Annotated in this window: 57 protein-coding genes and 1 pseudogene (1 of these 58 only partly in view); 20 read left to right on the forward strand and 38 right to left on the reverse strand. The window is 62.8% G+C overall.

Annotation, left to right across the window (positions count from 1 at the left end; translation table 11 throughout):
- Window positions 1-1,968 carry the 3' portion of a putative bifunctional diguanylate cyclase/phosphodiesterase gene (locus CGZ66_RS32955; RefSeq protein ID WP_095090858.1) on the forward strand. 39 nt of this gene lie to the left of the window's left edge, so 1,968 of the gene's 2,007 nt are visible here — the last part of the coding sequence; the start codon falls outside the window, past its left edge; it ends in the stop codon at window positions 1,966-1,968.
- A gap of 57 nt (window positions 1,969-2,025) precedes the next feature.
- On the opposite strand, the gene CGZ66_RS32960 is transcribed toward CGZ66_RS32955, so the two are convergent.
- Window positions 2,026-2,454, reverse strand: coding sequence for a MarR family winged helix-turn-helix transcriptional regulator (locus CGZ66_RS32960; RefSeq protein ID WP_095091699.1), 429 nt, complete (start codon window positions 2,452-2,454; stop codon window positions 2,026-2,028).
- 153 nt (window positions 2,455-2,607) lie between these two features.
- On the opposite strand from CGZ66_RS32960, the gene CGZ66_RS32965 reads away from it, so the two are divergent.
- The gene (locus CGZ66_RS32965; RefSeq protein ID WP_095090859.1) at window positions 2,608-3,471 is read left to right on the forward strand and encodes an alpha/beta fold hydrolase; all 864 of its coding nucleotides are present in this window, start codon (window positions 2,608-2,610) and stop codon (window positions 3,469-3,471) included.
- A gap of 62 nt (window positions 3,472-3,533) precedes the next feature.
- Here CGZ66_RS32965 and CGZ66_RS32970 read toward each other — a convergent pair.
- Window positions 3,534-4,284 (reverse strand): annotated as a pseudogene (locus CGZ66_RS32970) (SDR family oxidoreductase).
- Between the two features lie 227 nt (window positions 4,285-4,511).
- Window positions 4,512-5,756, reverse strand: coding sequence for an MFS transporter (locus CGZ66_RS32975; protein WP_167392345.1), 1,245 nt, complete (start codon window positions 5,754-5,756; stop codon window positions 4,512-4,514).
- A 152-nt stretch (window positions 5,757-5,908) separates the two neighbouring features.
- Between CGZ66_RS32975 and CGZ66_RS32980 the strand changes: the two genes are divergently transcribed.
- On the forward strand, window positions 5,909-6,787 hold the full coding sequence (locus CGZ66_RS32980) for an AraC family transcriptional regulator (RefSeq protein ID WP_095090861.1): 879 nt from the start codon (window positions 5,909-5,911) through the stop codon (window positions 6,785-6,787).
- A 22-nt stretch (window positions 6,788-6,809) separates the two neighbouring features.
- On the opposite strand, the gene CGZ66_RS32985 is transcribed toward CGZ66_RS32980, so the two are convergent.
- Window positions 6,810-7,784, reverse strand: coding sequence for an AraC family transcriptional regulator (locus tag CGZ66_RS32985; RefSeq protein ID WP_095090862.1), 975 nt, complete (start codon window positions 7,782-7,784; stop codon window positions 6,810-6,812).
- A 125-nt stretch (window positions 7,785-7,909) separates the two neighbouring features.
- Between CGZ66_RS32985 and CGZ66_RS32990 the strand changes: the two genes are divergently transcribed.
- A complete protein-coding gene (locus CGZ66_RS32990; RefSeq protein ID WP_095090863.1) occupies window positions 7,910-8,806 on the forward strand; it encodes an SDR family oxidoreductase in 897 nt (298 codons plus the stop codon).
- A gap of 18 nt (window positions 8,807-8,824) precedes the next feature.
- Here CGZ66_RS32990 and CGZ66_RS32995 read toward each other — a convergent pair whose 3' ends face one another.
- The 6 genes from CGZ66_RS32995 to lgt all read right to left on the reverse strand — a co-directional run bounded on the left by CGZ66_RS32995 (window position 8,825) and on the right by lgt (window position 14,594).
- Window positions 8,825-9,760, reverse strand: a complete 936-nt coding sequence (locus tag CGZ66_RS32995; protein ID WP_019860650.1) for a ribose-phosphate pyrophosphokinase — start codon at window positions 9,758-9,760, stop codon at window positions 8,825-8,827.
- 155 nt (window positions 9,761-9,915) lie between these two features.
- On the reverse strand, window positions 9,916-10,533 hold the full coding sequence (locus CGZ66_RS33000) for a hypothetical protein (protein ID WP_095090864.1): 618 nt from the start codon (window positions 10,531-10,533) through the stop codon (window positions 9,916-9,918).
- Window positions 10,534-10,576: 43 nt separating this feature from the next.
- Window positions 10,577-11,728 (reverse strand): M24 family metallopeptidase, encoded by a 1,152-nt coding sequence (locus CGZ66_RS33005; protein WP_095090865.1) that lies wholly within the window; start codon window positions 11,726-11,728, stop codon window positions 10,577-10,579.
- Window positions 11,728-12,522, reverse strand: coding sequence for a peptidoglycan editing factor PgeF (gene pgeF, locus CGZ66_RS33010; RefSeq protein ID WP_095090866.1), 795 nt, complete (start codon window positions 12,520-12,522; stop codon window positions 11,728-11,730). Before pgeF ends, CGZ66_RS33005 begins: the two co-directional genes overlap by 1 nt.
- Window positions 12,523-12,654: 132 nt before the next feature.
- Entirely contained in the window at window positions 12,655-13,743 is a 1,089-nt protein-coding gene (locus CGZ66_RS33015; RefSeq protein WP_095090867.1) for a class I SAM-dependent methyltransferase, read from the reverse strand.
- Window positions 13,740-14,594: a prolipoprotein diacylglyceryl transferase gene (lgt, locus tag CGZ66_RS33020; protein WP_095090868.1), complete on the reverse strand. Its 855-nt coding sequence runs from the start codon at window positions 14,592-14,594 to the stop codon at window positions 13,740-13,742. Before lgt ends, CGZ66_RS33015 begins: the two co-directional genes overlap by 4 nt.
- Window positions 14,595-14,761: 167 nt before the next feature.
- Here lgt and CGZ66_RS33025 point away from each other — a divergent pair, with 167 nt between their 5' ends.
- The 3 genes from CGZ66_RS33025 to CGZ66_RS33035 all read left to right on the forward strand — a co-directional run bounded on the left by CGZ66_RS33025 (window position 14,762) and on the right by CGZ66_RS33035 (window position 16,399).
- Complete coding sequence (locus CGZ66_RS33025) at window positions 14,762-15,064, forward strand: accessory factor UbiK family protein (protein ID WP_095090869.1); 303 nt, start codon at window positions 14,762-14,764, stop codon at window positions 15,062-15,064.
- A gap of 324 nt (window positions 15,065-15,388) precedes the next feature.
- Complete coding sequence (locus tag CGZ66_RS33030; RefSeq protein ID WP_006202532.1) at window positions 15,389-15,889, forward strand: type III secretion system chaperone family protein; 501 nt, start codon at window positions 15,389-15,391, stop codon at window positions 15,887-15,889.
- A 150-nt stretch (window positions 15,890-16,039) separates the two neighbouring features.
- Entirely contained in the window at window positions 16,040-16,399 is a 360-nt protein-coding gene (locus tag CGZ66_RS33035) for a tRNA-binding protein (RefSeq protein ID WP_095090870.1), read from the forward strand.
- Between the two features lie 145 nt (window positions 16,400-16,544).
- On the opposite strand, the gene CGZ66_RS33040 is transcribed toward CGZ66_RS33035, so the two are convergent.
- From CGZ66_RS33040 to CGZ66_RS33055, 4 genes are all read right to left on the reverse strand, one after another.
- On the reverse strand, window positions 16,545-17,567 hold the full coding sequence (locus CGZ66_RS33040; RefSeq protein ID WP_095090871.1) for a glycosyltransferase family 4 protein: 1,023 nt from the start codon (window positions 17,565-17,567) through the stop codon (window positions 16,545-16,547).
- A gap of 278 nt (window positions 17,568-17,845) precedes the next feature.
- Window positions 17,846-19,261, reverse strand: a complete 1,416-nt coding sequence (locus CGZ66_RS33045) for an ATP-binding protein (protein WP_095090872.1) — start codon at window positions 19,259-19,261, stop codon at window positions 17,846-17,848.
- 49 nt (window positions 19,262-19,310) lie between these two features.
- Window positions 19,311-20,030: a response regulator gene (locus tag CGZ66_RS33050; RefSeq protein WP_095090873.1), complete on the reverse strand. Its 720-nt coding sequence runs from the start codon at window positions 20,028-20,030 to the stop codon at window positions 19,311-19,313.
- Window positions 20,017-20,550 (reverse strand): MarR family winged helix-turn-helix transcriptional regulator, encoded by a 534-nt coding sequence (locus tag CGZ66_RS33055; protein WP_167392346.1) that lies wholly within the window; start codon window positions 20,548-20,550, stop codon window positions 20,017-20,019. The genes CGZ66_RS33050 and CGZ66_RS33055 overlap by 14 nt, the downstream gene beginning before the upstream one ends.
- A 248-nt stretch (window positions 20,551-20,798) precedes the next feature.
- Between CGZ66_RS33055 and CGZ66_RS33060 the strand changes: the two genes are divergently transcribed.
- The 3 genes from CGZ66_RS33060 (at window position 20,799) to CGZ66_RS33070 (ending at window position 22,933) form a co-directional block, all read left to right on the forward strand.
- Window positions 20,799-21,692, forward strand: coding sequence for a branched-chain amino acid aminotransferase (locus tag CGZ66_RS33060; RefSeq protein ID WP_095090875.1), 894 nt, complete (start codon window positions 20,799-20,801; stop codon window positions 21,690-21,692).
- A gap of 145 nt (window positions 21,693-21,837) precedes the next feature.
- On the forward strand, window positions 21,838-22,155 hold the full coding sequence (locus CGZ66_RS33065; RefSeq protein WP_095091700.1) for a hypothetical protein: 318 nt from the start codon (window positions 21,838-21,840) through the stop codon (window positions 22,153-22,155).
- 139 nt (window positions 22,156-22,294) lie between these two features.
- On the forward strand, window positions 22,295-22,933 hold the full coding sequence (locus CGZ66_RS33070) for an MBL fold metallo-hydrolase (RefSeq protein WP_095090876.1): 639 nt from the start codon (window positions 22,295-22,297) through the stop codon (window positions 22,931-22,933).
- Between the two features lie 171 nt (window positions 22,934-23,104).
- On the opposite strand, the gene CGZ66_RS33075 is transcribed toward CGZ66_RS33070, so the two are convergent.
- The 3 genes from CGZ66_RS33075 to CGZ66_RS33085 form a co-directional block, all read right to left on the reverse strand.
- Window positions 23,105-23,533, reverse strand: a complete 429-nt coding sequence (locus tag CGZ66_RS33075; protein ID WP_095090877.1) for a BA14K family protein — start codon at window positions 23,531-23,533, stop codon at window positions 23,105-23,107.
- 189 nt (window positions 23,534-23,722) lie between these two features.
- Window positions 23,723-23,935, reverse strand: a complete 213-nt coding sequence (locus CGZ66_RS33080) for a cold-shock protein (protein WP_013530020.1) — start codon at window positions 23,933-23,935, stop codon at window positions 23,723-23,725.
- A 353-nt stretch (window positions 23,936-24,288) separates the two neighbouring features.
- Complete coding sequence (locus CGZ66_RS33085; protein WP_006202520.1) at window positions 24,289-24,501, reverse strand: cold-shock protein; 213 nt, start codon at window positions 24,499-24,501, stop codon at window positions 24,289-24,291.
- Window positions 24,502-25,008: 507 nt separating this feature from the next.
- Here CGZ66_RS33085 and CGZ66_RS33090 point away from each other — a divergent pair.
- A complete protein-coding gene (locus CGZ66_RS33090) occupies window positions 25,009-25,428 on the forward strand; it encodes a Kazal-type serine protease inhibitor family protein (RefSeq protein WP_095090878.1) in 420 nt (139 codons plus the stop codon).
- Between the two features lie 62 nt (window positions 25,429-25,490).
- On the opposite strand, the gene CGZ66_RS33095 is transcribed toward CGZ66_RS33090, so the two are convergent.
- The 5 genes from CGZ66_RS33095 to CGZ66_RS33110 form a co-directional block, all read right to left on the reverse strand.
- Complete coding sequence (locus tag CGZ66_RS33095; protein WP_095091701.1) at window positions 25,491-25,715, reverse strand: hypothetical protein; 225 nt, start codon at window positions 25,713-25,715, stop codon at window positions 25,491-25,493.
- 99 nt (window positions 25,716-25,814) lie between these two features.
- Window positions 25,815-25,952 carry a hypothetical protein gene (locus CGZ66_RS40160; RefSeq protein ID WP_164482279.1) on the reverse strand — a complete coding sequence of 46 codons (138 nt, stop codon included), beginning with the start codon at window positions 25,950-25,952 and terminating at the stop codon, window positions 25,815-25,817.
- A 41-nt stretch (window positions 25,953-25,993) separates the two neighbouring features.
- Window positions 25,994-26,278: a hypothetical protein gene (locus tag CGZ66_RS33100; RefSeq protein ID WP_095090879.1), complete on the reverse strand. Its 285-nt coding sequence runs from the start codon at window positions 26,276-26,278 to the stop codon at window positions 25,994-25,996.
- Entirely contained in the window at window positions 26,275-26,544 is a 270-nt protein-coding gene (locus CGZ66_RS33105; protein WP_095090880.1) for a hypothetical protein, read from the reverse strand. The genes CGZ66_RS33100 and CGZ66_RS33105 overlap by 4 nt, the downstream gene beginning before the upstream one ends.
- A 148-nt stretch (window positions 26,545-26,692) precedes the next feature.
- Window positions 26,693-26,899 carry a cold-shock protein gene (locus CGZ66_RS33110; RefSeq protein ID WP_023809797.1) on the reverse strand — a complete coding sequence of 69 codons (207 nt, stop codon included), beginning with the start codon at window positions 26,897-26,899 and terminating at the stop codon, window positions 26,693-26,695.
- A 785-nt stretch (window positions 26,900-27,684) separates the two neighbouring features.
- Here CGZ66_RS33110 and CGZ66_RS33120 point away from each other — a divergent pair.
- Entirely contained in the window at window positions 27,685-29,319 is a 1,635-nt protein-coding gene (locus tag CGZ66_RS33120) for a tetratricopeptide repeat-containing sulfotransferase family protein (protein ID WP_095090882.1), read from the forward strand.
- A 231-nt stretch (window positions 29,320-29,550) separates the two neighbouring features.
- Here CGZ66_RS33120 and CGZ66_RS33125 read toward each other — a convergent pair whose 3' ends face one another.
- From CGZ66_RS33125 to CGZ66_RS39580, 10 genes are all read right to left on the reverse strand, one after another.
- A complete protein-coding gene (locus CGZ66_RS33125; protein ID WP_095091702.1) occupies window positions 29,551-29,904 on the reverse strand; it encodes a DUF1428 domain-containing protein in 354 nt (117 codons plus the stop codon).
- A gap of 103 nt (window positions 29,905-30,007) precedes the next feature.
- Window positions 30,008-30,430, reverse strand: coding sequence for a VOC family protein (locus tag CGZ66_RS33130; RefSeq protein WP_095091703.1), 423 nt, complete (start codon window positions 30,428-30,430; stop codon window positions 30,008-30,010).
- A 157-nt stretch (window positions 30,431-30,587) separates the two neighbouring features.
- A complete protein-coding gene (locus CGZ66_RS33135) occupies window positions 30,588-30,770 on the reverse strand; it encodes a hypothetical protein (RefSeq protein WP_095091704.1) in 183 nt (60 codons plus the stop codon).
- 133 nt (window positions 30,771-30,903) lie between these two features.
- Window positions 30,904-31,203, reverse strand: coding sequence for a HigA family addiction module antitoxin (locus tag CGZ66_RS33140; protein ID WP_095090883.1), 300 nt, complete (start codon window positions 31,201-31,203; stop codon window positions 30,904-30,906).
- 8 nt (window positions 31,204-31,211) lie between these two features.
- Complete coding sequence (locus tag CGZ66_RS33145) at window positions 31,212-31,493, reverse strand: type II toxin-antitoxin system RelE/ParE family toxin (protein WP_095090884.1); 282 nt, start codon at window positions 31,491-31,493, stop codon at window positions 31,212-31,214.
- 100 nt (window positions 31,494-31,593) lie between these two features.
- Window positions 31,594-33,120: an ABC-F family ATP-binding cassette domain-containing protein gene (locus CGZ66_RS33150; protein ID WP_095090885.1), complete on the reverse strand. Its 1,527-nt coding sequence runs from the start codon at window positions 33,118-33,120 to the stop codon at window positions 31,594-31,596.
- A gap of 253 nt (window positions 33,121-33,373) precedes the next feature.
- Window positions 33,374-34,279, reverse strand: coding sequence for a DMT family transporter (locus CGZ66_RS33155; protein ID WP_095090886.1), 906 nt, complete (start codon window positions 34,277-34,279; stop codon window positions 33,374-33,376).
- 303 nt (window positions 34,280-34,582) lie between these two features.
- The gene (gene uvrB, locus CGZ66_RS33165; RefSeq protein WP_095090888.1) at window positions 34,583-37,606 is read right to left on the reverse strand and encodes an excinuclease ABC subunit UvrB; all 3,024 of its coding nucleotides are present in this window, start codon (window positions 37,604-37,606) and stop codon (window positions 34,583-34,585) included.
- 128 nt (window positions 37,607-37,734) lie between these two features.
- Window positions 37,735-39,381 (reverse strand): DUF2778 domain-containing protein, encoded by a 1,647-nt coding sequence (locus CGZ66_RS33170; RefSeq protein ID WP_095090889.1) that lies wholly within the window; start codon window positions 39,379-39,381, stop codon window positions 37,735-37,737.
- A 213-nt stretch (window positions 39,382-39,594) separates the two neighbouring features.
- Window positions 39,595-39,897 (reverse strand): hypothetical protein, encoded by a 303-nt coding sequence (locus CGZ66_RS39580; RefSeq protein WP_143748929.1) that lies wholly within the window; start codon window positions 39,895-39,897, stop codon window positions 39,595-39,597.
- Here CGZ66_RS39580 and CGZ66_RS33175 point away from each other — a divergent pair.
- The 3 genes from CGZ66_RS33175 to CGZ66_RS33185 are packed head-to-tail and all read left to right on the forward strand — an operon-like array spanning window position 39,896 to window position 44,437.
- On the forward strand, window positions 39,896-40,765 hold the full coding sequence (locus tag CGZ66_RS33175; protein WP_095091705.1) for a protein-L-isoaspartate O-methyltransferase family protein: 870 nt from the start codon (window positions 39,896-39,898) through the stop codon (window positions 40,763-40,765). The genes CGZ66_RS39580 and CGZ66_RS33175 overlap by 2 nt on opposite strands.
- Before the next feature lie 49 nt (window positions 40,766-40,814).
- Complete coding sequence (locus CGZ66_RS33180) at window positions 40,815-43,505, forward strand: spermidine synthase family protein (protein WP_095090890.1); 2,691 nt, start codon at window positions 40,815-40,817, stop codon at window positions 43,503-43,505.
- Window positions 43,505-44,437, forward strand: coding sequence for a hypothetical protein (locus tag CGZ66_RS33185; RefSeq protein WP_095090891.1), 933 nt, complete (start codon window positions 43,505-43,507; stop codon window positions 44,435-44,437). The genes CGZ66_RS33180 and CGZ66_RS33185 overlap by 1 nt, the downstream gene beginning before the upstream one ends.
- Here the strand turns inward: CGZ66_RS33185 and CGZ66_RS33190 are convergent.
- Entirely contained in the window at window positions 44,434-45,690 is a 1,257-nt protein-coding gene (locus CGZ66_RS33190; RefSeq protein WP_095090892.1) for a hypothetical protein, read from the reverse strand. The genes CGZ66_RS33185 and CGZ66_RS33190 overlap by 4 nt on opposite strands.
- A 151-nt stretch (window positions 45,691-45,841) precedes the next feature.
- Here CGZ66_RS33190 and CGZ66_RS33195 point away from each other — a divergent pair, with 151 nt between their 5' ends.
- Window positions 45,842-46,897, forward strand: a complete 1,056-nt coding sequence (locus CGZ66_RS33195; RefSeq protein WP_095091706.1) for a CapA family protein — start codon at window positions 45,842-45,844, stop codon at window positions 46,895-46,897.
- Window positions 46,898-46,962: 65 nt separating this feature from the next.
- Complete coding sequence (locus CGZ66_RS33200; RefSeq protein ID WP_095090893.1) at window positions 46,963-47,931, forward strand: DUF3137 domain-containing protein; 969 nt, start codon at window positions 46,963-46,965, stop codon at window positions 47,929-47,931.
- 6 nt (window positions 47,932-47,937) lie between these two features.
- Here CGZ66_RS33200 and CGZ66_RS33205 read toward each other — a convergent pair whose 3' ends face one another.
- On the reverse strand, window positions 47,938-48,432 hold the full coding sequence (locus tag CGZ66_RS33205) for a YegJ family protein (RefSeq protein WP_095090894.1): 495 nt from the start codon (window positions 48,430-48,432) through the stop codon (window positions 47,938-47,940).
- 446 nt (window positions 48,433-48,878) lie between these two features.
- On the opposite strand from CGZ66_RS33205, the gene CGZ66_RS33210 reads away from it, so the two are divergent.
- From CGZ66_RS33210 to CGZ66_RS33220, 3 genes are all read left to right on the forward strand, one after another.
- Window positions 48,879-49,121 (forward strand): DUF1344 domain-containing protein, encoded by a 243-nt coding sequence (locus CGZ66_RS33210; protein ID WP_095090895.1) that lies wholly within the window; start codon window positions 48,879-48,881, stop codon window positions 49,119-49,121.
- A 202-nt stretch (window positions 49,122-49,323) separates the two neighbouring features.
- Entirely contained in the window at window positions 49,324-50,946 is a 1,623-nt protein-coding gene (locus CGZ66_RS33215; protein WP_095090896.1) for an FAD-binding oxidoreductase, read from the forward strand.
- 18 nt (window positions 50,947-50,964) lie between these two features.
- On the forward strand, window positions 50,965-51,588 hold the full coding sequence (locus CGZ66_RS33220; RefSeq protein ID WP_095090897.1) for a hypothetical protein: 624 nt from the start codon (window positions 50,965-50,967) through the stop codon (window positions 51,586-51,588).
- Window positions 51,589-51,673: 85 nt separating this feature from the next.
- Here CGZ66_RS33220 and CGZ66_RS33225 read toward each other — a convergent pair whose 3' ends face one another.
- The 4 genes from CGZ66_RS33225 to CGZ66_RS33240 all read right to left on the reverse strand — a co-directional run bounded on the left by CGZ66_RS33225 (window position 51,674) and on the right by CGZ66_RS33240 (window position 54,947).
- Window positions 51,674-52,195 carry a hypothetical protein gene (locus tag CGZ66_RS33225; RefSeq protein WP_095090898.1) on the reverse strand — a complete coding sequence of 174 codons (522 nt, stop codon included), beginning with the start codon at window positions 52,193-52,195 and terminating at the stop codon, window positions 51,674-51,676.
- A 165-nt stretch (window positions 52,196-52,360) separates the two neighbouring features.
- Window positions 52,361-53,359 carry an alpha/beta fold hydrolase gene (locus CGZ66_RS33230; protein ID WP_095090899.1) on the reverse strand — a complete coding sequence of 333 codons (999 nt, stop codon included), beginning with the start codon at window positions 53,357-53,359 and terminating at the stop codon, window positions 52,361-52,363.
- Between the two features lie 15 nt (window positions 53,360-53,374).
- The gene (locus CGZ66_RS33235; RefSeq protein WP_095090900.1) at window positions 53,375-54,505 is read right to left on the reverse strand and encodes a hypothetical protein; all 1,131 of its coding nucleotides are present in this window, start codon (window positions 54,503-54,505) and stop codon (window positions 53,375-53,377) included.
- Between the two features lie 7 nt (window positions 54,506-54,512).
- A complete protein-coding gene (locus CGZ66_RS33240; RefSeq protein ID WP_095090901.1) occupies window positions 54,513-54,947 on the reverse strand; it encodes a DUF4383 domain-containing protein in 435 nt (144 codons plus the stop codon).
- Window positions 54,948-55,234: the final 287 nt, after the last annotated feature.

A 55,234-nucleotide genomic window follows, 5' to 3' on the forward strand; every position in this document is an offset into this window, starting at 1 on the left:
GATGCGGAACCTTACGAACCGCGTTACGAACTGGCGTCCGACGAGCTTCGCAGCCTTTACCGAACGGAAGCCCAGGTAACGCGAAGAGGGGAAGCCAGGCCCGGGCTTTGGATGGCCGTTGCCATCTATGTGCTGTTTTCGGCAACTGACCTGCTGCTGATCCCGGATGTGGCCGCCTACACGATCACGGCGCGCTTCGCGGTCGGACTGACCGCACTTTTGATCCTGGAAATGCAGCTTCGCCATGGCGTCGGGACGGAATGGCTCGACATCACTTGCGCCGGGGCCATTATCTTTGGCTATGTCGGCTGGTTGTCCCCAGCGGTTATGGGTGCGGACAAGGAAAGCGTCTCTTACTATATGGTCTTCGGCACCATCTTCATGATGAGTGCCAATCTCTTCTTTACGTTCAGATTCAAAGTTTCTATTATAACCTCAACTATAATCCTATGCATATTGTATGTCGTAAACTACTTTGTGCCTTCCACGCTAACATACAAGTTGGTGTTTGGAACCTTCTACATTTCCTGCTTCACATTCACCTCATATGTGAACTGGAAACTGAATGAGGAGCGCTACAACGTCTTCCTGAACGCCCTGGAAGCCAAAATTCAGCACAACGAGGCGACCGAACGAGGCAAGGCTCTGTTGAGACTGTCGCGGACCGATCCGCTCACGGGTCTCGAAAATCGGCGGGCGATCGACGAAAAACTGCGGGATTACTGGAGCGACTGGCAACGGGTTGGTACCAGTTTTGGAGCGATCCTCATCGACGTGGACTTCTTCAAAAAGTTCAATGACTGCTACGGCCATCAGGAAGGCGACCGCTGCCTGATCCATGTCGCCAATGCCCTTAGCGAAATGATCAAGCAGTATAGTGGCTCGATCGGTCGCTATGGCGGGGAAGAATTCATTGTCCTGGCTCGCGTGGAGAGAAAAGAACAGATCATGGATCTGGCGGAAGCCATTTGCAGTACGGTGGAGGGCCTGGCGCTTACCCACGAGCTGCGGCGAGACGGCGTCTCGATTGTGACAGTGAGCGTTGGCGCTGCATTCACCAGGACGCAGACTGGTGCCAAGCTGGAGAAAATCATCCACGAAGCCGACCGCGCGCTCTATCTGGCAAAAGCCGGTGGTCGAAATTGCGCTCGGCTGTTCGATCCGACCGATCCCCAGAGCAGCGACGAAAGTGAGAACATCGCGGCCTTGCTGAAGATCGCGATTGGCCAGAATCTCGTTTCGCTGGTTTATCAACCTATCCAGGATGTCAAATCGGGCCGAGTCGAAGCCGTTGAGGCTCTGATGCGCCTCAGAATGCTGGACGGCACGTCGGTTCCGCCGAGCCTGTTCATTCCCGTTGCGGAACGAACCGGCGCGATCCTGGAACTCGGGCGCTGGGCAATAAGGACGGTGTGCTCCGAGCTTTTGGCGGACGACCACGTCCGTGTCGTCAGCGTCAACGTCTCTCCAATTCAGCTCAAGACACCTGGCTTCGCGACGTCCGTCGCGACCATTTTGGGCGAGACCGGCGTCGCCGGCAGCAGACTGGCCTTCGAAATCACCGAAGGACTGGAAATGGAGATGCACTCGGACATTCTTCGCTGCATCAGCGACCTGAAGCTGCTCGGCATCAAGATATGGCTCGATGACTTTGGGACGGGCTTCGCGGGCCTTTCGTGGCTTCGTCTCATCGATTTCGACACGGTCAAGATCGACCGCTCGTTTCTGCACGACTGCAGCGCCCCGAACGGCAAGGCAATGCTCCAGGACATTATTACCCTGGTCCGAAATCGCGGCCACAAAATCCTGGTCGAAGGGGTGGAAACGGACGAGCAGATGGCCCTTATGCGCGAGTTCGGCATAGACAAGGTCCAGGGCTTCCATGTCGGCCGTCCCGCTCCCGCCGCAAGTTTCCAGGCAAAGCGGACCCTGCGCAAACGCCCATTCACTGTGCTTAAGTCCGCATGATAGCCGTGCCGGCGCCGGCACCGCGGTTTTTGGCCCAGACCGCTGTTTGACGGCTGGCTACCGGTCGCCGGTCAGCGCGTCGCGCAGCGCCTGAATCTGCCGGTTTAAGGCGTCAAGCTGTGCCAGCGTCATGCCCGAGCGCTCGATCAAGGTCTCATTCAGGCAGTTGCACCGGACGAGCAGCGCACGCCCGGTTGCGGTCAGATCGACCTGCACCTGGCGCTCGTCGACCTGGCTGCGCTGGCGCCTCACCAGCCCAGCCTGTTCCATCCGCTTCACCAGCGGTGTGACTGTGCTCGATTCCAAGGCCAGCCGGTGTGCGATGGTGCCGACCGACATGCCGTCGGCCTCTGCCAGCGCGTTGAGTACGAGATATTGCGGATAGGTGATGCCCATCTCGTCCAGCATCGGCTTGTAGGTGCGATTGATCGCCATGCTGGTGGCGTAGAGCGTGAAACAGAGCTGATTGTCCAACGGGAGAGGCACGGCGGATTCCTTCTTGCCAAGACAGGCACCAAAGTCTGTACCACGAAAAATGATATCGCGATACATATTTCCATGGACAAGCGGTTTGGGCTACGCTAGGCATGTGGACATCGCGATATTGTTTATCGCGACAACAATCGAAGGAAGATTGAGATGAACCAGGCCTCGCAATCCAAGCCCAGCGCCGGCAGCGGCACGATCACCACCAAGGACGGAACGCAGATCTACTACAAGGACTGGGGAACCGGTCAGCCCATCGTCTTCCATCACGGCTGGCCATTGAGCAGCGACGACTGGGACGCCCAGATGCTGTTCTTCCTGTCCAAGGGCTACCGCGTCATTGCCCATGATCGCCGCGGCCATGGCCGCTCGACCCAGACGGATATCGGCAACGAGATGGACACCTATGCCGCCGATGTCGCGGCACTGGCGGCGCATCTGGACCTCAAGGACGCCATCCATGTCGGCCACTCGACCGGCGGCGGCGAGGTGGCGCGGTACGTCGCCCAATATGGTTCGGGTGGTCGTGTCGCCAAGGCGGTGCTGATCGGCGCGGTACCACCGATCATGCTCAAGACCCCGGCCAATCCCGGTGGCCTGCCGATCGAGGTTTTCGATGGTTTCCGCTCCGCCCAGGCAGCCAACCGCGCCCAGTTCTTCCGCGACGTTCCGGCTGGCCCGTTCTACGGGTTCAACCGTCCGGGCGCCGAAGTCTCGCAAGGTGTCATCGACAATTGGTGGCGCCAGGGAATGATGGGCGGCACCAAGGCACACTATGATTGCATCAAGGCCTTCTCGGAGACCGACTTTACCGAGGACCTGAAGACAATCGACGTGCCGGTGCTGGTGATGCACGGTGACGACGACCAGATCGTCCCGATCGCCGACTCGGCACTGCTGAGCATCAAGCTGCTGAAGAAGGGCGAGCTCAAGGTCTACAAGGGCTTCCCGCATGGCATGGCCACGACCCATGCCGACATCATCAACGCCGACCTGCTGGCCTTCTTCAAGGCATAGGATATTTCGACGTCACAGACAAAAGCACCCGCCATCTGGCGGGTGCTAAGGCCCTGGCGATCTCAGGCGATGCTCAAGCCGCCGTCGATCAGCATTTCCGCACCGACCATGAACGGGCATTCGTCCGAGGCCAGAAACACCACCGCATTGGCAATTTCCTCGGCGGTTCCGAAACGGCCCGCGGGTACCAGGCCGACCACCGCTTTCGCACGGGCCTTCGCCGCTGCCGGATCCAGCCCAAGTTTGTCATTGAGCGGTGTGTCGATCGGGCCCGGGCTGATCACATTGGCGCGAACGCCCCGCCCTATAAGTTCGCCCGACAGCGTCCGCGCCAGCGAAATCATGCCGGCCTTGGCCAGCGAATAGACATGCGTTCCTGCCATTCCCATATGCGCGTTGACCGAGTCCGCTGAGGATGATCGATGACGGGTTCGAAAACAGGGGAACGAGCGCCTTGACCAGGAAATACGGCCCCTTGAGGTCGACATCGATGCTCCTGTCGAACGCTGCCTCGGTCCAGTCGCCAAGCGGGCGCAGATCGGCGATGCCGGCGTTGAGGAAGAGAGCGTCGAGCTTGCCGAAGGTTTCGCCGATCCGCCCTGCAATATCGCTTTGGGCGGCTGCATCTCCGGCGTCGGAGGCGATGATGAGCACATCGGCGCCCAAGATTTTGCGCGCCTCCTCGAGACGGCCGGCATTGGTGCCGGTAATGGCGACGCGCGCGCCTTCCTCGATGAAACGTCGCGCCGTCACCAGGCCGATGCCGCTGGTGCCACCCGTAATCAGCGCGACCTTGTCTTTAAGCCTGGACATAACAGATTGCCTTTCCTGACGCGGAGCGCTGCGCACTGATCAGTCGCGCCGAGCCCGGTACTTTATTTTCAACTTGAAAGCGCCCGCTGACCCAGCCTTGCCGTCGGCGCCATTTGTTGCACGTGTTTCGAACAATAACAGGCCTATACCCGGCGAATGACGAAAGAATCATTGAGGGCGTGGCAGCTGCCACGCCCTCACGTCAAAATCCTGAAGACTGGCTGATATCAGCTGATCGCCGCCTCCGCCTTCCTGGCTTCCCGCATGTTCGGCAGGAACACCGTCAGCAGGCCGAGCAGTGGCAGATACGAGCAGATCTGGAAGACGAACTCGATGCCCTTCATGTCGGCGACGACGCCAAGCACGGCGGCCGCGATGCCGCCCATGCCGAAGGCGAAGCCGAAGAAGATGCCGGCAATCATGCCGACACGTCCCGGCACCAGCTCCTGCGCAAAGACGACGATGTTGGAGAAGGCCGACGACAGGATCAGGCCGATCAGCACCGTCAGCACCATCGTCCATTCGAGGTTGGCGTAGGGCAGGGCCAGCGTGAAGGGCAGCACGCCGACGATCGAGAACCAGATCATCGCCTTCTGCCCGTAGCGGTCGCCGAACGGGCCGCCAAGCAGGATGCCGAGTGCCGAGGAGCCGAGGAACATGAACAGCATGACCTGCGACATCTGCACGGAAACGCCGAATTTATGGATGGAATAGAAGGTGTAGTAGCTGGCGAGGCTGGCGATGTAGGCATTCTTGCTCAACACCAGCAGGGTCAGCACGATCAATGCATTCATCACCTTGCGGCGCGGGAAGGGCGAGACGAAGGTTGCCGTCTTGCGGTTGCCCTGTGCGGCACGCAGGCGGCTGTACCAGCCTCCGACCCGCCACAGCACGATGATGCCGATCAGCGAACCGACCGCGAACCATGAGATGCTGGTCTGGCCGAACGGCACGACGATGAAGGCAGCCAGCAGCGGTCCCATCGACTGGCCGAAATTGCCGCCGACCTGGAACAGCGACTGCGCAAGGCCGAAGCGGCCGCCCGACGCAAAGCGGGCGATGCGCGAAGATTCCGGATGGAAGATCGCCGAGCCGATGCCGATCAGCGAGGCGCCGATCAACAGCAGCGAATAATGCCCGGCATAGGCGAGCACGACCAGGCCGATCAGCGACGACGCCATGCCATAGGGCAGCGAATAGGGCATCGGCCGCTTGTCGGTGACCATGCCGATCACCGGCTGCAGCAGCGATGCGGTCACCTGAAAGGTGAATGTCAGGAGGCCGATCTGCCAGAAGTCGAGGCCGTAATTCTCTTTCAGCAAGGGATAGATGGCCGATAGCAGCGACTGCATGATGTCGTTGATGCAGTGGCAGAAGCTCACCGCCAGGATGACGGTGAAGGCCGTTGCCTGGGCTGAAGCGTGACTGACGGTCGCTGGTGGCGCGACGCTGGCGGCTGTCGTATCGGTCAAGGTAGGCTCCGTGGTCTTTTTGGCGGGCACGCCCGCAGGCAGCTCTGGCGGACGCTCCTGCAGACCGCCTTAGGACGGTTGCCTTATAAGCTGCTTGCGGCGCGACTTCTTTCGTGGTTTGGTCCAATAGTTTCGCAAGTGGGCCATACCCAATGCCGCACGGCAGGGAAATCTTTCACGAGGGCAATGCCAACCTCGAGCAATTGCACGAGCGCCGCTGGCTGTGGCTGGAGCAAGCAGTCGGGCCGGCGGTGGCGCTGCCGACCGAATATCCCGACGGCTACCATGTGCCGCAACACCGCCACAGCCGCAACCAACTGCTGCACGCGCTGGTCGGCGTCGTGCTGGTGACGACGCGGCATGGGCGCTGGATGGTACCGCCCGATCATGCGATGTGGATTCCGGCCGGCACCGAGCATTCGGTCGAGATGCTGGGCGATGTCTCGATGCGTTCGGTCTATGTCATGCCGCAGGCTATTCCGGGGCTGCCGGAAGGCTTGCGCGTGGTCGGCGTCACCGACCTGATGCACAGCCTGATCGTGGAGTCCGAGAAGCTGCCGCAGGGCGGCGTGCTGGAAGGCCGTGGCGGGCTGATCATGAATCTCCTGCTGCATGAAATCCCGACCCTGCCGGAACGGCCGCTCGGCCTGCCGTTCCCGTCCGATCCCAGGCTGGCGGCACTCTGCCGGCGTTTCGTGGCGGCCCCTTCGCCGCATGCGACGATCGACGAATGGGCTGATGCCGCCGGCATGAGCCGCCGTTCCTTCACCCGCGCCTTCCAGCGTCAGACCGGCCTGTCGCTGTCGACGTGGCGGCAGCAGGCCTGCCTGTTCGCAGCACTGCCACGGCTGGCCGACGGGGAACCAATCACCAGGGTGGCACTCGATCTCGGCTATGACAGCGTGCCGGCCTTCATCACCATGTTCAAGCGCATGCTGGGCGCGTCGCCACGCGGCTACATGCGCGGTGCGCGTGACAGCGGCGAAAGCATACGTCGGCCAAGCGCTGCGCTTCGACTGGAAAGCCCATGATTTCGGCGTTATGCGCGGCCATTTAGCCCGCGACCGGCTCGGGCTGGCTGGTAAGGATGATCTCCTCGCCATGCGGGGCGGAAGCCGGTGGCCGGCCACGGCTGTGTTGGCGCGGCGAACAGCCCATCACCCGCTTAAAGGCGGTGCTGAAGGCGCTTTCCGATTCGTAGCCGAGCGACAGTGCAATGACGGAAACAGGATCGCCGGAACTCGCCAGCCTGTCGCCGGCCAAGAGCATGCGCCAGCGCGTCAGGTAGTCCATGGGGGAAGCGCCGACCATCGCCTTGAATTTCAGCGCAAAGGTCGACCGCGACATGCCGGCGCGCTCGGCCAGCGCCTGCAATGTCCAGCCATGCGCCGGGTCTTCGTGCATGGCGCCGATCGCCGCGCCGATCTGTTTGTCGGCCAGCGCAAACAGCCAGCCGATGCCGCCCCGCAAGCCCTCGGCCATATGCAGGCGCAAGGCCTCGATCAGAATCATGTGGGCCAGATGCTCGACGATGAGAAAGCCACCCGGCCGCCGCTCGCGCAATTCCTGCATCATCCGCTCCACCGGCCAGCGCAGCGCCGAATGATCGGAGTCGCTGCGGATGTGGACGATCGGCGGCAACATTCGCAACAGGATGCCGGCATGGTCCCCGGATAGGGCAAAGCGGCTGCTGACGAGAAGGAAATCGCCGCCGCCATTATGCGAGGTGACGCCACCGGTGCGGGCGGGGGAAAAGATGGTGCGGGCATCGACCGATGGCAGCTCCATGTCGCTGGCAAGGCGGAAAGGACGCCCGCGCGGCAGCAGGAAACAGTCACCCGTCTCCAGCCGCACCGCATCCGCGACGCCGTCCACGGACAGCCAGCATCGGCCCGACACCACGGCACCGCATTTGATGGCTGCCTGCTGGTCGGGGAACTGGATCGACCAGTCGCCACCGGCCTCCAGCCCGGCGGACAGGTAATTGCGCGGCTTCAGCAGCGACAGCACGTCTGAGAGCGGATCCATGAGCATTCCGGACGATTGCGAAGATAATGCGGACTTTACAGCATAGATCGTATTTTCTCAATCCCGTATCTCCTTCGGCAACGGGCTGTCCATACGGCCCTTGAGCAAACAAAGGAGAAATCGCGATGCGTGTATTTGTCACCGGTGCCACCGGTTTTGTCGGTTCAGCGGTTGTGCGGGAGCTCGTTGGAGCGGGCCATCAGGTGCTTGGCCTCGCCCGCTCGGATCCAGGCGCTAGGTCGGTTATCGCTGCGGGCGCCGAGGCGCATCGTGGCGATATCGAGGACCTGGAGAGCCTGCGCAGTGGAGCGGCCCTTTCGGATGGCGTCATCCACACCGCCTTCAACCATGACTTCTCGAAATTCGCGGCCAATTGCGAGGCGGACCGGCGCGCCATCGAGACGCTCGGGGCGGAACTCGAAGGCTCCGAGCGGCCCTTGCTTGTCACCTCCGGACTGGCGCTGCTGACGCCGGCCGGTCAAGTGGCGAGTGAGAACGACGCGCCTGTTCCTCCATCCGCTTCCTATCCCCGCGCCTCGGAAGTCACCGCCGAAGCGCTGGCGGCACGCGGCGTGCGTGCCTCGGCGGTTCGTCTTTCGCCCTCGGTCCACGGCGACGGCGATCATGGCTTCGTACCGATGCTGATCGGCATCGCGCGTCAAAAGGGTGTTTCGGCCTATATTGGCGACGGGACGAACCGCTGGCCGGCAGTGCACCGGCTCGATGCAGCCACCCTCTTCAGGCTGGCGCTCGAGAAGGGGACCGGAGGAGCCAGGTACCACGGCGTTGCCGACCAGGGTGTGCCGACACGGGAGATCGCCGAGATCATCGGCCGCCGACTGAATCTGCCGGTGGTCTCCAAAACCCGCGAGGAAGCAGCCGACCATTTCGGCTTCCTCGGCCACTTCTTCGGCATGGATTGGCCTGCTTCCAGCGAGCAGACCAGGCAGGCGCTGGGATGGCAGCCGACGCAGCCGGGGTTGATCGCCGACCTCGACGGCCCGAGTTATTTCGAGGTTTGAAGCTGTTTCGAGACAGGCCTAGTCGAACAGGCTCGACACCGATTCCTCGGTCGCCGTGCGCGAGATGGCTTCACCCATCAGGTCGGCGATCGAGATGACGCGGATGTTGGGAGCGTCGAGCACGCCTTGGGTCGGCTGGATGGAATCGGTGATCACCAGTTCCTGCAACTTCGAGCCGCTGATGCGGGCGACGGCGCCGCCCGACAGGACACCGTGGGTGATGTAGGCGGTGACGCTGGTCGCGCCGTTGGCCAGCAGCGCATCGGCGGCATTGCACAGCGTGCCGCCGGAATCGACGATGTCGTCGATCAGCAGGCAATCCTTGCCGGCAACGGCGCCGATGATGTTCATCACTTCCGATTCGCCCGGACGTTCTCGGCGCTTGTCGACGATGGCCAGCTGCGCGTCGAAGCGCTTGGCCAGCGCACGGGCGCGCACCACGCCGCCGATATCGGGCGACACCACCACGACATTGCCGAGCTGCTTGTACTTCGCCTTCACGTCGCGGGCCATGACCGGCACCGAAAACAGATTGTCGGTGGGAATGTCGAAAAAGCCCTGGATCTGGCCGGCATGCAGGTCGAGCGTCAGAACACGGTCGACGCCGGCGCGCGTGATCATGTTGGCGACCAGCTTGGCCGAGATCGGCGTACGGCCGGAGGCGCGGCGATCCTGCCTGGCGTAGCCGAAATAGGGAATCACCGCCGTGATGCGCTTGGCCGACGAGCGCATGAAGGCATCGATCATGATGAGCAGTTCCATCAGGTGATCGTTGGTCGGGAACGAGGTCGACTGCAGGATGAAGACATCCTCGCCGCGCACATTTTCCTGGATTTCGACGAAGATTTCCTGGTCGGCGAAGCGCCTGACACTGGCCTTGCCCAGCGGGATGTTGAGATAGCGGGCGACCGCTTCGGCCAGCACCCTGTTGGAATTGCCCGCGAAGAGTTTCATACACCGTTCCTGGTGGAGGATGGAGAGATCAGACAGACTCTCCTGCACCTTTTAACCGGGCTTTTAGCGGCCCGCGCCGGTATTGCAAGCGCCGAGATCGGGAATCCGCCGGCTAATCTCAAGAAAGCCTCGCGCCATCGCCAGTGGGCAACACCTCAGCCCGCCTTGCCGCCGAGCCAGGCCGCGAACTGGTCGATGGTCTGGTCGGCGATTGCCTGCATAGTCGCCGGTGAGACCCCTTTCCAGCTATCGCTGCCCCCGCTGTCGCCGGATTTTGTCGAAGCTGCCTTCTGCTGGCCGTTGATGCGGTGCAGCCGGTTGCCGGCCGGGTCGTAGACGTCCCAGACATAGATGACAGTGGTGTCCTTGCCTTCCGATATCGCCGAGAAATAACCCTTGAGCACATGGGTCGCGGTTTGGTCGGTGCTGCCGGCAAGCGTGATGCCACGTTGCCTGGCGCGCGTCTGCAATTCCGCCGTCAGCGGTGTGGCGGCTTCCACCGAAGCACCGACGATCGGCGCGATCTGCAGGCGGGTCTTCGACAGGATGGCAGCACTTTGGGCTGGCGTGACCGGCGTGGTGGTGGTTGCTGGATTGCCCGCAATGGCCGTGGCGGGGTCGGCGGGCGACGGGGCGGGGACGGCGCTGCCCTGGGTGCCGGGAGTCGACGGCGGGGTGATGGCTGACGGTTCGAGAACGTCCTTTGCGTTGGTGCAGGCGGCAAGAGCCAATGCCACAAGCAATGACACGGTCGTCACATGCGATCGTCTCATTTGCCTTCTAACTCCTTGGCGAAGCACGCCTCCCATTGTGGATTCACTGTACGATCAAGTCGAGATCATGGCGGGACAGCGGCTTCGGCTGGGATTCGGTGGTCAGATAGGTGCGGCCTAGCGTCATCGCCGTCTCGGTGTCGGAATCCATGATGATCATGTGGGCGAACAGCGTCATGTTCGGCGCGATCGGCTCGGGGTTGCCCTGGTAGAACATCGGCATGTCCATCCAGGACGGGGTGAAGCGGGCGCCGACCGAATAGCCGCAGGCGTTCAGCCGGTGCTTGGTCAGGCCGTGCGCCTCCATGGTGCGGGCGTGGGCGTCGAACACGTCGCCGAAGCTGTTGCCAGGCGTCATCGCCTTCTCGACGGCCAGAAGTGCTGCGCGGGCGGCGTCGAACAGCTCCTGATGGCGCTTCGAGACCTTGCCGGTGAGCACCGTGCGCATCATCGGCGCATGGTAGTGGTTGAAGACGCCGGCCCATTCGAGTGTCAGCTGGTCGTTCTTGGTCAGCTTGCGGCGGCCGGACTTGTAGCGGCACAGCAGCGCATCGACGCCGGAGGCGATGATGAACTCGTTGGCCGGATAGTCGCCGCCACCGGCAAAGATCGCGCCCTGCATGGCTGCCAGGATCAGCGCTTCGTCGCCGCCCTGCTTGATCAGCGGCAAGGCCGCGTCGAGCGCGTCGTCGGAAAGGTTGGCGGCCTTCTCGGCCTTGGCGATTTCAACCGGGCTCTTGAACAGGCGCAACCGGCCGACGATGCCGGACGCGTCGGCGATCTGGCCAAAGGTCTGCAGCTGTTCGTCCAGCCGCCGGCCATTGTAGGCGGTCAGCCCGTGGGTGTCGTATTCGACGCCGATGCGGGCGCCGAGCAGGTCGAGCTCGTTGAGCAGATTGCGCAGGTCGACCGCCGGATTGGCGCCGTTGCGATCGGTCCACAAGACGATGTTGTCGATGATCGAGGTCTGGCGCGCCTGGCGCAGGTCGGCCGAGCGGGTCAACAGCACCATCGAACCATCGGCCTTCACCACCAGGCACTGGAAGAAGCAGAAGCCGAACGTGTCGTAGCCGGTCAGCCAGTACATGCTTTCCTGGGCGAACAGCAGGATGGCGTCGAGCTTCTTCTCGGCCATCTCGATCATCAGCCGGTCGCGCCGCGCATCAAATTCCGAACGTTCAAAATGCAGCGCCATTATTGCTTCTCCAAAACGATTGCCGAAACCTGCCGGCCGTAATCGGGCTCCTTGCGGTGCGTGGTGCGCCGGTAGGAGTAAAACAGATCTTCCTCGGCATAAGTGCAGCGGCCGAGGCCCTCTGCCGTCACGCCGGCCTTAGCCAGCCGGTCGACCGTGTAGCGATTGAGGTCGAACATCGCATGGCCGGCGTTGGCGGAAGGTACGAAATAGCGGATGTTTTCAGCGTCGGCCTCGACGAAACGGGCGACGAATTCCGGCCCGACCTCATAGTTTTCAGGGCCGATCGAAGGGCCGAGCACGGCAACGATGTTTTCGCGGCTGGCACCGAGGCTTTCCATGGCGAGGATGGTGTTTTCCAGCACGCCGGTGAAGGCGCCTTTCCAGCCGGCATGCGCGGCGCCGATGATGCGCGCCTGCGCATCGGCGAACAGCACCGGGCCGCAATCGGCGGTCGAGGCACCGATGGCGATGCCCGGGCGGTCGGTGACGATGGCGTCGGCCTTGGGCCGCTCGCCGGCAAAGGGCTCGCGCACGATGATGACATCGGGCGAATGGACCTGCCAGGCGGTCAGCAGATGGTTCGCCGGCACGCCCATCCAGGCCGCGACACGGCTGCGGTTCTCGGCGACCAGCGCCTGGTCGTCATTCGATCCGGTGCCGATGTTGAGGCCCTGGTAGATGCCGCTGGAAACACCGCCGAGGCGGGTGAAATAGCCGTGGCGGATGCCTTGCGCCTGCGCCTTGTCCAGCAGGGCCGACCGAACGGGATCCGGTTTGGTCTGATTCAGCATGCGGGCGTTGTTGTCCGTGTGGGCGGTTTCGTCAAGAAGAAGTGCTTTTCGACAAGAAGGCGGATCAGAGTTCGGCTGGCGGTCCGAACGCTGCTTGCCGGACGGGAGATTGGGAGAGGCGGCAGTGAAAAGTCAATCCGCCGTGGCAAAGGGCCGGACGGCCATGTCGCGCGGCAGCACGGCAAGCACCTTGAACAGCTCGCCCATGGCTTGCGCGCCGGCGAGGCGTTCGACGTCGTCGGCGATCTTGTCGCGCGCCGTCTGGTCGGCATCGGCGCCGAGCCGGCCGGCACGCTCGAGAATGCCCATGCCGAGCAGGAAGTCGCCTTGCGTCGACAGATGGGCGTCGAGCCCACGCGCGCGGACGGTTGCGGCAAGAGCGGCGAAATCGACGTGGGTCGTCAGGTCGGCCTCGCCGGGATTGGCCAGCACATCTTCGTGATCGTGCCTGCGCAGAGCCTGCAGCGTGTCGCCGACACCTGGCCTGAGGTGGCCATAGTCCACGAACAGGCCGGCTCCGCCATGCCTGGATATGCGTTCGGCAATGGTCGCCATCAGGGCTGCGCGTGCCGGCGCGACCTCGACGATCGCGCCTTGCGGCGCGTCGGTGGCGTCGTCAGGCAGCAGCGTCGGGTCGACCGAGCCGGCGCCGGCAAAGAAGCGCAGCTCACTGGTCTCGTCCAGACCGACCACGCGTTCGCGCCAGCCGGCGCCGGCGCGGACGAACTGGCGGATGGGCACGGCATCGAACAATTCGTTGCCGACGATGAACAGCGGCTGTTGCGGCAGCGTGTCTATGGTTTCGTGCCAATCGATCGCGAATGGCGTCGTGCCGAGCGTCTGTTTCTGAACTTCTGTCAGGCGTGGGCTGGTCTCGATCATCGCGAAGCCGGCGCCTTTGGCCAGATCAGGATCAAGTCGCGACAGCGTGCGCAGCATGTCGTTCATCAGCGTGCCGCGGCCAGGACCGATCTCGGCGACGGTGACCGGCAGCGGCCGGCCGCTGGCCAGCCAGGCCTGGTAGAGCCAGATGGCGACGAGTTCGCCGAACATCTGGCTGATCTCGGGCGCGGTGATGAAGTCGCCGGCCGCGCCAAAGGGTTCGCGCGTCGTGTAGTAGCCGTCCACGGGGTCGAACAGGCACATCGCCATGTATTCGTTGACGGGAAGCGGCCCCGACGCCTCGATAAGGCCGACGATGCGGGTCTTCAGCCGTGTCATGCCGGCTGCGGTTGTGGCACCGGCTTGGCGGTCACCATCGCCCAGATGCCGACCAGGACCATCGGCGACGACAGGATCATGCCCATGGTCAGCCAGTTGGTGCCAAGGAGATAGCCGAGCTGCTGGTCGGGCTCGCGGAAGAATTCGACGAAGATGCGCGACAGGCCGTAGCCGCAGATGAAGGCGCCGCCGACGAAGCGCGGCGTCTTCAGCTTGAGGCGCGAATGGGTGAGGATGCGCAGGACGAGGAACAGCACCACGCCCTCCAGCAAGGCCTCGTAGAGCTGGCTAGGATGGCGGGCAAACGGCCCGCCATTGGGGAATTCGATCGCCCAGGGCACGTCAGTGGGGCGCCCCCAGAGCTCGGAATTGATGAAATTGGCGACGCGCACCAGGCCAAGGCCAACCGGCACACCGGCCGCCACCACGTCGAACAGCGACCATGTGCGGATGCCGCGCTTGATGGAAAACAGCGTCATGGCGAGGATGACGCCGAGCAGGCCGCCGTGGAACGACATGCCGCCCTGCCAGACCGCGAAGATGTCGAGCGGGTGGGCGATGTAGCGCGGCAGGTCGTAGAACAGCACGTAGCCCGTGCGGCCGCCCAGTACGACGCCGATGGCCGCCCAGACGATGAAGTCGTCGAGGTCCTCCGGCTTCATCGGCAGGACGCCGTTCGGCCACAGCCTCGCATTGGCAGCGAGCCGCTTGGCGTACCACCAGGCGAACAGGATGCCGACGATGTAGCCGACGCCGTACCAATGCACCGCAAGCGGCCCGATCTGGATGAGGATCGGGTTGATGTTGGGGAAGGGCAGGGAGGCCAGCGGTAGCAGGAAATAGTCGTTCAACAGGGAACTCTCGGTTGCGATCGTATTTGGGCGCGGACCATGCGGCAGGGTTTTGGCAGGGTCAAGGCAAGGCGGACGTTCCCGACTTGATGCCGCAGCAGGGCGCAACATGCTTGCATTCCAAGTGCAGCGCTACTAACTCAAATAACGGTAAGCGAGGATTTGCCATGTCGACCGGACCGAACCGCATTCTCGATGAGTTCGCCAAGCTGATGACCGATGCCGCCGGGGCCGCCCAAGGCGTGCGTCGCGAGGTCGAGACCGCCTTCAAGGGCCAGGCCGAACGCATCCTCAACACCATGGACGTGGTGCAGCGCGAAGAGTTCGAGGCGGCGCGCGAGATGGCCGCCAAGGCCCGGGAAGAGAACACCCGCCTTGCCGAGCGTATCGAGGCGCTAGAAGCCAAGCTTGCCGAATTGACCGGACAGGCCGCACCGGCGGCGGCGGCAAAGCCCCGCGCGAAAAAATAATCATTAAACTTTTCCACATAGCCCGATCCTGAAAAGCGCTTTGCCGTGAATCGCTTAACGGCGTTGCATGAATCTTTGTGACAGCGGCTTTCCACATGCGAATGACGCAGTGCGAAAAATTGGGCTGTTCACGCGACTCCCGATCAATAGACTGAATTTGTTGCATGATTCGGAACAGAGTCATGCGGCCGGGCGGTGGGGTCCGGTCTGGGGGTCTTTGCGTCGAGAAGTCCTGGCCGTCCGAGTTCTAGACAAGATTGTTCGTTGTGTGTGCCCTCCCGCGGAGCGTGTGGCGGCGCTCCTCAGAACGACAGGAAGCATTCCATGGAACTTCTCGAACTCGAATTCTCCCGCGAAATCCATCCGGTGGATGTTATCGAGCAGGTGGCCCACAACAACGACTGGTCCTTTGAGCGGGCTGGCGATGACGAGATTTCGATCTCGGTTGCCGGCAGCTGGACCGACTATCACGTCTCCTTCTCGTGGATGGAGGATTTCGAGGCGCTGCACCTGGCCTGCGCCTTCGACATCAAGGTGCCGGAGGCCCGCGCACTGGAAGTGATGCGGCTGCTGTCGCTCATCAACGAACAGATGCTGTTCGGCCATTTCGACCTCTGGGAGCAGGAAGGCGCGATCATGTTCCGCCAGTCGCTGCTCCTGGCCGGCGGTGTCGAGCCGTCGAGCCAGCAGGTCGAAGTGCTGCTGTCGTCGGCGCTGGAAGCCTGCGAATGCTATTTCCAGGCGTTCCAGTTCGTCGTCTGGTCGGGAACCTCGGCCAAGGACGCGCTGGCCGGCGTGCTGTTCGAGACCTACGGCAACGCCTAGAGCCCGTTCCATCCCGATGGAATCGGGATGGGGCTCTATCTCATTGTTTGAGCATGATCTCTGGACAATCGGTTTCCGTTTGTCCGCGAAAACTGGGGTCCACTTTTCGGGATCATGCTCTAGAGCGACGGCAAGGCAGACAAGACAGAGATGAGTTCGAGCAGCAAGCGCAAGCCCGAGATCAGTTTTGCCGACTTCGATCGTGTCGACATCCGTGCCGGCACGATCGTCGAGGCCGAGCCGTTTCCCGAAGCACGCAAGCCGGCATTCAAGCTTAAGATCGATTTCGGCGCCGACATCGGCATCAAGAAATCCTCGGCCCAGATCACCAAATACTATACGCCCGAGACGCTGATCGGCCGGCAGGTGTTCGCGGTGGTCAATTTCCCGCCGCGCCAGATAGGTCCGTTCATGTCGGAAGTGCTGACGCTCGGCTTTCCCGACGAGGAGGGTGCTGTGGTGCTCGGCGCCATCGAGCGCAGGGTGCCGGATGGCGGGCGGCTTTTTTAGGACGTGCTGATATTCAGGTAAGGCCGGCTTGCGAACGGCGGTCTCCAGTGCTTCCGGTACTCACGCACCCAAACGGGTCTCGCAGCCCGCCATTCTCAGCTTGGCCTGATCTGAATCTCGACACATCCTGAGGCCGCGATACTTCTCAGGCAGCCAGTTTCCGCGGCGTGCCCAGTGCTTCCTCGACCGTGTCGAGAAACAGTTCGGCGCAGGCTTTCCAGCTGTAGCGCATGGCGCGTTCGCGCGCCTCGGCGCGGTCGACGTTGAGCGCGGCGAGTGCTGCCTCGCGCAGGTCGGTCGAAACCGCGCCGCCAAAACCGTCGCCGACGATGTCGATCGGACCGGTCACCGGATAGGCGGCGACCGGCGTGCCGCTGGCCAGCGCCTCGATGATGACATTGCCGAACGTGTCGGTGCGGCTGGGGAAGACGAAGACGTCGGCCGAGGCGTAGATCTCGGCCAATTCGTCATTGGGGCGATGGCCGAGGAAATGCGCCTGCGGGTATTTCGCCTTCAGCTTGGCCAGTTCCGGACCCTCGCCGACGATCACCTTGCTGCCGGGCAGATCGAGGTCGAGAAAGGCCGAGAGGTTCTTTTCGATGGCGACGCGGCCGACGCAGAGGAAGATCGGGCCGGGAAAGCCGAGATCCTTCTTCTTGTCCGGCCGGAAATGGTCGGTGTCGACGCCACGCGTCCAGGGGCGCAGCTTGTTGAAACCACGCGAGGCAAGATCGTCGGCGAGCGACTGCGTGGCGACCAGCGTGCCCTGGCCGGAATTGTGGAAATCGCGCAGCCAGCGATAGGCCCAGCTCTCCGGCACCGGCAGGCGTGCGCTCAGATATTCGGGAAAACGGGTGTGATAGCTGGTGGTGAACGGGCGGCCGGCATTGCGGCAATAGCGTCGCGCCATGATGCCCAGCGGTCCCTCGGTGACGAGGTGGATGTGGTCCGCCTTGCCGGCTTCGATCAGGCGCGCGACATGGCCGGGCGTGGTCAGCGCCAGCCGGATGTCGGGGTAGGTCGGCAAGGGCAGCGTGCGAAAGATGTTGGGTGTCAGGAAATCCACCGCGACATCGAAGGATTTCAGCGTCTCGGTCAGCCGTTCCAGCGTGTGGACGACGCCATTGACCTGCGGGCGCCAGGCGTCGGTGACCATCAATATGCGCATGGCGGCCCTTTGCTCGAAAGGTCGACGGTTGCCTTGAGACGATGCCGGAACGGCGACCAGCCTGCGGCCCTCGCTTCGCTCCAGCGCACCCGGGCGGGCACGGGATCGAAGTGAGGCGGCAAGGCCGAATCAAGTGAGGTCGCGCGCTTCATGCGCGCTCTTCACCATGGTTTCATGACGGGCGGATGAAGCAGTCGTCTAGCTAAGCACGATATCTGGATAAACAGTTTCCGTTTGTCCGAGAAAACCGGTCTCCACTTTTCGGAATCATGCTCCGATCAGGCCGGAACCTTGATGACGGCACGCAGGCCGCCGAGCGGGCTGTCGTCGAGTGTGATGTCGCCGCCATGGCTGCGTGCGATATCGCGGGCAATCGACAGGCCGAGCCCCGTGCCGCTGGCATCGAGGTTGCGAGCTTCGTCGAGCCGCACGAAGGGCTTGAACACGTCTTCGCGCCTGTCGAGCGGAATACCGGGGCCATCGTCGTCGATGGTGACCAGCAGCGAGCCGCGGCCATGGTTGGCGTTGACCTCCACCGTCCTGGCATAGCGGAAGGCGTTGCCGATGACGTTGGACAGCAGCCGGGCAAAGGCGTTCGGCCGCACATGCACATCACGGTCGCCAACAAGCGTCGTCGACAGCTTGCGCTTGCGCAATCCGGCTTCCTCGTCAAGCTTCTGGAAATAGGCCTCGAGATCGAACCGCCCGGCATCCTCGGAAGCCTCGCCACGGGCAAAGGCGAGGTAGCCTTCGAGCATCGACTGCATATCGTCGATGTCCTGGTCGAGCGCCGCCTTGGTCTCGGCCTTGCCGCCGGCCAGCGCCAGTTGCAGCTTGAAGCGGGTGAGAATGGTTCGCAGGTCATGGCTGACGCCAGTCAGCATGGCGGTGCGTTGCTCGATCTGGCGTTCAATGCGCTCGCGCATCTGGATGAAGGCAAAGCCGGCGCGGCGAACCTCCTCGGCGCCGCGCGGCCGGAAATCGCGCGGCATCGGCCGGCCCTTGCCGAAGCTTTCGGCCGCCTCGGCGAGCGTCAGGATGGGCCGGATCTGGTTGCGCAGGAAGGGGATGGCGATCATCAACAGCACCAGCGAGGTGCCGACCATCCAGATCAGGAAGATGTGGGTGTTCGAGGCATAGGCCTGGCTGCGGCGCACGAAGACGCGCAGCACCTTGCCCTCAAGCTGGACGCGCACCTCGACGATGTTGGAATTGCCGACCGTGTCGATCCAGAACGGGCGGTTGATCTGGCGGGTGATTTCGGCCGAGAGAACATCGTCGAGGATCGAGAAGAAGGGCTTGGGCCCGGGCGCGGGCAGCGGGTCGGGCGGCAAGAGGTCGACCTTCAACTGCATGCGGTCCTGGGCGATCCGGATGATGTTGGCGTAGTCGGCGTCGTGCGGATAGGTTTCGATCATGTCGATGATGGCGGCGATGTCGCGTACGGTGGCCTGCGACAGGCGCTGCGTCACGGTTGCCCAATGGCGTTCCATGAAGACGAAGGCGACCACCGATTGCAGCAGGATCATCGGCGCGATGACGATGATCAGCGAGCGGGCATAGAGCCGCTTCGGCATATACAGCGAAACGAGGCGCCAGAACCGGTTCCAGGCACGCGGCACCGCCTTGAGCGTGCGCGCGGCGCGTGCGCTCAAGCCGTTATTGCCCGGCTGTTGCAGTTCCGTGGTTGCCATTCGCTCTTTTCGTTTGCCCGCAACCGTTCGACCGGCCGCAGGCGGCATTCTATTCCACGCTGAGCCGATACCCAATACCGCGCACGGTCTGCAGCCACACCGGATTGGACGGATCGCGCTCGATCTTGCGGCGCAGCCGGTTGATCTGGACGTCGATGGTGCGCTCGCCGACTTCAGAATCGTCGCCGACAAGCTCGTGGCGGGGGATCGTCTCACCTGCTCGCGCGGCGAAGATCGCCAGGATCTCCTGCTCGCGATCGGTCAGCTTCAGCGCCTCGCCGCCGCGCTTCAATTCGCGCCTGGCTATCTGGAACGTGTAAGGGCCGAAGACCAGTTGCTCGACCTTCGGCGTTGTCGCCGGACCGCCGCGGCGCAGGATGTTGTTGATGCGCAGGATCAGCTCGCGCGGATCGAAAGGTTTCGGCAGATAGTCGTCGGCGCCGGCTTCGAGGCCGGTGATGCGGCTGTCGGTTTCCGACAGCGCCGTCAGCATCAGGATCGGCACGTTCTTTTCGGCGCGCAGCGACTTGGTCAGGTCGACGCCCGTTTCACCGGGCATCATCACGTCGAGGATCAGAAGATCGAAGTCGAGGCCGGCAAGCTTGCGCCTGGCTTCGCCGGCATTGCCGGCGACCGTGACGCGAAAGCCGTTTTCGGTCAGATACTGCTTGAGAAGATTGCGGATGCGGGTGTCGTCGTCGACGACGAGCAAATGCGGCGCGTCGTCGTCTGGTGCGGCCGCATGATCGACCCTTTCAGTGCTCTCCATGGCTTTTCCCTGACATTTTTGCGGACCCAACGTCGATCTGCGCTCTCAGTTCCGGATTGACCATCGCTTCGAGGAACCGTTCAACCAGGGTCCGTTCGGTTATCCCGGAATCTCCCAATGCAGCATGGATGCGGCGCGACTGTGGCCGCGCCAGCGCCAGCGCCAGCGCGCGGCCCTTGGCGGTCGGATAAAGCTCGCGCTGCCGGCGGTCGCGCGGACCTTGCAACTGCACGACATGGTCGGTGTCGATCAACTGCTTGAGCACCCGGGCTAGGCTCTGTTTGGTGATCTTCAGCACGTCGAGCAGTTCGGCAACCGTCAGGCCCGGCCTGCGGTTGACGAAATGCAGCACCCGGTGGTGGGCGCGGCCGAAGCCGTAATCGGCCAGGATCTGATCCGGATCGGAGGTGAAGTCCCGATAGGCGAAGAAGAGCAGTTCGATGATGGCGAAATCGATGCCGTCCTCGTCGGTGATCGCCGTCCTGATCGGTTTCCCGGCTGCGTGGCTTCGATCCGTCATCATTTCTCCGCTTGAAAGAGAGATTATGTCAGTACTATTGACGTAATTTCCCTGCAATGGTAATTTTTGACAAGCTTTTGGGCGGATTGCGAACGAAAAGGCAAGAGAGGCCGGTTTTTCCGGAACTTCCTGAGTTTGCCAGAGCGCAATTATCCGCCTACGCTCCAGCATAAAGGCCGCCTTGCGCGACCGACACGAAACACACAACGATACAACACTATGCGGGCTGCCGCCCGCGGGAGGTTACCATGGCATCCGTTCCCTTCGATCAACTGGACGGCTTCATCTGGATGAATGGCGCGTTCGTCCAATGGGGTGACGCCAAGATCCACGTCCTGACCCATGGCCTGCACTACGCCAGCGCCGTGTTCGAAGGCGAGCGCGCCTATGGCGGCGAGATCTTCAAGCTCAACGAACACACCGAGCGCCTGCATGAATCGGCGCGCCTGCTCGGCTTCAAGATTCCCTATTCGGTGGCCGAGCTCAACGACGCTTCCACCACGCTTTTGAAGAAGCAAGGTTTCCAGGACGCCTATGTCCGGCCGATCGCCTGGCGCGGCAGTGAACAGATGGGCGTTTCAGCGCAGAACAACCGCATCAACTGCGCCATCGCCATCTGGCAGTGGCCGAGCTATTTCGATCCGGCGCAGAAGCTGAAAGGCATCCGCCTCGACGTGGCGGAATGGCGCCGGCCCGACCCGCGCACGGCGCCGTCCAAGTCGAAGGCCGCCGGCCTCTACATGATCTGCACCATGTCCAAGCACGCCGCCGAGGCCAAGGGCTACGCCGATGCCATGATGCTCGACTGGCGTGGCCAGGTCGCGGAAGCGACCGGCGCCAACATCTTCTTCGTCAAGGACGGCAAGATCCACACGCCCAAGCCCGACTGCTTCCTCGACGGCATCACCCGCCGCACGGTCATCGGACTGGCCAAGGATCGCGGTCTGGAAGTGATCGAACGCGCCATCATGCCGGAAGAACTGGAAGGCTTCGAGCAATGCTTCCTGACCGGGACGGCAGCGGAAGTAACGCCGGTTTCGGAGATCGGACCTTACCGATTCGAGGTCGGTGAAATCGCCAAGAACCTTATGAATGACTATTCTGCAGCGGTTCAGCCCAAGCACGCGATCGCAGCAGAATAACGAAAGTCACAGCTTTTCGAGCAAGCAGGGGCGGTTTTGAGGCCGCCCCTTTTATTTAAGCGTTTGTGCATTTGACTTTCGTCCAATTCGGCGTCTCATGATGGTGTCGGCCCGGAAGGCTGGCAGCTATGGAGGGACTAATCATATGGACATGAACACGCTTCTTCCGATCATTGTACAGGTGATTACGGGTATCATCGGTGGTCAGGCGGTCGGTGCGGCGCTCAAGACGGCGGCGTTGGGTCAGCTTCCCAAAATCCTGGGCGGAGCCATTGGCGGCGTCGGCGGTGCGGCGATCCTCGGCAGCCTGCTTGGTGGCGGCGCGGTCGATCCGGCGGCCGCGGCAGCAGCAACGAGCGGTCTCGGCAGCGCGCTGAACCTCAACAACATCGTCGGCGGTGCCGGCGGCGGCGCGATCCTGACAGGCATTCTCGGCGCAGTCATGGGTGCCATGAAGAAGTAAGCTATTCGGTCTAGGCGTTCTAAGTGGGCGGCTTCGGCCGCCCATTTTCGTTTTCGGAGCGACTGACCGTTCGTCTGTCGAGGGGTGGACGCCCTTCGCCCGCGCCGTTACATCACGCTGGAACAGCGAAAGGACGATCATGGGTCAGCTCAATGCCGGCATCGTGCCGGTCACACCGTTCCAGCAGAATTGCACCATCCTGTTCGACATGGACGACAAGCAGGGTGTCGTCGTCGATCCGGGCGGCGACATCGACAAGGTGCTGGCGGTGCTGAAGGACAACGCGATATCAGCCGGGGCGATCTGGATAACGCATGGCCATATCGACCATGCCGGCGGCGCCATGGAGTTGAAGGAGGCGCTCGGCGTCGAGATCATCGGCCCGCATGAGGCCGACAAGCCATTGCTCGACAATCTGGAAAACCAGGGCAGGCGGTACGGTATCGCCGGCGCGCGCAACTGCGTGCCCGACCGGTTCCTGACCGAAGGCGAGACCGTGTCGTTCGGCTCGCATGTGTTCGAGGTGTTGCATTGTCCCGGCCACGCGCCCGGCCATGTCGTCTACTACAACCGCGCGGCCAAGTTCGCCCATGTCGGCGATGTGCTGTTTCGGGGCTCGGTCGGCCGCACCGACCTGCCGGGCGGCGACCACGCGGCGCTGATCGCCTCGATCAAGGACAAGCTCCTGCCGCTCGGCGACGACATCGGCTTCATCTGCGGCCATGGTCCCGGCGGACGCTTCGGCGAGGAGCGGCGGACCAACCCTTTTCTGACTTAAGAGCGCCTGTGTTGCAGCCAATGCCTCTCCCCGTACTTCGCTGAAAAGGTGCCGGCAGGCTGATGAGGGGCGGCGCCGATCTCAAGAGAAATCCGGGACGGTCAAGCCCAACAACAAAAAGCGCTGGCCTCGCGGTCAGCGCTTTTGTTTGGGGCAGGGAAGCCCTTGGTCTTAGTTCGCCGTGCAGAAATGCTGTTCGCCGTCATTGCCGGTGAACGTGCCGGTGCGGGCATTGAAGGTACGGTAGCGGTCCGAGCAATAGTCGTACCAGTCACGCGTCCAGGGCTGAGCGTAGCCTTCATTGTAGACGACCCTCGGTTCTGCATAGTAGCGGCGCACCGGTGCCGGGCGGACCACGACGTCACGCTCGTAGTAACCGTCATCGTAGTAGCGGTCAGCATAGGGCGGGGGCCCGTCATTGGCCAACGCACCACCGATCAGCGCGCCGGCCGCGAGTCCGAGGACGCCGGCGGCGATTGCATCGCCGTCGCCGTGATGGCCGTGATGGCGCCAGTCATCCGCGTAGGCAGCGGGCAAGGTCGCGAGCGTGGTGGCGACCACGGCAACGGACAGGACAGCGGTCTTGAAAATTCGATTCATGTCGGTCTCCTTCGTGCCGGCCCGCGCAAGTTTCGGGGGATGCGGTCCGGCTTTACCAAAGACTAATATACGACCATGGCTGAACGGGGGCTGAACGGATTTCGACGCACAATATCCAAAACAGGCGTCAAAGACCCCTGCAGGGAACGGGGGCTATTCAGCCGGAGCCGTCGCCGGTCTGGAGCCGGTTCAGCCAACCGATAGGTTGACGGCCTTCGGGCCCTTGCCACGCTTGTCCGGTTCCGTGTCGAAGGACACTTTCTGGCCATCCTCAAGACCAGGAAGGCCCGACGCCTGCACGGCTGAAATATGGACAAAAACATCCTTCGCGCCATCATCGGGCGTGATGAAGCCGAAGCCTTTGGCATGGTTGAAGAATTTGACGGTGCCGGTCTGCGGCATGGGAAGCTCCTTTGGTCCCATAAAGTCCAGTCTCGGGCCGGCAAATGCCCGAGTGGAAATTTGTCCTTTATTTTAGCGCCATCGGCAAGAGAAAGTTTTTGGGGCTGCTAAAGTGCGTCGCGTTTGAAGGGATTCAGAGGGATTCAGACGACGCCCGTTTTAAGTCTTTGTTTTTATGCATGTCGTTGTCTCAAAGCCAGTGCGCACTTTTGAGCGACATGCATTGGCAGAACTCGCGGCACGAAAAAGGCGCGACGAAAACCGCCGCGCCTTTCAAATTCAAATCCCTCTCCAAGCCAGGTCCAGGCATTGGAGCCTCTGTCATGCGTCAGAGACGCACGGCGCCCGATGGCTCAGGCAGCGCGGAGGTTTACCGCCTTGGGGCCCTTGCCCATGCGATCCGGCTCGACGTCGAAGGTGACCTTCTGGCCGTCGACGAGCGTGCGCAGGCCGGAGGCCTCGATCGCGGAAATATGGACGAACACATCCTTGGCGCCGCCATCGGGCGTGATGAAACCGAAGCCTTTGGTCGCGTTGAAGAATTTAACGGTGCCGGTCTGGGCCATTGGGGAAACTCCTTCACCCGTTCAGTCTGGTGGTCCTGCCCGCCGCCTGGCGCAATGGGCAAGTCCCGGTGGTTGCTTCGGCAGTCATGCATTGGCGCATGGTCAAACCCCCCGCCGAAAACGGGGCCGTCAGAGATTCACAGTATCGGGGAAAGGTCGTCCAAAACGTTCCGCTCTCCGGGTCGCAAATGCCCGAACACGGAATTTATCGCACGGAAACGTGAAGGTTGCAAGATAGCGCCGCGGGCCACCACAATGGGCGCATCCCGACGCATGGATCGACAGACCTGAGCATCGATGCGGCCCGACATAGGCTTGGTTGCCGGCCGGGTCATCGGCCCAGAGCGCAGCCACGAATGGGCCAGATGTCGTGGCCGCCAGCGGGACGGGGCTGATGGGTGCCATGGCTCCGCGCATCGTTTCCGGCGGGAGGCTGCAAACGGGTTGCATTTGGCAATGGAATGGCAAGGATCGTCTTCCCGGGACGGGATTGAGGGAGAGATCAACATGAAGTTTCCGGCGACAGTCTTTTCGCGGCAAGGTTTTGCCATCCTGTTCCTGTCGGCAATTCTTGCCGCCTGCACCGTCGTCGTCGATGAGGGACCAGGGCCGCGTCCGCGTCCGCCACGGCCCGAACCGCAGTATTGCAGCAGGCAGTACGAGCCGGTCTGCGCCCGGCGCGGCGGCGACCGGCAGACCTTTGCCAATGCGTGCCTTGCCGACCGGGCCGGCTACCGCATCCTGCGCGACGGTCCGTGCCGCGACGGTAGCGGTGGCGGTGGCGGCGGCGGTGGCGAAGAGCAGACGTTCTGCACCCGCGAATATGCTCCCGTGTGCGCGCGCCGGCATGGCGAACTGCGCACCTTCCCCAATGCCTGCGAAGCCCGCGCCGCGGACTATCGCGTCATCGACGGCGGACCGTGCTGAAGGGAACTGGGTGTGTTTTGCTTTTTCCCACAAAGGGAAGAAGGGAAAGCTGATGCGTTCGCTCACACCTCCGCCGGATACGCACCGTCGGCCGGGCCAGCGTACAGCTCGCTGCCGTCCTCGTCGGAAATGCGTAGGCGATCGGGGATTTGCGGCATGGCCAGCGTGTGGAATAGCGCGGTTGCGCCCTGGAGGGCGGCGCGCAGGTTCGGCGCTTCCAGCGATACCTTGTCGAGCGTGGCTTCGTCGGCGTCGCGTGACCGGTAGAACTCGATGACGAAGTTCAAGCGCGCCTCCGTGTGCGGGGTGTTGCGCAAACGTGTCGTGTCAGTCCGTCGCCTCACAAAGTGGGCGACGGGGGGACGCACGAGGCGCCCCTGGGCTGGTCAGCCCTTCGACTTCGGCTTCAGGCTACTCTCGGCCTGCTTGACCGACGAGCCGAACGGGGAGGCTGGCTTGGCCACGACCTTGTCCTTCTTCGGCTTGCGCGTTTCGCGATTGCTTCGCTGTTGACCTTTGGACATGTCGTGCTCCTGTTGTGTGTTGGCGTGGCTTTGCTGGGCGCTCAGACGACCGGATTGTCAGTGACAACCGGGTTGTCAGTAACGACCGGGTTGTCGGCCGGTTCGAGATTGTCTTCCGTGGTGACCCGCTCATGGGTCTCCTGCTCGCTGCGGATGCGGTATTGCGGCGAGCCGTCCTTGACCGGAAGCCTGCTCTTGATCTGGAACAGTTCCGCGGTTTTCTGGACGAGGCCGGTGCGGCTCTTCATGCGGACAGTCTGACCGATCGCAAACTGGTGCGAGGGCGTGTCGGTGCGCGGGCGCGCATTCTGCTGGAAACGGATCATGCTGCATTCTCCCTGTCGCGCTTCAGCGCTGTTTCGAGTTCGAGGTAATCGATGGCGACAAGCTGGCTGGTGGTCGGATTTTTCACTGCCCTTGCCGGCAGATGGATGAAGGTGGCGACGCGTCGCCAGGCAAGCCGCGACATGCCCTCGATCACCTCTTCGTCGTGATCGATGTCGTAGTCGCCGGCCGGCAGTTGTCCTTCCAGTCCGCCGAGCACGAAGGGTGCCGCGAAATGGGCGATGGAGTGGGTGGTACGATCGGTCATTGTCGTGCCTTGATGCTTCCACAACGGCCCTGAAAAGCAAAAAAGCGGGGACGAGCCCCGCTTTCCTATTTCCGGCAATCGCTGGAAATAAGCCGCTTTCGAGAGCTGCCAGTACATCCGTGGTCAGCGTTCATCGAATTCGGCCGGATCAGATCAGTTGCAAATTGGCGGCCGATTCGCGGCCCTTGGTGTCACGCTCCAACTCGAACTGCAGCTTCTGGCCTTCGGCGAGGCCAGGAAAGCCGGCGCGCTCCAGCGCGCTGACATGGACGAAAACGTCCTTGCCGCCATCGGTCGGCTGAATGAAGCCGAAGCCCTTCTGGCCATTGTAGAACTTTACGGTCCCGGTGTTCATGTGGGTCTTTCGAGGGGTGAGATGAGGTCGCGAAACGCGGCCAGTATCGGTGATTTGGAATGAGATTGGCGGGTCGAGAACCTCTGACGCCGCGAGGTGCCAATTCTACCCAAAGCGATCCTGTACATATAGGCCTTTGCCGCAATTTAATCAAGGCGATTTAAAATAAAAATCGGGCTTCGCTCGAAAAATTGCTTTCTGTAACTTTCAGGAAAACGATGACACAAGCCCATAGATATCAAAAATTATTTGAAGTCTGGCGGGAACATTTCTCCCGGTATTTTTGTTTTATTTACGTATGAAAGGACGAGATTTCATGATTAACGAAACAACATCGGCAGGAGCTACAGTCGCGATCGGCCCATTGGCTAAACAAGCGACGGCAACGCCCATCCTGTCGCCGCGGCTGACCGTCAGGAGTGACGAAGCGGCAAAGCGAAGGGTCGCCGATACCGACGGAACGCTCCGGCGTGCCAGGCAAGTCGCGGAGGCCAACCGGCTGATTTGATCGCTTCTGCGCTGACGGATACCAAGCGAGCCTTGAACCTGAAGCGCCGATGGCCTAGATCGGTTCATCGTTTCACTGAAACGCCGAACCGCTCTATCTCCTTATTTGGCGCAATTCCGGACGGAAGACCGTTTCACACCTTTCCAGGAATTGCTGTAGATCGCGGCCGGCGGAAAAACACGGCAGGTTTCCCATTAACAGAGATCAGAGAAGAGCGGCGGGCGCGGGAGCCAGATCTGGCGCTGGAGGACAGCCACCGCTGGGGCTGGACCAGTATGTGCAGCAGGCACTGCAGCTGCACCAGGCCGGGCGACGGCAGGAAGCCGAGGCGCTTTACCGCCAGGTATTGGCGCGCAAGCCCAATCACGCGGCCGCGGCGCATTTCCTCGGCCTGCTGCTTCACCAGACCGGGCGCAGCGAAGAGGGGCTCGATCTCATCGAACAGTCGGTGAGCCTGCAGCCCACAAATCCCGATTTCCTCAACAATTTCGGCACGGTGATGCGCGATCTCGGCCGCATCGCAGCCGCCATCGATTTCTTTCGCGGTGCGGTGGATATCCGGCCGGACCAGCTCGCGGCGCGCGACAATCTTGGCTCGTCGCTGAAGCAGCTCAGCCAGTTCGAGGAGGCCGAAGCGATCTATCGCGGCACCGTCAGTCGCAATCCCTTCCATGTCCGCGCCCGCATCGGACTTGCCGAAACGCTGCAAGAAGCCGGACGTCTGGACGAGGCGCTCGCCGTCTTCCGCGAGGCGCTGACCATCCGGCCGAAGGACGCGGACCTGTTGCACGGGCTGGGCGTCGGGCTGATGGAAAAGGGCAAGCTCGATGAAGCCGCCGACCTGTTCCGGCAGGCGCTGGCGGTCGACCCCGGCATGGCCAGAGCCTGGCTGATGCTGACGCAGGTCAAGCGCCAGAAGGAGCGCGACAGCGAACTGACCGGGATGGAGGCTCAGCATGCCAAGGCGCCGCAGGATAGCCTGGCGCGCATGCAGCTGTCCTTCGGCCTCGGCAAGGCCAATGACGATCTGAAGGATTACGGCAGGGCCTTCGACTATTTCGCCGAAGGCAATGCGATCCGCCGCAAGGGCATCGACTACGATGCGGCCAGGACGCGTGCCGAATTCGAGGCCATGAAGGCAACCTTCGATGCCGGCTTCTTCGAGAAACACAAGCCCAGCTCGATTGCCGACGACACGCCGATCTTCGTCGTCGGCATGCCGCGCTCCGGCACGACGCTGATCGAGCAGATCATCGCCAGCCATCCCCAGGTCTATGGCGCCGGCGAGCTCAGCATCCTGAAGATGGCGGTAGGCAAGCAGTTTCCGTTGACCATGAAGGGCGGCTTTCCGGCTGGGATCGCCGACATGCCCGACAAGGCTTTTGCCGAGGCCGGCGAAGCCTATCTCGACATGCTGCACGCCCGCTATCCCGGCTTCAAGCATGTCACCGACAAGATGCCGGGCAATTTCCTGCTCGTCGGCTTCCTCCATCTGATGTTGCCGAAAGCCAAGATCGTCCATTGCGCCCGCGACGCGGCGGCGACGTGCCTGTCGATCTACAAGGTGCATTTCCGCGGCGACAGCCATCGCTACGGCTACGACCTCGGCGAACTCGCCGATTTCCACAACCTCTACACCGACATCATGGCGCATTGGCATGCCGTGCTGCCTGGGGTGGTGCATGATGTGCGCTATGAGGATTTCGTCGCCGACCAGGAAGGGCAGACGCGGGCGCTTATCGCCCATCTCGGCCTGCCGTGGAACGATGCGGTGCTGTCGTTCCACGAGACCGACCGGCCGGTGCGCACGGCATCCGCCGCGCAGGTGCGCCAGCCGATGTATCAGGGCTCGGTCGATCTATGGAAGCGCTATGGCGATCGGCTCAAGCCGCTGCTGGATAGGCTGGATTAGCGCGTGGGTGGCAGATTAACCCAGCTTCGTCATCCACGGGCGGAGCAGCCGCGAAGCGGCGTCGCGAAGACCCGAGGATCCATTCCGGGACCTCGATCGAAGGATGCAGCGGAGCGGAATTCTTCACCGTTTTCAATGCTTTAACGTAACAGCGTGGATCCTATGGTCTGCGCCGCGTCGCTTCGCTCCTTGCTCCGCCATAGGATGACGAAGCGATGGACGCTCAGTTGCTCAAAGCTCGATGAAGGGCTGGAAGCCGCCGAAGATCATGCGCTTCATATCGAACGGCATGGGGCCCCAATCGGGTGTCAAACGCGGGTCGGCCATCACCTTGGCCATCACCGTGTCTCGGCTTTGCCTGGATTCATAGACCGCCCAGGCGAAGACGACGATCTCGTCGTCAGTTGCCTGAACGGCACGCGGAAACGAGGTGACCTCGCCATAGGGCACGTCGTCGCCGATACACTCGACATAGGCGAGCGCGCCGTGTCCCATCCATATGGGGCCTGCGAGGTTGGCCAGCCTCTTGTAGTCGTCGAGTTTGGCCTTGGGCACGGCAAGCACGAAACCATCGACATAGGACATGGCATATTCCTCTTGCTGAAAATCGGGCGCCGAGCCTGCAGGGACGCGGCCCGGCGCAGGTGAGCGCATCACTCCTGGGGAAAGAGGTGCTGTTGCTCGCCTATTACTTCACCGGGGCGTTCATCGCCCAGGCAACACCAAAGGGGTCACGCAGCTGGCCCCAGCGGTCGCCCCAGAACATCACCTGCAGCGGCACCACTTCTTCGCAGCCGGCGTCGATGGCGCGCTGCCACCAGCTTTCGATGGTGTCGTCCTGGAGATGCAGCTGCATGGTGTAGCCCTGCGGGTTCTGATGCGGGTGGCCGTGCTCGGGGTAGGCGTCGCCCAGCATCAGCGTCGAGCCATTGATGTAGAGATGGATGTGCATGGTGCGGCCTTTTTCGTCCGGCGGATAGGCAAACACCTGCTCGGCGCCGAAGGCCTTCTTGTAGAATTCAGCGGCCTGGAAGGCTCCGTCCACCTGCAGATAGGGGGTCAATCCGCCGAGCACTTTCGGCGCGGGCTGAACGGGGGTCTGGTCAGTCATGTCTTGCTCCTCTTTGCGTTTGGCTTGGCCTTGCCAACCATAGGACGCATGAGGTGACGGCAATCCTACAGGGCCGCGAAATTTTTCTCGGCCGGGCCCGGACAGACCGGGCAACCGGCGGAATTGAGCGACAGAGGCAGAGGCAGGCTGGTCGCGGTCATATGACCTTGGCCGAGAAGGTGGCCGCGCGGCGGCTGTTCTGCGCGTCGAAGAGTTCCGGAAAGCCGATGTCCTTGCGCAATTCGGCGGGCAGCGAGAGCAGGATGCGTTCGCTGCGATGGCGGGCACGTGCCGCCGCATATTGGGTTGCGATGCGACCGATGGATGAAAGAACCGACATGACATGCTCTCCCTGGGTTGGCGCCGACATCATCGTGTCGGCATCCCAAGGACGCGGCAGGCTGAGGCGATCCGACAGATCGTCGGAACCTTTTTTCGCTGCACCGTCGGCCGCTCGAGGCGGGCCGCCTACCTCAAGCCGCAGTCTCCAGGCTTTCGATCGTTTCAATATCTGCCTTCTTGGCCTCTCCCTCGACAGCAAGGTCGTAGCTCGCCTGCATGTTCATCCAGAACTGCGGCGTGGTTCCAAAGAACTTCGCGAGGCGCAGAGCGGTGTCGGGCGTTACCGGTGTCGTCTCGCTGGCCAGGCGCTCGATGCGCGTGCGCGGCACATGCAGCTTCTTGGCCAATGTGTAAGGCTTCAGGCCAAGCGGTACGAGATATTCCTCGCGGAGGATTTCTCCGGGATGGATAGGTGGATTGATGTTCAGCATTTGAAACCTCAATGGTAGTCGGTTATTTCCACATCCTCGGCCTGCCCGTCCACCCAGCGAAAGCAGATGCGAAATTGATCGTTGATGCGGATCGAGTGCTGACCCGCACGGTTGCCTCTCAGCGGCTCAAGCCTGTTGCCTGGAGGCGTCTTCAGGTCTGATAATTCGGCGGCATTGTCGATCATGAACAGCTTCCGCTGGGCTGATCGGACTAGGTCCGACGGGAAACCCTTCGGAGCCTTGCCGTTTGATACGGCCTCGCTGGTCTTGTCCTTGAACGAGCGTATCATCTGCCGTATCCGATATACGTATCTTTGCATGATACGTCTCGGAAGTCAAGAGAACGTCTCATGCCATGATACGATAGGCGGTTCATCCTGCCGCCAACCCTCAGCCACCCGCTTCGGCGACCGAGCGGAAGAAGTCCTCGGGATCCTCGACTTCGGTCAACCGCCGCTTCTCGATCAGCCAGAAGCGGTTGCCGATGGCGCGGATGAAGGAGCGGTCATGCGAGGCGAGCACGCAACTTGCCTGATGCGCCAGCAGCTCCGCTTCCAGGGCCTCCTGGCCGTCTATGTCGAGATGGTTGGTCGGCTCGTCGAGCAGATAGAAATTGGGGTTGGCGAGCCTGAGCGCCAGCATCATCAGCCGCGCCCTCTGACCGCCGGACAGCACGCCAATCCGGCGCTCCTGCATATCGATGCCGACGCCGGCACCGGCGAGCAGCGAGCGGGCGCGCTGTTCGCCGACATCGTAGCGGCGCGAGACCATCTCCAGCGGCGTGTCGTCGCCGCCGATGCCCGACAACAACTGGTCACTGTAGCCAAGCACGGTCGACGGCGTCACCTTCACGTTCTGCACCGTCTCTGGCTCGAGGATGGCGTTGCGGATCAGGGTGACGAAGCGCGACTTGCCGACGCCGTTGCGGCCGAGCAGGACGATGCGATCGCCCTGGCAGATGTGGCGCTTGCCGGTCCTGAACAACAGCGTTCCATCAGGCGTTTCCACCGCAGCGTCCTCAAGCGTGATCAGCACCTTGGCGTGGGTGCCGCGATTGGCGAGCTTGATCGCGCCAGCCGATTTCTCGCGATGCGCCGGGGCCGCCGCCTCTTCCAGGCGCTCGGCGCGCTGATTGAGCTGCTTGGTCTTGACCGTCAGCAAGTCACTGCCCGAATTGATGCCGATGTTGTTGAGCTTGGCGGCCTGCCGGCGCAATTGCTGCGCCACCTTCATGTCGCGCTGGAACTTGCGCTCGGTCGAGGCGTCGACGTCGTCGAGCGCCTGCCTGGCTCGCGAGTAGGGCAGGGCAAACACCGGCGACTGTTCCGGGCGCAGGAAGAGCGTCCGGTTGGTGGTGGCGTCGAGGAAGGCGCGGTCATGGCTAGCGATGACGACGGGCACCTCGCGCGGCAGCGTGTTGAGCCAGGTTTCGAGCTGGCTGATCCTGGCCAGGTCGAGATGGTTGGTCGGCTCGTCGAGCAGCAGCACATCCGGATCGGTGACCCAGACGCGGGCGATCAGCGCAAGCCGCTGCCAGCCGCCACTCAGCGCCTGCATTTGCCGTTCGCGCATCGGCTCCGGCACGTCGAGCGAATCGAGAACGACGTCGACGCGCCACATCTCGCTTTCGGCCTGCTCGGGCGGCAAGGCGTCAGCCACCACCTGGTGGAACGTACGGCCGAGAAGGGCCGATGCAACGGACTGTTCGACATGGCCGACGCACAGGCCGCGCGTGCGGCTGATGTCGCCAAAGGTCGGCTCCATCTCGCCAGTCAAGCATTTCAGCAAGGTCGACTTGCCGCGGCCATTGGCGGCAACGATGCCGAGCCGGTCGCCGGTGCCGATGGTGAGGTCGAGATTGGCAAAGAGCGGCGCACTCATGGTGACGCCGAGGGATTTGAGGCTGATCAGGGCCATTTTGATTTCTCTGGTCTTGCCGGAGCCAAGTCCGGTTCAATGCACTTTGACGGTGCGCGTGCAGGCCATCAGGCTCGGCGTTGCAACACCACGAAGGGCAGACCAAAAAAATCGAAGCGGGAAAAACCCGGACCGTCCCTGGTCAGCCCTGCAAGCTAGCTCGCAGGGCAGAAATCGGGCCACGCTGACGATGGTGACGAAAAAACGTAAACACGTGAGCCCTCCTTTCAAGACGTTCGAGTACGGGAGATGACTACACCAAGGGCGAGGCCGATGGCAAGGCTGCCGCTTTCACCCGGCGCGGGAACGGGTCCAGCACCAGCACGCAGCCGGCGATGATCGCCACGGCGCCGAAGCCCTGGACGATGGTCAACGACTCGCCGAGCATGACCGTGCCGACCAGCACGGCGATCACGGTCACGGCAAACTCGACGCTGATCGTCCTGGTGGCGCCGATGCTGGCGACCAGGCGGAAATAGACGACATAGGTCATCGCGCTCATGACGCAGGCAAGGATGACGAGATAGAGGAAGTCGATGGCGCGCGGCATCGCCGGCACCGGCACTGCCAGCAGCAGCGGCAGCGTCATCAGTCCGCCGAAGAGGAAGGCGGCGCTGGTGAGTTCGAGCGAGCCGGCCGAGCGCAGATGGCGGTTGGCATAGTTGCTGCCGAAGGCCGCCGAGAAGGAACTGAACAGCGAAGCGGCACAGCCGAGCGCAAAGGATGTCGTGACGGGCACTGCCGGGAAGCCGACGAGAATGATGATGCCGGCGGCACCGAGCAGCAGCCCGGCCAGCCCGCGGACGGTGATGCGCTCAAGCCCCCACAACTGGCCGATGATCATCGAGAACAGCGGGATGGCGGCAACCAGGATGGCCGCCATCGCCGTGCCGATGCGCGGGGTGGCATAGGACAGGCCGATCAACTGTGCCGCGACCGTCGTCGCGCCGACCACGGCGAAGTGCGACCAGCCGGCGCTGAAGTCGAGCCGGCGCCTCGTTGCCACCGCCAGCAGCAGAAGCGTGATGCCGGCGAGCAGCGAACGCAAGGTCACCGCACCGATCCAGCCGAAGGCATGCACCACCTTGAGCAGCACCAGGAACGACAGCCCCCAGGTGATGGCCAGGAAGACGTAGGCAGCGATGTCCTTGGGCTTCATTGTGTGGAGGGCGGTTTCTGGTCCAGGGCGGATGGCGGATGGCGGATGGCGGATGGCCGTATCGGTTCCACCCGCAACTGGCAAGGGCGGGCCCAAGAGAGAGTTCCCGATAGAAGGGACATATGTTGGAGGGACAGCGCCCCCCTCTGTCCTGCCGGACATCTCCCCCACACGGGGGGAGATTGGCTGTCGCGGCCGCTTTCGCCAATCGCCAAGGTGGCCGGAGGATCGGCTTCAGCGAAGCTGCCAATCTCCCCCTTCGGAGGAGATGTCCGGCAGGACAGAGGGGGGCGCGAAGGATCGCTATCGTCCCGGCCTGCCCGTCTTGCCCGGCCGACGTTTTTCGCGGCGGGCGTCGCCGGGATCCTCATAGGAGCCAATGCCGGCGCGCTCGCGCTTGACCGGTTTGTCGCCCTCGATGGGTGTCTCGGTCCGCCGCACCGTCATCTCATCCAGCGAGTTCTTCTTGAACAGCGGTTTGGTGGCGTCGCCGGGTATGCCGAAATCGGAACCGTGCGCCTCTTCGGCCGACTGCTTCTTGAACAGCGATCGGGACACCGCGCCTGCGGGCGTGGGCATGTCGGTGCCCGGACCCATGGCGTCGAGCGACGGCTTGCGGAAGAGGTTGGGCCGGGCAGCCTTGGCCGCCTCTTCGGCGGCACGTGCTGCGTCGAGCTTGCGGAAACGCTCCTGTTCCTCCGTCGTACGATGTTTGGCCACGCCCTTGTTGTGCTTGCCCTTTTCGCGGCCCGAGGCGGGACTTTGGCCTTCCATCTCGCGCGCCAGCGGGTCTTCGGAGATCGACAGTTCCATCTCGCGCAGCCGCTTGATCTCGTCGCGGATGCGGGCCGCCTTCTCGAAATCGAGATTGGCGGCGGCGTCGCGCATCTGCTTGTCCATGGCGTCGAGATGGGCCTTGAGATTGTTGCCCATCATGGCGCCGGCGCTGTCGGTGAACTGCGAGATGTCGGCGCGGACATGGTCCTTCTCGTAGACCGAATCCAGGATGTCCGAGATGCGCGACTTGACCGATTCCGGGGTGATGCCGTTGGCCGCGTTCCACTCCATCTGCTTTTCACGGCGGCGGCCGGTCTCTGCCATCGCCCGTTCCATCGAGCCGGTGACCTGGTCGGCATAGAGGATGACCTTGCCGTCGACGTTTCTGGCAGCGCGGCCGATGGTCTGGATCAGCGAGGTTTCTGAACGTAGGAAACCTTCCTTGTCGGCATCGAGAATGGCGACGAAGCCGCATTCGGGAATATCGAGGCCCTCGCGCAAAAGGTTGATGCCAACCAGCACGTCGAAGGCGCCGAGCCGCAGGTCGCGCAGGATCTCGATGCGCTCCAGCGTGTCGATGTCGGAGTGCATGTAGCGCACGCGGATGCCTTGCTCGTGCAGATATTCGGTGAGGTCCTCGGCCATACGCTTGGTCAGCACTGTCACCAGCGTGCGGTAGCCGGCCTTGGTGGTGTCGCGGATCTCGCCGACGACATCGTCGACCTGGCTCTTGGCCGGGCGCACTTCGACCGGCGGATCGATGAGCCCGGTCGGGCGGATGACCTGCTCGGCGAAGACGCCTCCGGCCTGTTCCATCTCCCAGCCGCCCGGCGTTGCCGAAACGGCGACGGAGAGCGGGCGCATGGCATCCCATTCCTCGAAGCGCAGCGGCCGGTTGTCCATGCAGGACGGCAGGCGGAAGCCATACTCCGCCAGCGTCGCCTTGCGCCTGAAGTCGCCGCGATACATGCCGCCGATCTGCGGCACGGTGACGTGGCTTTCGTCGATGAAGACCAGCGCATTGTCGGGAATGTATTCGAACAGCGTCGGCGGCGGATCGCCCGGCTGGCGGCCGGTGAGATAGCGCGAATAGTTCTCGATGCCGGCGCAGGAGCCGGTGGCCTCCAGCATCTCCAGATCGAAGCGGCAGCGCTGTTCCAGCCTTTGTGCTTCGAGCAGCCGGCCGGCGCGCTCAAGTTCCACCAGCCGGTGCTTGAGCTCTTCCTTGATCGACTTGATCGCCTGGTTGAGGGTCGGGCGCGGTGTCACATAGTGCGAATTGGCGTAGATCTTGACGCTCTTCAACTCGCCGGTCTTCTGGCCGGTCAGCGGGTCAAACTCGGTGATCTGCTCGATCTCGTCGCCGAACATCGAGATGCGCCAGGCGCGATCCTCAAGGTGGGCCGGAAAGATCTCGATCGTGTCGCCACGCACGCGGAACGAGCCGCGCACGAAGTTGATGTCCTGCCGCTTGTACTGCTGCGCGACGAGGTCGGCGAGCAGAGCGCGCTGGTCGAGCCGGTCGCCGATCTGCATCTGGAAGGTCATCGCCGTGTAGGTCTCGACCGAGCCGATACCGTAGATGCAGGACACGGAGGCGACGATGATGACGTCGTCGCGCTCGAGCAGCGAGCGCGTCGCCGAATGGCGCATGCGGTCGATCTGCTCGTTGATCGAGGATTCCTTCTCAATGAAGGTGTCGGTGCGCGGAACGTAGGCCTCCGGCTGGTAATAGTCGTAGTAGGAGACGAAATACTCGACGGCGTTTTCGGGGAAGAATTTCTTGAACTCGGAATAGAGCTGTGCGGCCAGCGTCTTGTTCGGCGCCAGGATCAAGGCAGGGCGCTGTGTCTCCTCGATCACCTTGGCCATGGTGAAGGTCTTTCCGGAGCCGGTGACGCCGAGCAGCACCTGGGTGCGATCGCTGTTGTCGACGCCTTCGACCAGGTCCTTGATCGCCGTCGGCTGGTCGCCGGCAGGTTCGAAATCCGACACCATCTTGATGGCGATGCCGCCTTCGGATTTTTCCGGGCGGGCAGGGCGGTGCGGCGTCCACAACACGCCATCCTTGTGCAGGGGATTGCCGGATTCGATCAGCGCCGACAGCGCGGCCACCGTAGCGGTGACGCCGCTCGAGGTCATCGTCTCGGCTTCTTCGAGCGAGATGTCGAGGCCGGCGACCGGGTTGAGGCCGGCGGCCGTGCGCTCCCTGGCTGTCGCCGCGCCACCCATCGAGGTGCCGCGCGCGGTGCGGCCGGGCGACGACGAACGCTCGGGGATCTTTTTCGATGGCTTCGGCGATTTGCCGCCGTCGCTCCTGCTGCCGAGGCGCCCCTCTTTCTCGGCTTCCTGCTTGATCTGCTCGGCCCAATCGGCGATCGAACCAGCCAGCGGCGTGCCCGACAGTTCGGCCTGCGGCATCTCGGCAAAGCCGCCCTTGTGCAGCGGCTCCGAGGCGTCGAGGAAATCGGTCAGCGGGCTGCGCTGCTTCGGGGCGGCGCGGTCGTCACTCGCCGTCGGCGGCGTTTTTTTGTCGGGGGATTTGGCCATCTCCCGAATATGGGATTTCCTGGCCAAAATGGAAAGAGCGCGGTGGGGAGAGGCGTATCGGACAACGCTGCTCCTGACAGTAGGCTGTCAGGAGCAGGGCAGAAAGTGCGGCTGAATGCTTCTTGGTATTACGCGCCCCTGGCGGCGGATGCGACCCGCGTCGGCGAAGACGACAGGCGCGGCACCACAACGAGGCGCTTGATTTTGCCCTTCTTGAAGGCGGCGAGGAAGCGCGCATAGTCCTTGAAGGCGACGCAGCCGCTCGACTGGGCGTAGCGGCCCCGAAGCAGGTAGGTATGGGCCAGCAGGCCGTCGCGATTGTATTTGTTGCGGCCATCGACCGGTGTCAGGCGCAAAGCCTCCACACCATGAAAGCGCGACTCGCGCAGCGACAGATTGTAGGTGTTGGGCGGTGTCGGTCCGCGGTTCTTCTGATCGGCATAGCGCGGCTGGTCCGCCATGGCGCCAACGCCCGAATGCGCCTCGAGCCTCGAACCGTCAGGCATGTAAACGGTCCCGGCGCTGATGTCGTAGACGGCGACGCCATTGCCGGGTCCACTGCTGGAGCCCGGCGAGTTGAACAGGTTCTTGAATGCCTGGCCAAGGCCGCCGGAAGGTGTGTCGGGCTTGGCATAGGCCAGCACGTCACCCTCGCCGGGCCTGCCTTGCCGCGCCGGCCTGGAGGGCTGGGCCTGTTGAACCGTCTCACGGGCGGGCTTCTGCTGCTGGACAGGCTTCGACGGTTGCTGGACGGGCTTCGACTGTTGCTGGATGGGTTTCGTCGACTGCTGTACGACCTTGGGCTGCTGCGGCGCGTCGAATTGCGGGCGCCGGGTCGGCAGCGGCACGTCGTCGGTCAGCGCATCCGGCAGGGAAGCTGCATCGCCGGGCTGTGCCTGCTGGGTTTCGACAGGCGAAACCGCGACATCGGCCGAGGACTCGGTCATAGGCAGCGGCGAGGCGAACGCCTCGTCGTCGACCGGCAGCGACTGGACGAGGGCAAGCGCCAGCTGTGCGTTGTCTGGCGTCTGTGCGTCCGACTGGGCAAAGCCCATCGGCTGCGGTGCCGTCTGCACGACGACGGAGCCGGTATCCATCCGGGCGAAGCGTTCGGCCGCTGGAGCCGGCATGTCATCCGACAGGCTGGCCATGACCTTGACGGACGGCACCAGGGACGCTTCAGCAATTTGCGGCGCAACGGTGGAAATGACCGGGCGCGCGGATGCGTCGGCCGCGACGACAGGTTTTCCGGCGCCGGCAAAGGCAGCGGCGAGCTTGGCCGGCGACAGCGACGCCTCCATGCGCTCGAAACGCTCTTGCGATTTCGACTTTACAACCATCGGGGCTGGCTTTGCCTGCGCCACGAGGCGAGCGGATTTCTCAGCCTGCGGGTTTAACGCAGCCAGCTTGAAGCAACTCGCGCCGCATTGCACGGCATGATCATGCAGCGCCTGCGTGCCGCCATGGGCATTGGGCAGCACGAACGGCGCCGAAGATGTCAGAAAGCGCTGCTTCAACGGATCGGCAAGGGCAAGCGCCCCCGGCATCGAAAGCGTCTGCGGCAGGCCGCCTGATGTCGCCGACAGCGAGGCGCCGACGGAACTCAGGCCGGCCATGGTACCGACCAGCCACAGGCCAATGGCCGCGCTGACACCGGGCACCGCGACCCAGCGGACGATCCGTTCAGGGTTGAAGGAAGAGGACCGTGGCGCGTCGCAGGCGGTCTCGCCGTCCCAACGCTCGTCCCCGCCAATTTTTTTACTCAAGAACGCCATGCACCAATCTTGCTCCAATCGGCTCCCACGTCCGCGGCTGTTATAGCCGCGACGACCATTCTGTGAGTGATCCCAGGTGGTCCCCGACGCGTTTGCCGCGCCTGTCGTTAGTTGCCGATTGCTTCAAAATATGGACAAAGTTGGTTAATCAATCCCTCTCAAAACCAAACGAACGACGTGGACTTTTTGCCTCAAAAGGCTTGTCCACGACCATCAACGCGGCATTGGAGCCCCTCCAATGCTGTTTTGCTGCCTGTTTTTGTCCCCCAAGTCAAGCAAAACAGCCTTTGCTAATTTACCAAAAAGGCCGTTCAGCGAGTCATGCGACAATGTCGCGCGCCATTGAGTGCTGCTGAACAGGCCGTCGGCACCGGCAAAACTGTTGCCCGCCTGCCACAAATTCATCGCCCGGACGGTTGCCCCTCGACGGCCATTGACTCGTTTTGGGAGGCAGTGCAATCGGATTGAAATGCTTGGGTTTGAGGTGGCAAAGGCCACTTTTGGAGGCTTTTCCATGAAGCGTCGGGACTTCTTGACGCTGTCGGCGGGGGCGGCGGCATTTTCCATTCTTCCTGGCGCCGCTAGGGCTGGCGTGCCGGTGCCGTATGATCGCAACGCCGAAGTGCCGGTGAACGACAAGAAGGCGTTCATCGAGTGGATGGTGGCCAATCGCGGCGAGGACCCGAAGTTGCTGGCCGAGCGCTTCGATCGCTTCCAGATCATGGTCTACAACAAGGACGTGCTGGACGACCGCAACAAGCGCGCCTTCCTGTTGACGCCGCGCGAGGAGTTCGTCCTGCCGCAGAATCTGGCGCGCGCCTATGATCACGCCTTCCTCGACATCGGCTATGGCGTGACCATTTCCGGGCCGCATCTGGTTGGACGAATGACGACGGCCATCGACGTCAAGCTCGGCGAATCCGTGCTCGAGATCGGCACCGGCTCCGGCTACCAGTCGGCCTATCTGGCCAACCTGACCGACAAGGTGCACACGATCGAGATCATCAATCCGCTGGCGCAGCGCACCCGCCGCACCTATGACGCGCTGATCGAGCGCGGCTACAGCGAGTTCGGCTCGGTCACCAGCCGCAACGCCGATGGCTACTACGGCTGGGAAAGTGTTGGGGCGTTCGACAAGATCATCGTCACCTGCGGCATCGACCACATTCCGCCATCGCTGTTGCAGCAGCTCAAACCGAATGGCGTCATGGTCATACCGGTCGGTCCGCCAGGCGCCCAGCACGTGCTCAAGGTGATCAAAGAGCAACTCGCCGACGGCACGTTCAACATCGTCCGCTCGGACATCTATAATGGCAAGGTGGTGCCTTTCGTGCCCTTCACCAAGATGGAAGGCGACCAGATCGTCGGCACGCACAACAGCTGAGCCGGCCGTTTGGTAAGGCCTTGCTGAACCGCCAGATAAAAAGGCCCGCATGGCAGCCGTCGCACCGATCTCCCGACCAAGCACCGCCTCGCTGGAGGCGCCTGGTCTCGCGCATTACCTCGCAATCGGACTGATTGCCGGCGCCATCATCGCGCTGCAGATATCGGTCATGCGGGTGTTCGCCGTCGGCAGCTGGTCGCATTTCGGTTCTCTGGTGGTCAGCCTCGCCATGCTTGGCTTCTCGCTGTCCAGCGTCGTCATCTTCGCCGGCAAGGACTGGTTCGACCGGCACTGGCAAGGAGCCGCCACGGCGGCGCTGGTGCTGGTCGGCCCACTCGCCGTCGCCTCCAACCTCGCTGCCCAGACGGTGCCGTTCAACGCCATCTTCCTGGTCTCCGATCCCGAGCAGAAATGGCGGCTGCTGGCCAATTTCCTGCTCTATCTCCTGCCGTTCCTGGCCGGCGCGTTCTTTCTCGGCATCGTCTTCCTGAAAAGCCGCACCGCCTTCAGTCGCGTCTATTTCGCCGACCTCACCGGCTCCGGGCTCGCCGGCCTCGTCGTGCTGGTGTCGATGTATCTGTTTTCGCCTGAAACCATCATCGTCGTGCCGCTGCTGTTGTGGGCCGCCGGTTCGCTGCTGTGGTTCTTCGCCTTCGGTGCCTGGAAGCGTGTTGTCGCCGGCGCGGTTGTCGCGGCGCTATCGATCGCCGGCTACCTGATGCTGCCCGGCCTGCTCGGCATACCCGACATCGCGGTGTCGCAGTACAAGGGCGTCGCCTATGCCCGCAACTTTCCGGACGGCAAGCGGATCTACCGCAGCGTCTCGCCGTTTGGCGACCTGCAGGTCTATGCCAGTTCCTACATGCATTTCGCGCCGGGCCTGAGCGACAATGCCGCCTTCGGCATGCCGGAAGTTCCAGCCAACACCTATGTCGGCATGTATCGCGACGGCGACGGGCCGGAAGGCATCATGCGCAATCTGGCGCCGGCCGAGCAGGCCTATTTCCGCTATCTGCCGATGCACTACCCCTATGTCATCAAGGCGAAGCCCAGGACGTTCGTCGTGCAGTTCGGCGGCGGCATCTCCACCCAGGCCGCGCTCAACGCCGGATCGACCTCGGTGACCGTTGCCGAGAGCAATCCGATGACATTGCGGGCGTTCCGCGACCCGTTGCTGAAGGATGTCACAGGCGACATCCTGGCCGAGCCGCGCCTCAAGGTGATCGACTATGACGGGCGTCTGTTCCTCGCCAACACCGGCGAGCGCTACGACGTCATTGACCTCAGCCTCGCCGACAGTGTCGGCCTGTCCAATCCGGGCGGCTTCGCCATCTCGGAGAAATACGCCTACACGCACGAGGCAATGCTGAGTTACATGCATGCGCTGGCCGACGGCGGCGTGCTGTCGGTGACCTTGTGGAACAAGGAAGAGCCGCCGAAATCGGTGCTGAAGCTCTATTCCACCATCGCCGAGGCGGCCCGGATGTTCGACCGCCAAGGTGCGGCCAACGATATCTTCGCCGTGTCGAGCTATCTCTCGACAACCACGGTGCTGTTCAAGCGCGGCGGTTTCAGCGCGGACGAAATCAAGACGCTGCGCGACTACACCAAGTCGATGTCGTGGGAAGAGGTCCACTACCCCGGCATGCCTTATGACGGCTCGACGGCGCAGAAAATCCTCGACGACTATCGCGCCTCGATCTTTGGCAGCGGACAGGATGCGACGCTGACCCAACCCGCTGCCGATGCGACGGCGCCGGCCGACCCGACCGCTCCCAAGGCAGCCTGCGACCCGACAGCACCAGCCGATCCGACCCTCGATGCCTGCGCCGATGCCGGCCCCGACGTGCTGCCGGCCACCGCGCTGCAGCGCATGACCTGGCACGCGCTTTTGACGGGTGGTTGGGCGAAGCTTGCCAGCGACTATGTGTTCGACGTGCGTCCGCTGAGCAACGACCAGCCCTACTTCGCCGCTTATGTGAAGGTCGCCGACCTGCCGCTGACACTGGACAGGCTCGACCTGTTCCAGGACGACTGGGGCTATCTGCTGATCTGGGCGACGCTCGGCATCGCCTGCATCACGGCGGCGTCGCTGGTGCTGCTGCCGGTCATCTTCGGCTGGCGCATCGTGTTCTCGCGCTCGCGTGGCAAGCTCGGCACCATCCTTTACTTCGCTTGCCTCGGCCTCGGCTACATCATGGTCGAGGTCGGACTGATCAGCCGCTTCACCGTGGCGCTCGCCAATCCGACCGTGTCGGCCTCGGTGCTGATCTCATCGATGCTGGTGTTTTCCGGTCTCGGCAGCCTGTTTGCCGAGCGCATCTTCAACCGCGCTCGGACACTGTTGCCTGTCCTGCTGCTCGCGATCTGCCTGCTGCTGCTGGCCTACGGCTTCTATCTGTCGCCGGTCCTCGACTGGATCGGCGCCTATCCTTATGCCGTCCGGCTGCTGCTCTGCTTCCTTCTGGTGTCGCCGCCGGCCTTCCTGATGGGCATGCCGATGGCAACCGCCATGACCTGGCTGGCGCGGCTCGGCAAGGAGCATCTGTTCGTCTGGGCCTGGGGCATCAACGGCTGCTTTTCGGTGATTGGCTCGGCCGCCGTGCCGATCGTCGCCACAAGCTTCGGCCTCAGCGCGGTGCTGCAATGGGCGGCGATCGCCTATCTCGTCGCCATCCCGGCCTTCTTTGCCGTGCTGTTGCCGTCGAAGGCGCCAGCCATCCGGCTGGTGACGGCCTGATGCCCGACCGGCGCACCATCGTCGCCGGACTGCTGGCCGCGGCGGCGTTCCCGGCGTCGGGCGAGGGCGCGCGCTTGCGCAAGGCCTTGTCGGCCATCGTGCCGTTCAAGACATCACCCTTTCCCTATCGGGGAAAGCTGCCCGATGGCTCCGGACCTTTTCTCGACGTGACATCAAACGGCCGGCGCGGGCACACCTCGCCGCGTGGCGGCGTCTATTGGGAAGACGAGACCTATTCCGACCGCAGCACGCTGCTGGCGGCGCCACGTGGGTTCGATCCGACCAGGCCGGCAGTCATCGTGGTGTTCTTCCATGGCAATGGCGCCACCTTGCAGCGCGATGTCGTCGGCCGCCAGCGGGTTGTCGCGCAGGTCGAAGCGTCCGGCCTCAACGCCGTGCTGGTGGCGCCGCAATTCGCCAGCAACGCGCAGGACTCGAGCGCCGGCAATTTCTGGACGCCCGGTCATTTCGCGATGTTCATGGCCGAGGCAGCGCAAGGCCTTGGCAAGTTGACCGGCGCCAAGGCAGCAAAATTCGACGCCATGCCGGTGGTGCTCGTCGCCTATAGCGGCGGCTACAATCCCGCCGCCTTCGTGCTCAGGAATGGCGACATCGGCAATCGTCTGCTCGGCGTCATCCTGCTCGACGCCGTGTTCGACGAGGCCGACATTTTCGCCAACTGGGCCGCGCGCCACAGGAAGAGCTTCTTCGTCAGCGCCTATGGCAAATCTTCCGCCTCCGGCAATGCGCAAATCAGACAGTTGCTGGCAAGCCAGGGTATCGACGCCAGTTCGGATCCGCCGCGCCGCCTCGAAGCCGGCACCGTCGCCTTGCTTGCCTCGGACGCCGCCCACGACAGTTTCGTCACGCGTGCTTTCGTCGCCAATCCATTGCAATGGTTGCTCGGCCGGCTGCACGGATTTGCGCGCTAGTTGAACCACAGGGCAAAGGTCAGGAATCCGGCGCCGCCGAACTGGCGCTGGATCTGGTTGAATTCGTCGCTGGTCAGGATCTTGCCGCTTTCGAGATAGGGCGCGATGGCCGGGCCGGTGATCGACAGCACCAGGTCGAAGGGTTTTGGCTCGTCGAAGAAGCGCTTCATGTTGATGCCCTTGCCGGTGATGCGGAAATGCGGCAGCAGCAAGCGGCCTTCCAGAAGATCCTCGGCCATGGTCAAGGTGGCGAGCCAAGCCTCGACCTGCTCTTCGCCGACTTCAAGGCCGGTGAGCGGGTTCTCGCCCTTCTGCTGCGGTCCCGGCAGCCATTCGCGGTCGTTGTCGGTCTCGGCGCGGATCGCCTTCCAGTCCTCGCGCGACAGCCGGATCATTTCGAGCAGGTGGCGACGCGCCGCTTGCCGGCGCTCGGGTTCGACAACCGGCCAGTTGACCAGATGCACCAACGAGATGAAATCGGCGATGCGCCATTCCGACGTGAAGATGCTGCTGCCCATGTCGCTGCTCGGCGGCACGAGAATGTCCTGCAACGGCAGTTTGGCGCGCGGGAACAGCATGTGGAATGAGCCGTCGAAGGTGCTCCTGAAATCATGCGCCAGCCAGAAATCGGCCTGCGCCATCAGGAATTCGGCATAGCCCTGCAGCCAATAGCCGTCGGCGCGGTCGATGCGGAAGGTGAGCGCGGGTACTGCTCCGTCCGGTGCGCTGCCGGCGCGCGACAGCGAGGCCATGATGGCGGCCATGCTCTCATCCGGCTTGATCGCGCCGTCCTCGTTGAGGTCGATGCCGACATGGGTGAGGTCGAGCACCATGCCGATATCGGCATCGGCCGGGACCGAACCCAGCGTGGCGGCGGATTTCCCCAGCCGGTCGCGGAAACCGACCAGAATGGCGCGGAACTGCTCATAAGTCAGTGGCTCTGGGTTGGGATTGTCCGGCACCGGCAGCCGCATCAATGGCAGCATGAACGATTGCGGGCTTTCGAAACCATGGCGGTGCAGCCCACTGGCCAGCAGTTCCAGCGCGGTGAAGAACTCGCCGGCACCGGCCGCGTAGGCTGACGCCGGATCTTTTGGCGCGGCGGCCTCCAGCGTCGACAGGGCGGTGTCGCGCGCGGCCACGGTCTTGGCTTCGAACAAGGCGGTTGCCGCCTCGGGCATGGCGGCGCGCGCAGAAGACAAGGGCACCAGCAGAATGAAAGCGGATGCCAGCAGGCTTGCTATTCGTGTCATCTTTTCCCCATGCGTTTGTCGCGTCAGCGAACATACACGCATTTGCGGTGCCGCGCCTGTCAGCGCCGAGGCGCAGACGCACGATTGTCGACGGATGCGCTTCAACCCTCGAGGCCGACGGTCTACACAGGGCAAACGATTGGGCATGGGCGTGTCGAACTATCCTCTTTCCTACAAACTGACGTGGCTGCCGCGCTTTCTGAAGCCCTCGCTCGGTGGTGATGCCAGTGGTTTCGCGCCGATGGCCGGGACGATGATGACACCACCGCCGAAGCGGGCGGTGCGGCTGGCCTTCATCGGCGACATCTCGGCGGTGGCCAACCGCGGCACGCCGGACTGCGATCCGGCGATCAAGGCGTTGCTCGGCGCTGCCGACCTGGTGATTGGCAATTGCGAAAGCCCGATCGTGGACGGACCAAGTGCGGTGCTGGGGACCAAACTCGGCACGCATCATGCAATGAGCGAACGCTTTCTGGTCGAGACGTTGGCGGCAGTTGGCATCGCACACGAAAAGCTCGTGCTGTCGCTGGCCAACAATCATGTACTCGACCAGGGCGTCGCCGGTTTCGACGCGACTGCGGCGGCGCTGAAACGGCTCGGCATCCGCAGCATCGGCCTGGCCGCCAATGGTGCGGTAGTGCCTGTCACCGTCGGGCCGCTGACAGTCGGCTTCGCGGCCTTCACGCTGTGGCGCAACGCCCATGAAGACCTGTTTGCCGGCCGCGTGTCGATGGATAGCGATCCGGCGCGCTGGCCGCGCGCCGGTCTCGATCTTCTCTGCGCGGTGCCGCATTGGGACTGGGAGTTCCGACATTTTCCGCGCGCCGAGACGCAGGCGCTGGCCAGGCGGCTGGCCGGGCAGCGCGTCGGGCTGATCGCCGGCCATCATGCCCATGTCGTACAACCGGTGGAGCGGATCGACCAGACGATCGTCGCCTATGGGCTCGGTGATTTCCTCGGCACTGCCCTTGCCCGCCAGCCATGGCCGGGGCGCATTGGAGGTATATTCATCGTCGATGTCAGTGCCGATGCGGGCACGCGCGGCGCCATTGCGTCGTACCATCTGCATCCCTTTGTGCGGCTGCGCGCCGGTGATCATGAGCGGCTGCTGCCGGTGGAAGGTTTGAAGGGGCGAATGCTCGGCAAGGTCAAAGGCCGGCTGGAGGCTATTTTCCCTCCCACAAGCGAGGAAGGGGTCACCGCTTAACCGTCTGGCGGCCCCGGCAAAACCGACTATCATGCGCCGGCAGCGGCAGGCTTGCGGGGGTGGCGATGGAAACGGCGGATTTCATGCCGAGCGAGGCGGTCACGGCCGGCATCCGGAAAGACATTGAGACCTATGAGGCGGCGAGGGCTTCGGCGGTCCGGCAGGTGCGCTGGCGGGTGCCGCTGTTCGTCGGCCTGGTGCTGGTGTTCGTGGTGCTGATCGCCTGGTTGTTCAACAAGGTCGCCGACCCCAATGAGCAATGGTTCTCGACGCCGCATGTGTTTCTCTACGTCATCGGCTTCGCGGCTTCGATCCTTCTCTATTTCCAGGCCATGAAACCGGCGACGCGGCTGCAGCAATCGTTCCGCGACACGTTGCTGCCGATCATCTTCGGCTTCATCGCGGATATGCGTTACCAGCATGGAGGCAGGCCGAACTCCTTCGACCGGCTGCCGCGCGAGGCGGTTGGGCCTTTCAACCGGCAGTCGTTCGACGATGTCGTTTCCGGCCGCTACGAAGAGTTTCCGTTCGAGCTTTACGAAGCGGAACTGCGGGAAGGGTCGGGCAAGGGTTCATCGACAGCCTTCAAGGGTGTCGTCGTCGCTTTCGAAGCGATCGAGCCGTTCCCGGGAATATTGGTGGCGACGCGGCGGACCAATGCCGTCGTCGGCTTCTTCCGCGGTATGTTCGCCAGCAAGATGCAGGACTTGTCGTCCGGTGTGCCCGAGCTCGACGCCGCCTATGAATTCCGCACCGACAACATCGAGGCTGCGCGGCCGCTGGTGACCGGCCGGCTGGCGCAGGCGCTGAAATGGCTGGGCGAAACCTGGCCTGACGATCCGGCCCGCGTCGCGCTCAACGGCAGCGACGGTTTCCTGTTGCTGCCGCAGACGAAGAATTTCTTCGAGCTGCCGGCTATCTCGGTGCCGCTCGACTACACGAGGCATGTCGCGCCGATGATCGCCGACATGGGTGCCATGCTGGCGACGGCAGCGCTGGTGCGCAAGATTGGCGCGAAGGACGAGATCGGCTGATCGCCGTCAGCAGTCGAAGCCGTACTTGTCGCGCATGTAATCCGCATCTTCTTTCGACATTTTCTTGAACATCACACAGACAGTGAAGCTGCCGAACTGACGCCCGCCGCGCGTGTACCCCCAGTCGGAAATATCGTCCCTGGTGAATTCTATGTTCTGGCCGAGGACGACGGTGTGCACCCCTTCCGGCTGGTTCGCCAATATACCGACAAAACCGGTCTTGGTGCGGCGGAACGGTATGACCCAGAAGTGTTCGGTGACATTCCCGTCCCGCACCTTGACCTTCGGTTTGAACCTGTCTGTCCCAGGGGGAGGAGCCTCGGACAAGGCGAGGAATTCATCCAGTCTGGCGCGCGCCTTCGCGATAGCCAGAGCCATATCGGGATCGCCGGGAGTAAAGATAACCGTCTTGTCGTCGTCCGGATCAATGCCTTGTGCGCCGGCCAATCCCGGAGCAAACGCCAGCATCAGGGATATCATGGTCCGGACTGCAAGCTTCATGGACGGTCCGCTTCATCGCGACGGTCGACACCATCCTGCATCCATTCCCGGATTGCAACCGGAGCGCGAGTTTCATCCCGCATTTGGGGGCGGTTTGAACTGATCCATGAAACAAATTTTGTACCGATGATCGGCCAGCAGTCTGTTTCGTGATGCCGCCCGAGGTGGAATGCGGCTGCCGCGTGGTGATCGAAAGCCGCCGGCCACAATCGGCCAAGTGACTCTTTTCGTGGAAGGAAGTGCCCTTGCCAGGGGGAACCGAAGTGGCCAGAGTTTGCATCGACGGCAGGCAATGTGTCGGAATTAAGCCTATGATATTGTTTGCGAAAATTCACCCAACGTGATTTGCGGAGGAGGAGCTTTCCGTTTCAGTTTCAGGCCGTTCGGTGCTGTCGTTGCCCAAGACGGCAGCCCCGGGAAACCGAAACAGCACGGAGTGCTTACCGATGAAGAAGACCCTCGCAACCACCGCCGCCCTGCTCGCCTTCCTCGGCACGGCCTATGCCGCGACCGTTCAGGGCACCATCCAGTCGGTCGATCCGACGACCAAGTCGATCACCCTCGACGACGGCAAGATCTACCAGCTGTCGCCGGAAGCGGCGGTCGGCAAACTGAAGGTCGGCGCCAAGGTGGCGGTGACGGTCGATGACAAGACCGGCATGGTGACGTCGATCAAGAAGTCTTCGTAAGCCCAATCTTTGATGGATAGGGCGCTGTCCCTCATCGCCCGGCAGGCGGATGAGGGGCAGCGCAACTCTTCGAGATCACCTTTGTGACGCCTGAACCTCATCATTGGCCGCCTTGATCCCGTAACAACGCCTCGGCTCCGCCATGCACTGCTATGGTTTTTGCCAAAGAGCCGCGCTATCCCTTGGCTAACGGGGGATATCCATGGCCGAGGAACAAAAAGGGTTTCGCCTGTCGCGGCGATTGCTGCTGGGTGTGGCTGTCTTCGGCGGCGCGGTGCTGTGGGGCGGCACCACTGTGGCGCGGCTGGCGCGAGGGCCTTCGGGACCGAAGAACGCCGGACGCATCGCCGATGTCGACGGCATCGCACTGCCGCTGAAGCCGATTGCCAGCCCGCCGGCCTTCGATCCTTCGCTGCCATGGTCGGCAAAAGGCGGCGACATCAACGACGCCAGCGGCCTGTCGAAGACGCCGGTCTATGGCGTGGTCGAGGTCAGCGAGGAAGACCACATCGCCAAGGCGCTGGCCTTCGCGCGCGCCAACGGGCTGAAAATCTCGCTGGCCGCCATCCGCCACTCGATGGGCGGGCATGCCTTCGACGACAACGCGCTGGTGCTCGACCTCAGAAAGTTCAACAAGGTCACCGTCGATGCCGCGGCGAAGACCATGACCCTGCAGCCGGGCGCGCGCTGGCACGATATCCAGAACCTCCTGCATCCGCGCTTCGCGGTGAAGGCGATGCAGTCGACCGACATCTTCTCGGTCGGCGGCTCGCTGTCGGTCAACGCGCATGGCATGGACCATCAGGCGGGTTCAGTTGCCGGCTCGATCCGCTCGATGCGGGTGATGCTGGCCGATGGTTCGGTGACGACCTGCTCGCCAACCGAGGACATCGAGCTGTTCCGCCACGTCGTCGGCGGCTACGGCCTGTTCGGCGTGGTGCTGGAGGCGACTCTCGATATCGTCGACAACACAGTCTACCGCACCTCACGCGAGATCATCAAATCGGACGATTTCCCGAGATTCTTCGCCGACGTGCTGGAGCCGAACAAGGAGATCGGCCTGTTCTACGGCCATCTGTCGACGGCGCCGGGCAATTTCCTCGAGGATATGATCGTCTATCGCTACGACAAGGTGGCCGACCAGCCGCCGGCCGACCAGCCTGGGATCGGCGAGCCGGGTTCGGTGGGGTTGAAGCGGGTGCTCATCAATCTGGCGAAATGGGGCAGCCTGTTCCAGGAGTTGAAGTGGTTCACCGAAAAGACTTTGGAACCGAAATTCGAAAGCTGCACGGTGGCGCGCACTTCAGCCATGGCCGAGGGCGAGGCCTGTCTCGTCACCCGCAACAACCCGATGCATGATTCGGTGCCCTATCTGTTCAACGACCTGATGGATGAGACCGACATCCTGCACGAGTATTTCATCCCGCGCGCCGCCTATATCGAGTTCATTTCGGAAGCGCGCGAAATCCTGCGCAACCAACCGCTGCCGGTGCTCAATGCCTCGGTGCGCATCGTCCACAAGGAGGATGTCGCGCTGACCTACGCGCCGGAGCCGGCCTATTCGCTGGTGCTCTACATCAACCAGCCGACCGATACCGACGGCAATACGAAAATGCGGGCGCTGACGCGGGCGCTGATCGACGTGACGATCAAGCATGGCGGTCGGTTCTTCCTGCCCTACCAGCTGCACTACACCGCCAGGGAATTGCTGGCCTCCTATCCCGAATTGCCGGCCTTCCTGGCAGCGAAACGGCAATATGACCCGACGGAACTGTTTTCCTCGACCTTCTACCGTGCCATCAAGGCTTTGAGCGGGGTGGTATAGACGTCAGGAGAACAACCAATGCGGATGGTATCAGCGGCGGCACTCACCCTTATCGCGCTGTGCGCTGGACCGGCCGGAGCCGAGGATCTCAAGGCTTTCAAGCTGACGATCGACGGCGTGACGGTCGATATCGATCCGGGCGAGAGCACAAACGTGACGCTGCCCGGCGGCAAACAGAGCAAGGTGACGCTCGAGCGCAACGACTTCGCCACCTTTTCCGGCGGCAGTTTCTCCTTCGTCCATCCGAGCGACATTTCGGTGACCAAGACCGATCTCGGCGGGAACATCACGCAGTATCTGATGGCGTCGGCGCTGGGCACGATCGTCGTCGTGCAGGAATACGGCAAGATGAATCCGGTGGCGCTCAACCAGCTGATGCTGCAGGAAATGACCAAGGAATCGGTGCAGGCCGGTGCGAAACTGACGCAGGAGCCGACGACGCGCAAGCTCGCCGACGGCAAGGAACTGACCGGCATTCTCGCCAAGGTGAAGACACGCACCGACACCGCCGATTTCGAGATCGTCGGCTTCGGCCTTGCCGATCAGGGGTTGTTGTTCATCACCCGCGTCGCCGGCGAGGATGCGGCCACCGAAAAGCCGCTGATCGACAAGTTCTGGCAGAGCCTGAAGGTCAAGCTGTAGGGGCGTTGTTTCGGCGCAATCCCCTGAGGGAAAGCGCTATGCGCTTTTCCCGGGAAAACCGCTTCACACTAGCCCTGGAGTTGCTCTACAGGCCCTTCGGTACCAGTCCGGCCAGCCAGTTGGCCGACCGCTTCGCCGCATCGGCGGTCGCCGACACGGCGCGGCCAAGATCGGTCTTGACCACGGCGTAGCCGTTCTTCGTGCGATAGAGCACGCCGGTTCCGCCATCGACCACTTGTTCATAGGCGACGGGCCGGGCGGCCTCCGCTTCCACGGCCGTCGTCGGCGCGCCGACAGGAACGCTCGGCCGGCGGCTCAATTCCGGCGGCAGGGGGCTTTCGGTTTCAACGACCCTGCTGGCGGGCTTCAGGTCCGGGCGCGACGCGGTCGCGGCCAGTTGCGAGGAGGACGACGAGCCTTTCGTCCGGCAGATGCCGGAGATGAGCGGATAGTTGAAATTGCGCTCGTGCAGCATCTGGCTCTTCATCGCCGCTTCGCATTCGGCGATCGTCGACCATTTGGCCGGCGTCTCGCCGATATATTCGCAAAGCTTGGCGTCACAGTCGCAGCCGACAATGGTCATGGCGACAAGGGCGGTCTTGATCACGGTCTTGTCCCTTCGAGATGCCCCCCGGCAGCCCATTTCGGTGCATGTTGCGGTCCCAAACCCGGTTTCCGCTTTTGGGCGACGTGCAACAATCCATCGCGCGCGAACAAGGCGGGATTTGGCCGCGATTGTGGAATGAGCGTGGCGGAGCGCCGAACGGTCGATCTATCGAGTAGCCGGCAAGATTCGTTTGAGGAAGTTCGCGATCAGCCGCACCACATCGTGCGGGCGTTCGACCTGCGGGATGTGGTTGACGCCATCGAGAACCGCCAGTTCGGCGTGCGGAAACAACGCGGCAATCTCTTCACCCTGTGCCAGGGGCGTGGTCGCATCGTCTCGCCCCCAGATGACGAGGACGGGCGGCGCAAACGTGCTATAGTTCGCGGGGTTGGCGGCAAGGGATTTTCGTTCGTCGTTGAACAGGCCGCTGAACAGCCAATGGCCGACCGCATCGGTGGTGCCTTCGACATTGAGGGGCCGCGCGTAGATCGCGATGCGTTCAGCCGTGACCACGTCGTCGTTCTCGATGAACGAGCGCAGACCCGGTCCGACCATGAGCGGATTGGTGAAGGTCGAGGCAGTGAGCAGTTCGCGAGGCCATCGCAGGTTCAGGAGAGCGGCAAATGGCATTGTCGGCGCCTCGGTCCGGCCGAGGCCAAGTGCGACGTCGAGCAGGATCAGCGAGTCGATGCGAGCCGGAGCCTCGAAGGCGGCTTCGATCACGCCACCGCCGCCATAGGAATGGACACCGATGCTGAAATGGCGCAGGCCGAGCGCGTCGGCGAAACCGAGGACGCGTTTTGCGTGGGCAGCACGGGAATAGTCCTGGTCGGCCGGTCTTTGCGAATAGCCAAAGGGAGGCATGTCGGGCGCTATGACGCGAAAGCCCTGTTCTCCCAATGGCGCGGCGATATCGCGGTAGGTCTCGGCCCAGGAGGCCGTGCCGTGGAACAGAATAAGCGGCGGCCCGTCCTGCGGTCCCCAAACCTGGTAGTGGATCCTGAGGCCATCGACGGTGGCAAACAGCGCTCCCGCCGGAGCTGCCTCCTCGGGTGACAGGTTCTCTCGCAGCGCCGCCGTGCCGCGAAAGCCGACAAGCACGACCGCAATGAGCGCGACCAGCGTGAGCGCAAGCCAGCCGACGATGCGGATCAGTCTGCGCATTGCTTGGCTATCGTTTCAATAATCATAGACGTGTTCGAGCCTGGCGCCTGACTTGATCAGAGCCGGCAGCACGAGATGCAATTTGCGCACGGCGACGGTCAGCCCGGTGCGGCGCGTCGCCGGGTCGGCCGGCAGCGGGTAGCTGAACAGGATGCGGATGCCTTCGGGCACAGCGATCGAGTCGGTCGAAAGCACGGTGACCATGATCTCGTCATTGCCGCCGATTTCGACGAAGGAGACGCCCTTGTCGATCAGGCGCGGAATCATCTCGGTAAACACCTGGTAGCGCTTGGTGACGAAGACGGCGCCGTCGGCGCCGTAGTCGCGCTCCAGCAATGTATCGGGCTCGTTGCGTGTCGCTTCGCCGACCGGCCCTTTGGCCCAGACATGGATGTCGAGGAAGGCTGGTGGGGACGTGGCTGCGAGTGCCTGCTTCATCAGGTCGGCGTAGCCCTGCTTGATGGTGTCGGCGAGGCCGAAGGCAAGCTTACGTTCGCTGGTGCGGATGGAGCTGTCGCCCGGCGCCGGCTGCAGGGCAAACAGGCCGGCGCGCCTCTCGGCATAAGGAAATTGATACCACGGCACCTGGTCGAGGAAAGCGGCATAGTCGGCCGCCACCTTGGCCTGATAGATGTCGGCGGCGGTGCGCTTGCCAGCGGTCGCCTCGGTCACGCGACCGACCGTGTTCTCATAGGCCCATTGCAGGATATGTTCGATGCTGTGGCTGGTGCCGATGATGACCAGCATCTGGTGGTTGGCATAGTTGAACTTGTAGGGAGAGCTGGCGCGGATCACCATGGCGTAGTCCTGCCAGAAGCGGCCGACATAGGACCAATAGGGAAAGCCGCTCGGCTGGTTCTTGTCGACGAAGCCGGCATACTCGCGCGCGGCGTAGACGATCGCCCATTCCGGGTAGGTGAGGAAGGTCGATTCCTCCGGCCGCTGATAGCCGGGGATTTCGGCGCGAACCTTGTCGGCCAGCGCCTTGGGCGGCGCGCCGTCGGCAATGCCGGGCAGCGGCGCCTTGTCGAGTGACGACGTCGTCAGGAAGCCATAGCTCAGCCCGACGACCGGGATCAGGACGACGATGACGATCAGCCACAGGATCGTCTTGACGATGCGCTTCAGCCAGCGAAACAGGAACATTGCCGGATCAGGCCGTGGCGAAGTGGTCGTGTATGCGCTTCGACAGCCAGAAGCCGACATAGACGGCGAAGCCGCCAATGACGATGTGCGGCAGGTTGGCGAAGAAGCGGGCCGGGAATTCGATATCGTTGAGGGAGCGGAAGCCGTTGATGAAGATGCCGGCATCGAGGCAGCCGGAACCGGTGATCAGGCCGAGCACGCCATCGAACAGATAGACTGAGCCGAACAGCTTGAAATAGAACACCGCCTGGCGGTGCGAGATGAAGGCGGCGGCCAGCGCCCAGACGCCGGAGAAGGCGTGTAGCAGGTCATCGTACCATTGCAGCGAGAACAGGCCGAACAGATTGCCGTTGGCATCGTTGAACGCCGGTATGTAGCCGATGGCGACGACGCCGAAGAACAGGAACGCATAGGCAACGGCAAGCTTCTGGATCAACGTCATGAAGTATCCCCCTTCAGGGAGCCCATTCGCTAACGCTACCCTGCCGGACGCCTGACGCGGTTTTCTGCGCTTCCGATGCTCACGGACCCAAATGTCCGCTGCGCTTCGGTTCTCGAAACCCACGCCATGCGCCTCTGCAGAGCGCGTTATCAAACGGACTCCGACGACGCCGGACGTTAGCTGATTTTAGAGCCGGTTGCAGCCATATCCGGAAACAGCGTAAAAATTGTAGGGGATAGCCAAAAAGACAGTCGGCGCCGGGATCTCTCCCAGCGCCTCCCTGTCAG

Source organism: Mesorhizobium sophorae, from assembly GCF_002270415.1.
In the GTDB taxonomy this organism is placed as follows: domain Bacteria; phylum Pseudomonadota; class Alphaproteobacteria; order Rhizobiales; family Rhizobiaceae; genus Mesorhizobium; species Mesorhizobium sophorae.

Coding starts and splice junctions, on each gene's coding strand:
- CGZ66_RS32965 (WP_095090859.1), top strand. CDS start 2,608: ATGAACCAGGCCTCGCAATCCAAGCCCAGCGCCGGCAGCGGCACGATC.
- CGZ66_RS32980 (WP_095090861.1), top strand. CDS start 5,909: ATGCCGCACGGCAGGGAAATCTTTCACGAGGGCAATGCCAACCTCGAG.
- CGZ66_RS32985 (WP_095090862.1), bottom strand. CDS start 7,784: ATGGATCCGCTCTCAGACGTGCTGTCGCTGCTGAAGCCGCGCAATTAC.
- CGZ66_RS32990 (WP_095090863.1), top strand. CDS start 7,910: ATGCGTGTATTTGTCACCGGTGCCACCGGTTTTGTCGGTTCAGCGGTT.
- CGZ66_RS32995 (WP_019860650.1), bottom strand. CDS start 9,760: ATGAAACTCTTCGCGGGCAATTCCAACAGGGTGCTGGCCGAAGCGGTC.
- CGZ66_RS33000 (WP_095090864.1), bottom strand. CDS start 10,533: ATGAGACGATCGCATGTGACGACCGTGTCATTGCTTGTGGCATTGGCT.
- CGZ66_RS33005 (WP_095090865.1), bottom strand. CDS start 11,728: ATGGCGCTGCATTTTGAACGTTCGGAATTTGATGCGCGGCGCGACCGG.
- pgeF (WP_095090866.1), bottom strand. CDS start 12,522: ATGCTGAATCAGACCAAACCGGATCCCGTTCGGTCGGCCCTGCTGGAC.
- CGZ66_RS33015 (WP_095090867.1), bottom strand. CDS start 13,743: ATGACACGGCTGAAGACCCGCATCGTCGGCCTTATCGAGGCGTCGGGG.
- CGZ66_RS33025 (WP_095090869.1), top strand. CDS start 14,762: ATGTCGACCGGACCGAACCGCATTCTCGATGAGTTCGCCAAGCTGATG.
- CGZ66_RS33030 (WP_006202532.1), top strand. CDS start 15,389: ATGGAACTTCTCGAACTCGAATTCTCCCGCGAAATCCATCCGGTGGAT.
- CGZ66_RS33035 (WP_095090870.1), top strand. CDS start 16,040: ATGAGTTCGAGCAGCAAGCGCAAGCCCGAGATCAGTTTTGCCGACTTC.
- CGZ66_RS33040 (WP_095090871.1), bottom strand. CDS start 17,567: ATGCGCATATTGATGGTCACCGACGCCTGGCGCCCGCAGGTCAATGGC.
- CGZ66_RS33045 (WP_095090872.1), bottom strand. CDS start 19,261: ATGGCAACCACGGAACTGCAACAGCCGGGCAATAACGGCTTGAGCGCA.
- CGZ66_RS33050 (WP_095090873.1), bottom strand. CDS start 20,030: ATGGAGAGCACTGAAAGGGTCGATCATGCGGCCGCACCAGACGACGAC.
- CGZ66_RS33055 (WP_167392346.1), bottom strand. CDS start 20,550: ATGACGGATCGAAGCCACGCAGCCGGGAAACCGATCAGGACGGCGATC.
- CGZ66_RS33060 (WP_095090875.1), top strand. CDS start 20,799: ATGGCATCCGTTCCCTTCGATCAACTGGACGGCTTCATCTGGATGAAT.
- CGZ66_RS33065 (WP_095091700.1), top strand. CDS start 21,838: ATGGACATGAACACGCTTCTTCCGATCATTGTACAGGTGATTACGGGT.
- CGZ66_RS33070 (WP_095090876.1), top strand. CDS start 22,295: ATGGGTCAGCTCAATGCCGGCATCGTGCCGGTCACACCGTTCCAGCAG.
- CGZ66_RS33075 (WP_095090877.1), bottom strand. CDS start 23,533: ATGAATCGAATTTTCAAGACCGCTGTCCTGTCCGTTGCCGTGGTCGCC.
- CGZ66_RS33080 (WP_013530020.1), bottom strand. CDS start 23,935: ATGCCGCAGACCGGCACCGTCAAATTCTTCAACCATGCCAAAGGCTTC.
- CGZ66_RS33085 (WP_006202520.1), bottom strand. CDS start 24,501: ATGGCCCAGACCGGCACCGTTAAATTCTTCAACGCGACCAAAGGCTTC.
- CGZ66_RS33090 (WP_095090878.1), top strand. CDS start 25,009: ATGAAGTTTCCGGCGACAGTCTTTTCGCGGCAAGGTTTTGCCATCCTG.
- CGZ66_RS40160 (WP_164482279.1), bottom strand. CDS start 25,952: ATGTCCAAAGGTCAACAGCGAAGCAATCGCGAAACGCGCAAGCCGAAG.
- CGZ66_RS33100 (WP_095090879.1), bottom strand. CDS start 26,278: ATGATCCGTTTCCAGCAGAATGCGCGCCCGCGCACCGACACGCCCTCG.
- CGZ66_RS33105 (WP_095090880.1), bottom strand. CDS start 26,544: ATGACCGATCGTACCACCCACTCCATCGCCCATTTCGCGGCACCCTTC.
- CGZ66_RS33110 (WP_023809797.1), bottom strand. CDS start 26,899: ATGAACACCGGGACCGTAAAGTTCTACAATGGCCAGAAGGGCTTCGGC.
- CGZ66_RS33125 (WP_095091702.1), bottom strand. CDS start 29,904: ATGTCCTATGTCGATGGTTTCGTGCTTGCCGTGCCCAAGGCCAAACTC.
- CGZ66_RS33130 (WP_095091703.1), bottom strand. CDS start 30,430: ATGACTGACCAGACCCCCGTTCAGCCCGCGCCGAAAGTGCTCGGCGGA.
- CGZ66_RS33135 (WP_095091704.1), bottom strand. CDS start 30,770: ATGTCGGTTCTTTCATCCATCGGTCGCATCGCAACCCAATATGCGGCG.
- CGZ66_RS33140 (WP_095090883.1), bottom strand. CDS start 31,203: ATGCTGAACATCAATCCACCTATCCATCCCGGAGAAATCCTCCGCGAG.
- CGZ66_RS33145 (WP_095090884.1), bottom strand. CDS start 31,493: ATGATACGCTCGTTCAAGGACAAGACCAGCGAGGCCGTATCAAACGGC.
- CGZ66_RS33150 (WP_095090885.1), bottom strand. CDS start 33,120: ATGGCCCTGATCAGCCTCAAATCCCTCGGCGTCACCATGAGTGCGCCG.
- CGZ66_RS33155 (WP_095090886.1), bottom strand. CDS start 34,279: ATGAAGCCCAAGGACATCGCTGCCTACGTCTTCCTGGCCATCACCTGG.
- uvrB (WP_095090888.1), bottom strand. CDS start 37,606: ATGGCCAAATCCCCCGACAAAAAAACGCCGCCGACGGCGAGTGACGAC.
- CGZ66_RS33170 (WP_095090889.1), bottom strand. CDS start 39,381: ATGGCGTTCTTGAGTAAAAAAATTGGCGGGGACGAGCGTTGGGACGGC.
- CGZ66_RS33175 (WP_095091705.1), top strand. CDS start 39,896: ATGAAGCGTCGGGACTTCTTGACGCTGTCGGCGGGGGCGGCGGCATTT.
- CGZ66_RS39580 (WP_143748929.1), bottom strand. CDS start 39,897: ATGGAAAAGCCTCCAAAAGTGGCCTTTGCCACCTCAAACCCAAGCATT.
- CGZ66_RS33180 (WP_095090890.1), top strand. CDS start 40,815: ATGGCAGCCGTCGCACCGATCTCCCGACCAAGCACCGCCTCGCTGGAG.
- CGZ66_RS33185 (WP_095090891.1), top strand. CDS start 43,505: ATGCCCGACCGGCGCACCATCGTCGCCGGACTGCTGGCCGCGGCGGCG.
- CGZ66_RS33190 (WP_095090892.1), bottom strand. CDS start 45,690: ATGACACGAATAGCAAGCCTGCTGGCATCCGCTTTCATTCTGCTGGTG.
- CGZ66_RS33200 (WP_095090893.1), top strand. CDS start 46,963: ATGGAAACGGCGGATTTCATGCCGAGCGAGGCGGTCACGGCCGGCATC.
- CGZ66_RS33205 (WP_095090894.1), bottom strand. CDS start 48,432: ATGAAGCTTGCAGTCCGGACCATGATATCCCTGATGCTGGCGTTTGCT.
- CGZ66_RS33210 (WP_095090895.1), top strand. CDS start 48,879: ATGAAGAAGACCCTCGCAACCACCGCCGCCCTGCTCGCCTTCCTCGGC.
- CGZ66_RS33215 (WP_095090896.1), top strand. CDS start 49,324: ATGGCCGAGGAACAAAAAGGGTTTCGCCTGTCGCGGCGATTGCTGCTG.
- CGZ66_RS33220 (WP_095090897.1), top strand. CDS start 50,965: ATGCGGATGGTATCAGCGGCGGCACTCACCCTTATCGCGCTGTGCGCT.
- CGZ66_RS33230 (WP_095090899.1), bottom strand. CDS start 53,359: ATGCGCAGACTGATCCGCATCGTCGGCTGGCTTGCGCTCACGCTGGTC.
- CGZ66_RS33235 (WP_095090900.1), bottom strand. CDS start 54,505: ATGTTCCTGTTTCGCTGGCTGAAGCGCATCGTCAAGACGATCCTGTGG.
- CGZ66_RS33240 (WP_095090901.1), bottom strand. CDS start 54,947: ATGACGTTGATCCAGAAGCTTGCCGTTGCCTATGCGTTCCTGTTCTTC.